The organism is Streptomyces sp. S063 (assembly GCF_002832675.1).
Taxonomy (GTDB): Bacteria; Actinomycetota; Actinomycetes; order Streptomycetales; family Streptomycetaceae; genus Streptomyces; species Streptomyces sindenensis.
Window position 1 is genome coordinate 858827 of the sequence record NZ_CP021707.1, and the last position, 57671, is coordinate 916497.

General features: G+C 72.1%; 46 protein-coding genes, 5 pseudogenes and 1 riboswitch (2 of these 52 running past the window's edge). Of the genes and pseudogenes, 13 read left to right on the plus strand and 38 right to left on the minus strand.

The genetic code is table 11. The features are described 5' to 3' along the window. Positions 1-418, minus strand: the beginning of a protein-coding gene (locus tag CCZ36_RS03810; RefSeq protein WP_069737297.1) for an acyl-CoA dehydrogenase family protein. It extends 755 nt beyond the left edge of the window; only the first 418 of its 1173 coding nucleotides appear in the window; its start codon is at positions 416-418; the stop codon falls past the left edge of the window. Positions 419-802: 384 nt separating this feature from the next. Between CCZ36_RS03810 and CCZ36_RS03815 the strand changes: the two are divergent. After that, positions 803-1711, plus strand: a pseudogene (locus CCZ36_RS03815) (glycoside hydrolase family 18 protein); the annotation flags it as partial. A gap of 148 nt (positions 1712-1859) precedes the next feature. On the opposite strand, the gene CCZ36_RS03820 reads toward CCZ36_RS03815, so the two are convergent. Then, a complete protein-coding gene (locus tag CCZ36_RS03820) occupies positions 1860-2012 on the minus strand; it encodes an SCO1431 family membrane protein (protein WP_107403857.1) in 153 nt (50 codons plus the stop codon). Between the two features lie 280 nt (positions 2013-2292). On the opposite strand from CCZ36_RS03820, the gene CCZ36_RS03825 reads away from it, so the two are divergent. The 3 genes from CCZ36_RS03825 (at position 2293) to CCZ36_RS03835 (ending at position 5303) form a co-directional block, all read left to right on the plus strand. Further along, a complete protein-coding gene (locus tag CCZ36_RS03825; protein WP_128817025.1) occupies positions 2293-2892 on the plus strand; it encodes a DinB family protein in 600 nt (199 codons plus the stop codon). Between the two features lie 295 nt (positions 2893-3187). After that, positions 3188-3673 (plus strand): hypothetical protein, encoded by a 486-nt coding sequence (locus CCZ36_RS03830; protein ID WP_128819398.1) that lies wholly within the window; start codon positions 3188-3190, stop codon positions 3671-3673. A 109-nt stretch (positions 3674-3782) separates the two neighbouring features. Then, entirely contained in the window at positions 3783-5303 is a 1521-nt protein-coding gene (locus CCZ36_RS03835; RefSeq protein WP_128817026.1) for a PepSY-associated TM helix domain-containing protein, read from the plus strand. Positions 5304-5414: 111 nt separating this feature from the next. On the opposite strand, the gene CCZ36_RS03840 is transcribed toward CCZ36_RS03835, so the two are convergent. Then, the gene (locus tag CCZ36_RS03840) at positions 5415-6770 is read right to left on the minus strand and encodes a peptidase C39 family protein (RefSeq protein WP_128817027.1); all 1356 of its coding nucleotides are present in this window, start codon (positions 6768-6770) and stop codon (positions 5415-5417) included. A gap of 239 nt (positions 6771-7009) precedes the next feature. Here CCZ36_RS03840 and CCZ36_RS03845 point away from each other — a divergent pair, with 239 nt between their 5' ends. Both CCZ36_RS03845 and CCZ36_RS03850 read left to right on the plus strand, forming a co-directional pair. Continuing rightward, positions 7010-7639, plus strand: coding sequence for a uridine kinase family protein (locus tag CCZ36_RS03845; RefSeq protein WP_128817028.1), 630 nt, complete (start codon positions 7010-7012; stop codon positions 7637-7639). A 359-nt stretch (positions 7640-7998) separates the two neighbouring features. Next, positions 7999-9902, plus strand: a pseudogene (locus tag CCZ36_RS03850) (AAA family ATPase). A gap of 88 nt (positions 9903-9990) precedes the next feature. Here the strand turns inward: CCZ36_RS03850 and CCZ36_RS03855 are convergent. The 10 genes from CCZ36_RS03855 to ribD form a co-directional block, all read right to left on the minus strand. Beyond that, positions 9991-11097 (minus strand): hemolysin family protein, encoded by a 1107-nt coding sequence (locus tag CCZ36_RS03855; RefSeq protein WP_069737301.1) that lies wholly within the window; start codon positions 11095-11097, stop codon positions 9991-9993. Further along, entirely contained in the window at positions 11094-12452 is a 1359-nt protein-coding gene (locus tag CCZ36_RS03860; protein ID WP_128817029.1) for a hemolysin family protein, read from the minus strand. Before CCZ36_RS03860 ends, CCZ36_RS03855 begins: the two co-directional genes overlap by 4 nt. 193 nt (positions 12453-12645) lie before the next feature. Then, a complete protein-coding gene (locus CCZ36_RS03865; protein ID WP_069737303.1) occupies positions 12646-13116 on the minus strand; it encodes a PH domain-containing protein in 471 nt (156 codons plus the stop codon). Positions 13117-13150: 34 nt separating this feature from the next. Next, positions 13151-13999: an ATP phosphoribosyltransferase gene (gene hisG / locus CCZ36_RS03870; protein ID WP_069737304.1), complete on the minus strand. Its 849-nt coding sequence runs from the start codon at positions 13997-13999 to the stop codon at positions 13151-13153. A gap of 50 nt (positions 14000-14049) precedes the next feature. Next, positions 14050-14322 carry a phosphoribosyl-ATP diphosphatase gene (locus tag CCZ36_RS03875; protein WP_032768215.1) on the minus strand — a complete coding sequence of 91 codons (273 nt, stop codon included), beginning with the start codon at positions 14320-14322 and terminating at the stop codon, positions 14050-14052. Positions 14323-14357: 35 nt separating this feature from the next. After that, on the minus strand, positions 14358-14843 hold the full coding sequence (gene ribH / locus CCZ36_RS03880) for a 6,7-dimethyl-8-ribityllumazine synthase (protein ID WP_003970409.1): 486 nt from the start codon (positions 14841-14843) through the stop codon (positions 14358-14360). Between the two features lie 31 nt (positions 14844-14874). Continuing rightward, positions 14875-16173: a bifunctional 3,4-dihydroxy-2-butanone-4-phosphate synthase/GTP cyclohydrolase II gene (locus CCZ36_RS03885; protein ID WP_128817030.1), complete on the minus strand. Its 1299-nt coding sequence runs from the start codon at positions 16171-16173 to the stop codon at positions 14875-14877. Continuing rightward, on the minus strand, positions 16170-16814 hold the full coding sequence (locus CCZ36_RS03890) for a nicotinamide mononucleotide transporter family protein (RefSeq protein ID WP_006123140.1): 645 nt from the start codon (positions 16812-16814) through the stop codon (positions 16170-16172). The genes CCZ36_RS03885 and CCZ36_RS03890 overlap by 4 nt, the downstream gene beginning before the upstream one ends. Further along, positions 16811-17419, minus strand: coding sequence for a riboflavin synthase (locus CCZ36_RS03895; RefSeq protein ID WP_069737306.1), 609 nt, complete (start codon positions 17417-17419; stop codon positions 16811-16813). The genes CCZ36_RS03890 and CCZ36_RS03895 overlap by 4 nt, the downstream gene beginning before the upstream one ends. After that, entirely contained in the window at positions 17420-18529 is a 1110-nt protein-coding gene (gene ribD / locus CCZ36_RS03900; RefSeq protein WP_128817031.1) for a bifunctional diaminohydroxyphosphoribosylaminopyrimidine deaminase/5-amino-6-(5-phosphoribosylamino)uracil reductase RibD, read from the minus strand. A gap of 174 nt (positions 18530-18703) precedes the next feature. Next, positions 18704-18834: riboswitch (FMN riboswitch) on the minus strand. A 333-nt stretch (positions 18835-19167) separates the two neighbouring features. Here ribD and CCZ36_RS03905 point away from each other — a divergent pair. Both CCZ36_RS03905 and CCZ36_RS34695 read left to right on the plus strand, forming a co-directional pair. Next, positions 19168-21534 carry a chitinase C-terminal domain-containing protein gene (locus CCZ36_RS03905; protein ID WP_128817032.1) on the plus strand — a complete coding sequence of 789 codons (2367 nt, stop codon included), beginning with the start codon at positions 19168-19170 and terminating at the stop codon, positions 21532-21534. A 125-nt stretch (positions 21535-21659) separates the two neighbouring features. Further along, positions 21660-21815 (plus strand): hypothetical protein, encoded by a 156-nt coding sequence (locus tag CCZ36_RS34695; protein WP_164873479.1) that lies wholly within the window; start codon positions 21660-21662, stop codon positions 21813-21815. A 29-nt stretch (positions 21816-21844) separates the two neighbouring features. Here the strand turns inward: CCZ36_RS34695 and CCZ36_RS03910 are convergent, their stop codons facing one another. Continuing rightward, positions 21845-23035, minus strand: a complete 1191-nt coding sequence (locus CCZ36_RS03910) for an ROK family transcriptional regulator (RefSeq protein WP_069737309.1) — start codon at positions 23033-23035, stop codon at positions 21845-21847. 176 nt (positions 23036-23211) lie between these two features. Here CCZ36_RS03910 and CCZ36_RS03915 point away from each other — a divergent pair. Further along, a pseudogene (locus CCZ36_RS03915) lies at positions 23212-24440 on the plus strand (MFS transporter). A gap of 218 nt (positions 24441-24658) precedes the next feature. Further along, positions 24659-26050, plus strand: coding sequence for a uracil-xanthine permease family protein (locus tag CCZ36_RS03920; RefSeq protein ID WP_128817033.1), 1392 nt, complete (start codon positions 24659-24661; stop codon positions 26048-26050). A 74-nt stretch (positions 26051-26124) separates the two neighbouring features. Here CCZ36_RS03920 and CCZ36_RS03925 read toward each other — a convergent pair whose 3' ends face one another. After that, complete coding sequence (locus tag CCZ36_RS03925) at positions 26125-27333, minus strand: glycoside hydrolase family 6 protein (RefSeq protein ID WP_128817034.1); 1209 nt, start codon at positions 27331-27333, stop codon at positions 26125-26127. Positions 27334-27430: 97 nt separating this feature from the next. Here CCZ36_RS03925 and CCZ36_RS03930 point away from each other — a divergent pair, with 97 nt between their 5' ends. After that, complete coding sequence (locus tag CCZ36_RS03930) at positions 27431-28141, plus strand: DUF5995 family protein (protein WP_128817035.1); 711 nt, start codon at positions 27431-27433, stop codon at positions 28139-28141. A gap of 26 nt (positions 28142-28167) precedes the next feature. On the opposite strand, the pseudogene CCZ36_RS03935 reads toward CCZ36_RS03930, so the two are convergent. The 5 genes and pseudogenes from CCZ36_RS03935 to CCZ36_RS03955 form a co-directional block, all read right to left on the minus strand. Further along, positions 28168-29861, minus strand: a pseudogene (locus CCZ36_RS03935) (flavin monoamine oxidase family protein). A 49-nt stretch (positions 29862-29910) separates the two neighbouring features. Further along, positions 29911-30708: a carbon-nitrogen hydrolase family protein gene (locus CCZ36_RS03940; RefSeq protein ID WP_128817036.1), complete on the minus strand. Its 798-nt coding sequence runs from the start codon at positions 30706-30708 to the stop codon at positions 29911-29913. Between the two features lie 184 nt (positions 30709-30892). Further along, positions 30893-31351 (minus strand): Lrp/AsnC family transcriptional regulator, encoded by a 459-nt coding sequence (locus CCZ36_RS03945; protein ID WP_069737316.1) that lies wholly within the window; start codon positions 31349-31351, stop codon positions 30893-30895. Between the two features lie 116 nt (positions 31352-31467). Further along, on the minus strand, positions 31468-32925 hold the full coding sequence (locus CCZ36_RS03950; RefSeq protein WP_069737317.1) for an aldehyde dehydrogenase family protein: 1458 nt from the start codon (positions 32923-32925) through the stop codon (positions 31468-31470). A 166-nt stretch (positions 32926-33091) separates the two neighbouring features. Next, the gene (locus tag CCZ36_RS03955) at positions 33092-34558 is read right to left on the minus strand and encodes a GuaB1 family IMP dehydrogenase-related protein (protein WP_069737318.1); all 1467 of its coding nucleotides are present in this window, start codon (positions 34556-34558) and stop codon (positions 33092-33094) included. Positions 34559-34854: 296 nt separating this feature from the next. Between CCZ36_RS03955 and CCZ36_RS03960 the strand changes: the two are divergent. Then, positions 34855-35930 (plus strand): annotated as a pseudogene (locus CCZ36_RS03960) (terpene synthase family protein). 64 nt (positions 35931-35994) lie between these two features. Here CCZ36_RS03960 and CCZ36_RS03965 read toward each other — a convergent pair. The 4 genes from CCZ36_RS03965 to fmt form a co-directional block, all read right to left on the minus strand. After that, entirely contained in the window at positions 35995-36990 is a 996-nt protein-coding gene (locus CCZ36_RS03965) for a sugar-binding transcriptional regulator (protein WP_030712649.1), read from the minus strand. A gap of 133 nt (positions 36991-37123) precedes the next feature. Then, positions 37124-37807 carry a ribulose-phosphate 3-epimerase gene (gene rpe / locus CCZ36_RS03970; RefSeq protein ID WP_069737320.1) on the minus strand — a complete coding sequence of 228 codons (684 nt, stop codon included), beginning with the start codon at positions 37805-37807 and terminating at the stop codon, positions 37124-37126. Between the two features lie 148 nt (positions 37808-37955). Then, positions 37956-39389, minus strand: coding sequence for an RsmB/NOP family class I SAM-dependent RNA methyltransferase (locus tag CCZ36_RS03975; RefSeq protein ID WP_069737321.1), 1434 nt, complete (start codon positions 39387-39389; stop codon positions 37956-37958). 118 nt (positions 39390-39507) lie between these two features. Next, positions 39508-40440: a methionyl-tRNA formyltransferase gene (fmt, locus tag CCZ36_RS03980; RefSeq protein ID WP_069737322.1), complete on the minus strand. Its 933-nt coding sequence runs from the start codon at positions 40438-40440 to the stop codon at positions 39508-39510. 337 nt (positions 40441-40777) lie between these two features. Between fmt and CCZ36_RS03985 the strand changes: the two genes are divergently transcribed. Further along, positions 40778-41341, plus strand: a complete 564-nt coding sequence (locus tag CCZ36_RS03985) for a hypothetical protein (protein ID WP_069737323.1) — start codon at positions 40778-40780, stop codon at positions 41339-41341. 90 nt (positions 41342-41431) lie between these two features. Here CCZ36_RS03985 and CCZ36_RS03990 read toward each other — a convergent pair whose 3' ends face one another. From CCZ36_RS03990 to pyrR, 14 genes are all read right to left on the minus strand, one after another. Beyond that, positions 41432-43576: a primosomal protein N' gene (locus CCZ36_RS03990; RefSeq protein ID WP_069737324.1), complete on the minus strand. Its 2145-nt coding sequence runs from the start codon at positions 43574-43576 to the stop codon at positions 41432-41434. Positions 43577-43724: 148 nt separating this feature from the next. Then, positions 43725-44933 carry a methionine adenosyltransferase gene (gene metK / locus CCZ36_RS03995; protein ID WP_069737325.1) on the minus strand — a complete coding sequence of 403 codons (1209 nt, stop codon included), beginning with the start codon at positions 44931-44933 and terminating at the stop codon, positions 43725-43727. A gap of 232 nt (positions 44934-45165) precedes the next feature. Beyond that, entirely contained in the window at positions 45166-46377 is a 1212-nt protein-coding gene (gene coaBC, locus CCZ36_RS04000) for a bifunctional phosphopantothenoylcysteine decarboxylase/phosphopantothenate--cysteine ligase CoaBC (protein ID WP_128817037.1), read from the minus strand. 149 nt (positions 46378-46526) lie between these two features. Beyond that, on the minus strand, positions 46527-46799 hold the full coding sequence (gene rpoZ, locus CCZ36_RS04005) for a DNA-directed RNA polymerase subunit omega (protein WP_003970369.1): 273 nt from the start codon (positions 46797-46799) through the stop codon (positions 46527-46529). 61 nt (positions 46800-46860) lie between these two features. Continuing rightward, positions 46861-47454 carry a guanylate kinase gene (gmk, locus tag CCZ36_RS04010; RefSeq protein WP_053562000.1) on the minus strand — a complete coding sequence of 198 codons (594 nt, stop codon included), beginning with the start codon at positions 47452-47454 and terminating at the stop codon, positions 46861-46863. Between the two features lie 38 nt (positions 47455-47492). Next, positions 47493-47816 (minus strand): integration host factor, encoded by a 324-nt coding sequence (locus tag CCZ36_RS04015; protein ID WP_003970367.1) that lies wholly within the window; start codon positions 47814-47816, stop codon positions 47493-47495. A gap of 246 nt (positions 47817-48062) precedes the next feature. Beyond that, positions 48063-48902 carry an orotidine-5'-phosphate decarboxylase gene (gene pyrF / locus CCZ36_RS04020; protein ID WP_128817038.1) on the minus strand — a complete coding sequence of 280 codons (840 nt, stop codon included), beginning with the start codon at positions 48900-48902 and terminating at the stop codon, positions 48063-48065. Further along, positions 48899-50011, minus strand: a complete 1113-nt coding sequence (locus CCZ36_RS04025; RefSeq protein ID WP_069737328.1) for a quinone-dependent dihydroorotate dehydrogenase — start codon at positions 50009-50011, stop codon at positions 48899-48901. Before CCZ36_RS04025 ends, pyrF begins: the two co-directional genes overlap by 4 nt. A gap of 84 nt (positions 50012-50095) precedes the next feature. Beyond that, positions 50096-53404: a carbamoyl-phosphate synthase large subunit gene (gene carB, locus CCZ36_RS04030; protein ID WP_069737329.1), complete on the minus strand. Its 3309-nt coding sequence runs from the start codon at positions 53402-53404 to the stop codon at positions 50096-50098. Further along, the gene (carA, locus tag CCZ36_RS04035) at positions 53397-54536 is read right to left on the minus strand and encodes a glutamine-hydrolyzing carbamoyl-phosphate synthase small subunit (protein ID WP_069737330.1); all 1140 of its coding nucleotides are present in this window, start codon (positions 54534-54536) and stop codon (positions 53397-53399) included. Before carA ends, carB begins: the two co-directional genes overlap by 8 nt. Beyond that, a complete protein-coding gene (locus CCZ36_RS04040) occupies positions 54533-55141 on the minus strand; it encodes a PH-like domain-containing protein (protein WP_128817039.1) in 609 nt (202 codons plus the stop codon). The genes carA and CCZ36_RS04040 overlap by 4 nt, the downstream gene beginning before the upstream one ends. Then, positions 55138-56424, minus strand: coding sequence for a dihydroorotase (locus CCZ36_RS04045; RefSeq protein WP_128817040.1), 1287 nt, complete (start codon positions 56422-56424; stop codon positions 55138-55140). The genes CCZ36_RS04040 and CCZ36_RS04045 overlap by 4 nt, the downstream gene beginning before the upstream one ends. Positions 56425-56426: 2 nt before the next feature. After that, on the minus strand, positions 56427-57413 hold the full coding sequence (locus CCZ36_RS04050) for an aspartate carbamoyltransferase catalytic subunit (RefSeq protein ID WP_006123178.1): 987 nt from the start codon (positions 57411-57413) through the stop codon (positions 56427-56429). 94 nt (positions 57414-57507) lie between these two features. Next, positions 57508-57671, minus strand: partial view of a bifunctional pyr operon transcriptional regulator/uracil phosphoribosyltransferase PyrR gene (gene pyrR / locus CCZ36_RS04055; RefSeq protein WP_069737333.1) — the final stretch only. Its footprint extends 421 nt past the window's final position; only the last 164 of its 585 coding nucleotides appear in the window; its start codon lies beyond the right edge, outside the window — the gene reads right to left on this strand; its stop codon occupies positions 57508-57510.

Consider the following 57671-nt stretch of genomic DNA (forward strand, 5'->3'; position numbering starts at 1 on the left):
AGCCGGAGGCGGGCTCGGAGAGGCAGTAGGCACCCAGCAGGCCGCCGGAGAGCATCGCCGGGAGGTGTGCGGCCCGCTGCTCGTCGGTGCCGTATCCGGCGAGTGCGTGGCAGGCGAGGGAGTGGACGCTGACACCGAGTCCCACGGTGAGCCGGGCGGCGGCCAGTTCCTCCAGGACCTGGAGGTAGACCTCGTAGGGCTGGTCGCCGCCGCCGTGGTCGGAGCCGTACGGGAGTCCGAGCAGTCCGGCCTCGGACAGCAGGGTGAAGACCTCGCGGGGGAAGACGCCCGCTTCCTCCTCCTCGGCCGCCCGGGGAGCGATCTCCTTGGACACGATGTCGCGGACGAGCGCGACGAGCTGCCGGGACTCCTCGGTGGGCAGACGGCGTTCCACCGGCTGCGGGGCACGGTCGGACATGACGGCGCTCTCCTCCCTGTCGGGCGTGGCGGCGGTCGCGCGCTCGGGGTGGGAGAGGCGCCGCCGGGTGATCTCCCGGAAGTGACCCGGAAAAAACAGACTGCGCAGCCGATCCTGCCCTCCCGGGTCACGGGCGGCGCGGTCATCGGCTGTGGCGGCTTGAGTATGCCCGATCGGACGCCTTACGTCACGGGGGCAAAGGCCAGGTCGGAGGCGTGAAGAGGACGGGAACGATCAGTGCACTGGTCCGAACCATTGACCCAACTGGTCTAGTCCTTCTGCGGTTCCACCGAACGCCTACCGCGTTCATGTCAAACCGGGCCCCGTCGCTCGGAGTCCGGCCGACACCCCCCACGCACCAGCCCTCCCCCACGAGGAGCCACGATGCTCAAGCCGCACCGTCCCCGCGCCCGGCTCCGGGCGCTCGCCGCGGGCGGCAAGGTGATCGGATACTTCACCAACTGGGGTACGTACGACCGCGACTACCACGTCAAGAACATCGAGACGTCGGGTTCCGCGGACAAGCTCACTCACATCAACTACGCCTTCGGCAACGTGACCGGCGGCACGTGCCGGATCGGCGACTCCTACGCCGACTACGAGAAGGCCTACACCGCCGAGGAGTCGGTCGACGGGGTCGCCGACACCTGGGACCAGGAACTGCGGGGCAACTTCAACCAGTTGCGCAAGCTCAAGAAGCTGCACCCCGACCTCAAGGTCCTGTGGTCCTTCGGCGGCTGGAGCTGGTCCGGCGGCTTCGGCGAGGCCGCGCAGAACCCGGCCGCGTTCGCGAAGTCCTGCTACGACCTGGTGGAGGACCCCCGCTGGGCCGATGTCTTCGACGGCATCGACATCGACTGGGAGTACCCCAACGCCTGCGGGCTCACCTGTGACACCAGCGGCCGCGACGCGTACGGCAATCTGCTGGGCGAACTGCGCAAGGCCTTCGGGAACGACAACCTGATCACCTCGGCGATCACGGCGGACGGCTCCGACGGCGGCAAGATCGACGCGGTGGACTACGCGGGGGCGGCGGCCCACCTCGACTGGTACCTGCCGATGACGTACGACTTCTTCGGCGCGTTCGCGGCGCAGGGCCCGACGGCCCCGCACTCCCCGCTGACCTCCTACCCGGGTATCCCGACGGAGGGCTTCGACTCCGACGCCGCGATCTCCAAGCTGAAGTCGCTGGGCATCCCGTCGGAGAAGCTTCTGCTGGGCATCGGCTTCTACGGCCGCGGCTGGACCGGCGTCACCCGGTCCGAGCCGGGCGGCACCGCCACCGCTGGGAGCTGAGCGGTGACACGACGAACGGCGAGCTGATCAAGGCGATCGACCAGCCCCTGGCACGGCTGTGGGGGGGCCGTTCTCCACCCCCCACAGCCGTTTCCGGCCGCCGTGATCAAGCCCGGTCGGCGTTCACAACGCTCGTGATCAATACCTAGAGCAGGCCGAGCTGGGTGACCAGCATCGCGAACACGACGACGAAGGCCCAGCCGGCGATGTGCTCCATCAGCTTCGAGCCGTCCTCCGGGCCACCGGTACGGGCCCGGCGGGCGTGGTGGGCGTGTGCTGCGGCGGTGGTCGCGGTCATGGGCGTCTCGCTCTTCGTACGGCTGCGGCAGGGGCCCCGCCCCTGGTGACCCGACCAGCGTGCCAGCGCCGCGGGCCGCGCAGAACGAGATCCCGGTCACGGCCCGGAGCGCCCCGATCGGCCCGGGACGGGCCGCTCCCCCGCTACCGCACGGAAAGGGCCGCCGGGGCCGGGTGCGCGGGCCCGGGTCCGGTGTGGCCGACACCACAACGTGCCGCCCCGCGATCTCGGCCCGCGAAATTCCAGTGCCCTCGACCGGGGCGGCCGAGAGGCTGGGTCCATGAACGCATCAGCGCCCAAGGACATCCTCCGCCTCTACCTGCAGAACGCCCGTGACGCCCTGCTCTGGAAGCTCGACGGGCTCTCGGAGTACGACATCCGCCGCCCGCTCACGCCCACCGGCACCAATCTGCTGGGCCTGGTCAAGCATGTGGCGAGCGTCGAGCTCGGCTATCTCGGCGACACCTTCGGGCGGCCCTCCGGCGAGGCCCTGCCCTGGGTCGCGGAGGGAGCCGAGGACAACGCGGACATGTGGGCCACCGCCGAGGAGTCGCGCGAGCAGATCGTGGGCCTCTACCGGCGGGCGTGGGCGCACGCGGACGCGACGCTCGACGCGCTGGAGCTGGACACGGTCGGCCGGGTGCCCTGGTGGCCGGCCGGGCGCGACGACGTGACGCTGCTCCACGCCGTCGTCCGCGTGACCGGCGATACGCACCGGCACGCCGGGCACGCGGACATCCTGCGCGAGCTCATCGACGGGGCCGTCGGGATGAACCAGGGCAACACCAGTGTCCCGCCGGGCGACGCGACGTACTGGGAAGGCCACCGGGACCGGTTGGAGCGGGCCGCACTGGAGGCCGAGGAGAGGCGCGCGGGCTGACCCGCGCGGTGTGGGGCTGAGCTCCCGGGCGCCGGGTTCTTCCACGGGTCCGGACAGGTGCGGGAACTTTTTCGGCCATCCGGCCGACTACTGCCCCATGGGAAGAGACCGCGGCACCGAGCCGCACGCCGCACCCCCCTCCGGGTCCCCCGGCGCGGCTGGCTACCTTGTGTCCATGCGTGCACCGGGGGGCCTGCCGAGGCGAGCGGCCAGGGGCCTGCTCTGCGGTTCGGCATGCCTGGTCCTCGGTGCCGCGAGCCATGTCGCGGCGGGTGGACATCTGCCCGGCGCGGGGGTGCTCGCGCTCCTGCTCCTCGCCCTGACGGTGCAAGGCGGTCTGCTCCTCGGCGGCCGGAGGCGGCGCTTCGACGTCGTGGTCCTGGTGCTCGGGGCGACCCAGTTCGCCCTGCACAACGCGTTCCACTTCCTCCCCGCCCCCGGTGGAGGCACGCGTCCCGGGACACCCGCCGGGCACGGGACCCACCACCACATGGCCGGGGCGTCCGAGGACCCCGGGACCGCCCATGCCATGGACGCCGGTATGACCCTGGCGCACGCGGCGGCCACGCTCGGGGCGGCCCTCTGCGTGCTGTACGGAGAGCGGGTGCTGCGACGCCTCGGGGCGCTGCTCGCCCCGCGCGTCGCCCTCCGGCCGGCCCCGACGCTTCCCTGCCCGCCCCGGTCGTGCCCGGTGCCGCCGGTGGTGGTGAGGATCCGGTTCGGGGCGCTCCTCGCCCGGTCCCGGTCCCGGCGCGGGCCGCCCGTGGCGGCTTCGGCCTGACCTCTCCCCTCGCCTGCCCCGACGCCGGAACCGCTCCGGCGTCCGTCAGGCATGCGTGCGGGAGCCGTCGGGCGCGCGTCCGTCACCGTCCGCCCTCCGAGGAGTGTCCATGTCCCACAGAACCGACGAAATACCGCAGAACGAGCAAGAGCAGAACGAGCAGGAGCAGAGCGAGCAGGAGCAGCACGAACACGATCCGGCCGCCGGGAGACCGGACGGCCCCGCGACATCCTCGTCCGGGCGGCCGGATCGTCCGGCCCGCTCCTGGGCGGAGGTACGGCATCTCCTGGTCCGGCTGCACTTCTACGCCGGGGTGCTCGTCGCCCCCTTCCTGCTGGTGGCCGCGCTGACCGGGCTGGCCTACACGCTGACGCCCCAGCTCGACCGGCTCGTCTACGGCGACCGGCTCCGGGTCGAACAGGTCCGGGACGAGGTACGTCCGCTGGCCGAGCAGATCGCCGCCGCGCGGGCCGCGTACCCCGAAGGCACCCTGGCGTCGGTGATCACTCCGCCGGGACCCGAGGACACCACCCGGGTGGTGCTCGCCGTGCCGGAGCTGGGCGAGAACCAGCGCACGGTGTTCGTCGACCCCTACACCGCCGAGGTGCGGGGCGAGCTGACGACCTGGTTCGGTTCGACACCGCTCACCACCTGGCTCGACGACCTGCACCGCAATCTCCACCTCGGCGAGGTGGGCCGCCTGTACTCCGAGGTCGCCGCGAGCTGGCTGTGGGTGGCCGTCGTGGGCGGCCTGGTGCTGTGGCTCGGCCGCGCCCGCGGCATGCGCGCCAAGTCGGCCCGGGGTGTGCTGCTTCCGGACCGCAAGGCCAAGGGCGTACGGCGGGCCCGTAGCCTGCACGCGGCCACCGGGGTGTGGCTGGCGCTGGGGCTGCTGTTCCTGAGCGCCACAGGCCTCACCTGGTCGAACTACAGCGGCGAGCGGTTCGGGCGGCTGCTGGACGCGGTGAACGGCAACGCCCCGGCCCTGGACACGGCGCTGCCGGGCGCCGGGGCCCCGGCCGAGGACCACTCGGAGCACGCCGGGCACGGCGGTTCCGGCCCGGCGACCGCCGACGCCGATCCGGCGGACTTCGACCGGGCCCTGGCGGCGGCCCGGGGCGCGGGTCTCGGCGGGATCGTGGAGGTGACGCCCCCGGCGGACGCGGCGAGCGCGTGGGTCGTGGCGCAGACCGACAACACCTGGCCGGTGCAGTACGACCGGGTAGCCGTGGACACCACCAGCGGCGAGATCACCTCGCGCACCCGCTGGGCCGACCACCCGGCCCTCAACAAGCTCAGCAAGCTGGGTGTGCAGGGCCATATGGGGGTGCTGTTCGGGGTCGCCAACCAGATCGTGCTGGCGCTCGTGGCCCTCGGTCTGACCGCGGTGATCGTCTGGGGCTACCGCATGTGGTGGCAGCGCCGGCCCACCCGGGGCGACCGGCCCGCGCCGGTCGGCAGGGCACCCGAGCGGGGGGCGTGGCGAAGGATCCCGCTGCCCGCCCTCGTCCTGGGCATCCCGGTCGTGGCCGCCCTGAGCTGGGCGCTGCCGGTCCTCGGGGTGACCCTGGCCGGGTTCCTGGTCGTCGACGCGGTGGTGGGGGCCGTGCGCCGACGACGTACCGCCTGAGGGGCAGCCGGCGGGGTGGGGTGGCCCGCCCCGCTGCCGTTGGGACGGCTCACCGGGAGGGCGGGTCACCGGGGGGGGGGTCACCGGGGGGCGGGTCACCGGGGGGGCGGGTCACACCAGCCCGAGCGAGCCCAGCACCCGCTGCCGGGAAGGCGTCGGCCGGTCGGGCCAGTACACGTAACAGACGCCGCCCGTCCCGCTCCTGACCTTGCCCTCGGCGTCGTAGCGCTTGGTCCTGAGCCAGATGTTCTCGAACTCGCGCCTGCGGTAGACCCGGCGTACGGCGTCGTTGTCGGGTGACGCGGGGTCGTTCGCGACGACGTCACCCTCGGGGGTGAATCCGATGACCGTCATCAGGTGGCCCGACGTGCCGTATCCGGCGCCGGTCAGCTCTTCCTTCAGGAAGGACTGGGAGGTGATGACGGGGATTCCGGCGCGGACCAGCCGCTCCACGTCGGTGAGCGAGCCGAGCCGGGTCACGACGGCGTTCATGTCGCGGTACGTGGCGGCGTAGGCGGCGTTGAACGGCCAGTTGCCGCAGCCCCCGTACTCGTAGTCGTAGGTGTTGCGGGCGGCGTGGCAGACCTGGGGGTCGGGCAGGCCGGGCTTGACCCAGGCGAGGTCCTCCGCGGTGGGCCTCCGGCCCCAGTACTCGATGATCATCTGCGAGGAGGTGGGGCTGCACCACGCCTCGCCGCCGTTGTCGTACTCGGGGTACTGCCCGATGTGGATGTTCTGCGAGTAGCGGGGCACGGGCAGTTCGCGGGCGGGCCCGGGGACGGTCTCGGGCACGGTGAAGCGGTCGGGCACGTCGGAGGCCATCGCGCCGGCCCGCCACACGGTCGGGGTGAGGCGGCTGCCGGGGGCGCGGTACAGCGTCAGCCGCAGCCGGAAGGAGACCAGGCGTACGCCGCTCGCCGGGTCGTCCACCGCGAGGGTGTCCGTCCACACGGAGCTGTGCGGGTCCCCCTGGTTGTCGACGGAGGTACGGCGGATGTCGCCGTCGCCCGCCGCCCAGCGGCCCATCACGAACCAGGGGGTCGCGGTGCCGTCGGCGTACCGGCCGCTCAGCTCGATCTGGATCCAGGTGCCGGCCGGTGTACGGGCGTTCCACGAGGCGATCACCTCGGTGGCCGGGACGGCGGAGCGGTGGACGGGCGAGGTCCAGGTGGCGTAGTCCCAGGCGGCCGTCTCGCCGGTGTGCGGGTCGGTGTGGTCGACGCGGCCGGCCGGGGCGGCGATCACCAGGCCGGGGCGGACGCCGGGGAGGATCCGGGTGCCGTCGCCGGTGCCGCAGCGCCAGTCGGTGTAGGTGTGCCAGAAGCGGTTGTCCACCAGGGCGGAGGAGCCCGCGGGTGAGGCCGGGGCGGCGGAGGCGGGCGCGGCGGAGGAGGCCACCGTGCCCGCGCTCGCGGCTGCGGCGAGCGCGGCGGTCAGAACGGTTCTGCGCGAAGTCGGACTGGTCATGGTCGTGACCCCCGGTCGGATGCGGAAAGTGGTCTGCGGATGCCGTGCGGTTTGCGGTTCGGGTGCCGTGCGTTCGGGCGCCGTGCGGTCCGGGCGCGTGCGGTCCGCCAACTATCCCGGTTCCGGGGCGGGTCGGGCCAGCGGTTCGGCAGCCGTCGCCGAACCAATATGGGTCTGGACCACTGGCGTGACCTGCGGTGGTTCCCCGGTGCCCGCGTGCCGGAACGTACCCTGGGGCCATGGACGACCTGGCCCGCCACGCCGATGACCTCGCCGCACTGCCCCCCTCCTGCGGGCCGGTCCGGCTCGTCGCGGTCGACGGGCACGCCGGTTCGGGCAAGAGCACCTTCGCCGCCCGCCTCGCGACGGCGCTGGGCGGTGCCCCGGTCCTCCATCTGGACGATCTCGCCACGCACGAGGAGCTGTTCGGCTGGACGGGGCGGCTGCGGGAGCAGGTGCTCGCGCCGCTCGCGCGCGGCGAGAGCGGCCGCTACCTCCCGTACGACTGGACGGAGCGCCGCTTCGGGCCGGCCCGGACCCTGGAGCCGGCCCCGGTGGTGCTGGTGGAGGGGGTCGGCGCGGGCCGGCGGGCGGTGCGGCCGTGGCTGGCGGCACTGTGCTGGATGGAGCTGGACCGGGAGACGTCCTGGGAGCGGGGCCGGCGCCGGGACGGAACCGGGCTCACCGGGTTCTGGGACGGGTGGACACGCGCCGAGGAACGGCACTTCGCCGAGGACCCGTCCCGGCCGTACGCCGACACTCTGGTACGCCAGTTGCCCGAGGGGTACACGTGGCTGCCGGGGCCCCGTGAGACAGCGGGCGCGAACCGGAACGTCACATACCGTAGCCACGACGCCCCGCCATACTGAGCAGTCGGAAATCGCCCCGGAAGTGCTCCAACTCTGCTTGACCGAGGGACCTTACTGGTCTTACGTTCTCATTGTGCGGCTTTTCGGAGCCCCCGCAGACGCGAAGCCCCCGGTTGTTCCCCCGTGATCGGGGGCTTCGCCCTGTGCTCCCGGCACCTCTCCGGCGACTACACAGAGCGATTCATTCACCCTCGGTGACCACTCCTGAGGGTCGGCCGTTGCGCGATCCCGCCCCCTGTGCGCGGGTACGATGCACCTCAGTGTGGTCAATTCCCTTCCTCCACGCCGTGATTCAGCACGCTCAGGTGGGCATGCTGTGCGGGCGGGACATCCTGGGGGCACGGTTTGTGGGGGACCTGATGGACATCGGCACACAGGGCGCTGGAGCCCCCGCCGACCTCGCCTGGCTGCGTGGCCTGGACGCCTACACGATGGGTGCCTACCCGCAGGCCGAGGAGGAGTTCAGAGCCGCGGTGCGGTTCGATCCCGGCATGGCGGACGGCTGGCTCGGCCTCCACGCGCTGCGCATCGACACCACCACGGCCCTGTTGCGCATGTACCGGCACCGCGACCGCTTCGGCGAGCAGCGCGCCCGCCACCGTCGCACGCTCAACTCCTGGTACTGGCTGGGCTGGTGGGTGCAGCCGGTGCTGGAGAGCCAGCGCGATCTGCTGCTGGCGCACGCCTCGCACTGGCTGGACGGGCGCCATGTGCCCGAGCTGGACCGGGCGTTGGCCGGGCTGCCTCCGGTGGACACGGATCCTCAGGTGCGGTTCCTGCACGCCTGCCGCTCGTATCTGGTCAAGGACTGGGAGCAGTTGGTGCGCTGCACCGAGCAGCTCGTCGATGATCCGATGCTGGGCATCGAGGCGGGCCTGTTCGGCGGGATGGCCCGGGTGCGGCTGGAGATGTTCGGGCAGGCGGAGCCGCTGCTGTCGGCCGCGCTGATGCGCTGTCGCAGCGAGCAGCCGCAGCGCAAGGAGCTGCGCTACTGGCTGGCGCGGGCCCACGAGGGTACGGGCCGGAGCGCCGCCGCCCTGCCGCTGTACCGGGCGGTGCACCGGGTGGACCCGGCGTTCATGGACACCTCGGCCCGGCTGGCGGCGCTCGTGGAGGGCGACGGGTTCGACGAGTCGGCGGATCTGGCCGCCGTGTCCCTGACCGGTTTCGGTTCGGGGGCGCGGGGGCGGAGGCACAGCCCGAGGGCGACGCGCTGCTCGGCACCGATCTGGTGGACGGGCGTGAGTCCTGGCCGGTGAGCGAGGCGGGGCTGCTCGGCGACGACCCGGCCCCCGGTCCGCCGGTCCCGGCCGAGGGGGCCCGGCGTACCAAGACCCGCAGACCGCCGCCCTTCCCGGCCGGGCCGAGCGATCCGGTTCTGCTGGCCGAGGCGCTGGCGCAGCTGGAGCGGATGGTCGGCCTGGAGCCGGTGAAACGGCAGGTCAAGGCGCTCTCGGCGCAGTTGAACATGGCCCGGCTGCGGGCCGAGCAGGGGCTGCCCGTCCAGCCGCCGAAGCGCCATTTCGTCTTCTCCGGGCCCTCCGGCACCGGCAAGACCACGGTGGCCCGCATCCTGGGCCGGGTCTTCTACGCCCTCGGGCTGCTCGGCGGCGATCATCTGGTCGAGGCCCAACGATCGGATCTGGTCGGGGAGTTCCTGGGCCAGACGGCGGTGAAGGCGAACGAGCTGATCGATTCGGCGCTCGGCGGGGTGCTGTTCGTCGACGAGGCGTACAGCCTGGCCAACTCCGGTTACAGCAAGGGCGACGCGTACGGCGACGAGGCGCTTCAGGTGCTCCTCAAGCGGGCCGAGGACAACCGGGACCATCTCGTCGTCATCCTCGCCGGGTATCCGGAGGGCATGGACCGGCTGCTCGCCACCAATCCCGGGCTCTCCTCCCGGTTCACCAGCCGGGTCGACTTCCCCAGCTACCGGCCGCTCGAACTCACCGCGATCGGCAGTGTCCTGGCCGCCGAGAACGACGACGTGTGGGACGAGGAGGCGGTGGACGAGCTGCGCTCCATCAGTGGCCATGTGGTGGACCAGGGGTGGATCGACGAGCTGGGCAACGGCCGTTTCCTGCGGACGCTGTACGAGAAGAGCTGCGCCTACCGCGATCTGCGGCTGTCCGGCTATGCGGGCGAGCTGACCCGGGAGGATCTGTCGACGCTGCGGCTGGCGGATTTGATGCAGGCCTACGGCGAGGTGCTGTCGGGGCGCGGTCCGGTGGGCAGGGGCAAGCAGGAGCCGGGCGCGGTGTGAGGGTCGGGCCGGGGGAGCTGACACCCGCGGCCCGGCCCCCTGTCCCGGCCCGGCCTCATGCCGCCGGCCCCGGCCCCGTACCGCCGGCTCAGTGCACCAGGGCCCCGGACGACGGCCGCCCCGGCGTCCTGGGGACCTCCACCGTGCGGCGGGGCACGGACACCACCCGGTGGGCCGGGTCACGTACCTCCCCCACCAGCGTCTCCAGAACGTCCTCCATGGCGACCAGGCCGAGGACCCGGCCCGATCCGTCGGCGACCTGCGCGAGGTGCGTCGCGGCACGGCGCATCACGGTCAGGGCGTCGTCCAGCGGGAGTTCGGCCCGTACGGTCGCCATCGGGCGCCAGATCTGCTGCGGGACCGCGCGGTCGGCGTCCTCCAGCTCCAGGACGTCCTTGACGTGGAGGTAGCCCATGAAGGGGCCGCCGCCCTCCGCGCAGATGGGGAAGCGGGAGAAGCCGGTGCGTACCGTCAGCTCCTCGATCCGGCGCGGGGTCACCGACGGGTCGACGGTGACCAGGGACGCCCGTTCCAGCAGGACGTCGGCGACGGGCCTGCTGCCCAGTTCGAGAGCGTCCTCCAGGCGTTCCGCGGCCTCCGGACCGAGGAGGCCGGCCTGTCCGGAGTCCTCGACCAGCCGGTTGAGCTGCTGACTGGTGAAGACGGCCTCCACCTCGTCCTTCGGCTCGATGCCGAAGAGCCGCAGCACCAGACCGGCGCAGGCGCCGAGCGCGGTGGTGACCGGACGGCAGAGCCGGGCGAAGGCGACCAGGCCGGGGCTGAGCCACAGTGCGGTCCGCTCGGGCGCCGCCATCGCGAGGTTCTTCGGGACCATCTCGCCGATGACCAGGTGCAGGACGACCACGGTCAGCAGCGCGAGGGCGAAGCCGAGGGGGTGGACGAGGCCGTCGGGGACGTGCGCCGCGTGGAAGACCGGCTCCAGGAGGTGGGCGACGGTCGGCTCGGCGACGGCTCCGAGGGTGAGGGAGCAGACGGTGATGCCGAACTGGGCGGCGGCCATCATCTGCGGCAGGTTCTCCAGGCCGTGCAGGACGGTGCGGGCCCGGCCCGACCCCTGTGCGGCCAGCGGTTCGATCTGGCTGCGGCGGACCGAGACGAGGGCGAACTCCGCGCCGACGAAGAAGCCGTTCGCCAGCACGAGGAGGGCGGCGAGGAGGAGTTGGAGCAGGCTCATCGCGCGGCCTCCAGCAGCCCCGGCGCGGCCGTCCTTGGCAGCGGGTCGGGCGTCCGGGTGAACCGGACGCGTTCGGCGCGGTTGTGGCCGACCTGGCGGACGGTGATCCGCCAGCCGGGGAGTTCGGCCCGGTCGCCGGGGGCGGGGATGCGGCCCAGGAGTTCCGCGACGAGCCCGGCGACGGTCTCGTACGGTCCGTCGGGGACGTCCAGGCCGCCGCGGCGCAGGGTGTGGACCCGGCAGCTGCCTTCGGCGTCCCACGCGGGGCGGCCGTCCTCACCGGTGACGGCGGTCAGCTCGGGGCGGCCGTCCCTTTCGGCATCGTGCTCGTCGAGGACCTCGCCGACGAGCTCCTCGATGATGTCCTCCAGGGTGACGACGCCGGCGGTGCCGCCGTACTCGTCGACGACGACGGCTATCGGCTGCTCGTGGCGCAGCCGGCGCAGCAGGAGCTCCACCGGCAGGGTGCCGGGCACCAGGAGCGGGGCGACGGCGATCCGGCCGGCCGGGGTGCGCAGGCGCTCGCGGGCGGGGACGGCGAGGGCGTCCTTGAGGTGGACCATGCCGATGATCTCGTCGATGCGGTCCCGGTAGACCGGGAAGCGGGAGAGGCCGGTGGCACGGGTGAGGTTGAGGACGTCCTCGGCGGTCGCGGAGGAGTGCAGGGCGCTGACCTTCACCCGGGGCGTCATGACGTGCTGGGCGGTGAGGCCGGCCAGCGAGAGCGTCCGCACGAAGAGGTCGGCGGTGTCCTGTTCCAGGGCCCCGGCCTCGGCGGAGTGCCGGGCGAGGGAGACCAGTTCGCCCGGGGTGCGGGCGGAGGCCAGTTCGTCGGTGGGCTCGACGCCCAGGAGGCGGACCAGCCGGTTGGCCAGGGCGTTGAGGAGGGTGATGACCGGTCGCAGGAGGGCCGCGAAGCGGGCCTGGGGTCCGGCGACGAAACGGGCCACCTGGAGCGGCCGGGAGACCGCCCAGTTCTTCGGCACGAGTTCGCCGACCACCATCTGGACGGCGGAGGCCAGCAGCATCCCGACGACGACCGCGACACCGGACACGGCCCCCGCGGGCAGTCCGGTGGCGGTGAGGGGTCCGGCGAGCAGTCGGGCGAGGGCCGGTTCGGCGAGCATGCCCACGACCAGCGAGGTGATGGTGATGCCGAGCTGGGTGCCGGAGAGCTGGAAGGAGAGTTCACGCAGGGCGCGGACGACGGTGCGGGCCCGTCGGTCGCCCTCGGCGGCGGCGCGTTCGGCGTCGGGCCGGTCCACGGTGACGAGCCCGAATTCGGCCGCCACGAAGAACCCGTTGGCGAGGATGAGGAGGAAGGCCGCCGCGAGGAGCAGCAGGGGGGTGGTCATGAAGCCGCCGCCTCCGGGGAAGGGGCGGCGCAGGTACTACCGGACGATCCGTCCATTGCTGGAGGGAGTCACTCCTTGGGTCGCAGGAAGAACCCCGCGGGCCCGGGGCGGGGCCGTGGTACGGGCGGGGCGGGGCACACGGGGCGCCGCCGCCCACCAGAGTAGACAAGAAGGCCCCGTGCCGGGCGGGGGCTCAGCCGCCGGTGGGAGTGTCGTCGCCGCCCGCGCCGCGCGCCTCGGCGAGGGACCGCAGGGCGCGGGCGTCGCGGATGGCCTGCTGCTTGGCCAGGCCGGGCTGGATGCCGAGGGCGGGCAGGCTGGTGCCGTCGCTGAGGTCGAGGAAGACCCAGGGGTCGCCGGAGCGCAGGTTGACGCGGAGGATCTCCTCCCAGGCCAGCCTGCGGGTCCGGGTGAGGTTGACGACGGTGACCCCGGTGTCGTCGGCGGCGACCTTGGGCCTGCTCAGCAGGGCCAGGACGCCGAAGAACAGCGCCGCGACGAAGACGAAGCTGGCCCGCTCCGCCGGGTTGAGCCGCTCCAGCATCAGCGCGACGACGGTGATGACGAGGAACATCGCCAGGCCCACGCTCAGCAGGACCACCCGGGTGAGGGTGGGCCGGAAGGTGACCGGCAGGGTGGGGAGTTCGGGCCTGGGCGCGGACATCGGGGGCTTCTCTCGGTGCGGGCGGCCGGGGCCGTCAGAGGCGGCAGGCGTGGATGGCCGTGGTGAGGATGGCGCGGGCGCCGAGCTCGTACAGGTCGTCCATGATCCGCTGGGCCTCCTTGGCGGCGACCATGGAGCGGACGGCGACCCAGCCCTCGTGGTGCAGCGGGGAGATGGTCGGCGACTCCAGGCCCGGCGTGAGGGCGACGGCGCGCTCCAGGTGCTCGACGCGGCAGTCGTAGTCCATCATCACGTAGGACCGGGCCACCAGGACGCCCTGGAGGCGGCGGAGGAACTGCTGCACCTTGGGGTCGTCGGCGGGGGCGCCGGTGCGGCGGATCACCACGGCCTCCGACTTCATGATCGGCTCGCCGATGATCTCGAGGCCCGCGTTGCGCATGCTGGTGCCGGTCTCGACGACGTCGGCGATGATCTGGGCGACGCCGAGCTCGATGGCGGTCTCGACGGCGCCGTCGAGGTGCACGACGGAGGCGTCGACGCCCTCGTCGGCCAGGTGCTTCGCCACGATGCCCTCGTAGGACGTGGCGATCGTCATGCCGGCGAAGTCCTTGGGGCCGGTGGCCGTGCCGGGCTTCGTGGCGTAACGGAAGGTGGAGCGGGCGAAGCCGAGCTGGAGGATCTCCTCGGCCTCGGCACCGGAGTCCAGCAGCAGGTCGCGTCCGGTGATGCCGATGTCCAGCTTGCCGGAACTGACGTAGATCGCGATGTCGCGCGGCCGCAGGTAGAAGAACTCGACCTCGTTCGCCGGGTCGACGAGGACCAGTTCCTTCGACTCCTTGCGCTGCCGGTAGCCCGCCTCATGGAGCATCGCCATCGCAGGCCCGGAGATTGCACCCTTGTTGGGGACGGCGATGCGCAGCATGAGGTCAGGTTTCCTTTGTGCGAAGGGGTTGTGGGACGGGCGGGGTGTGCTCAGAGGTGGGCGTAGACGTCGTCGAGCGAGATCCCGCGGGCGACCATCATCACCTGGACGTGGTACAGCAGCTGGGAGATCTCCTCGGCGGCGGCTTCCTTGCCCTCGTACTCGGCGGCCATCCAGACCTCGGCGGCCTCCTCGACGACCTTCTTGCCGATGGCATGGACGCCCTTGTCGACCAGTTCGGCGGTGCGGGAGGTCGCGGGGTCGCCCTCGGCGGCCTTGAGCTGGAGCTCGGCGAAGAGCTCTTCGAAGGTTTTGTTGGCCATGATGGTCCTCAGAATACGGGGTCGCCGGAGCGCACTCAGCGCCAGGGTTCGCTGACGGTGCGCAGCGTGGCCGCGGTGGCGACGGCGGCGGTGACCGCTTCGTGCCCCTTGTCCTCGTTGGACCCTTCGAGGCCCGCCCGGTCGAGGGCCTGCTCCTCGGTGTCGCACGTCAGTACGCCGAAGCCGACGGGGACGCCGGTGTCGACGGTGACCTGGGTGAGGCCGAGGGTGACGCCCTGGGAGACGTACTCGAAGTGGGGGGTGCCGCCGCGGATGACCACGCCGAGGGCGACGATCGCGTCGTAGCCGCGGCCGGCGAGCACCTTGGCGACGACGGGCAGCTCGAAGGAGCCGGGGACCCGGAGCAGGGTCGGCTCGTCGATGCCCAGCTCGTGCAGGGCGCGCAGCGCGCCGTCGACGAGTCCGTCCATGACCTTCTCGTGCCACTGGGCCGCGATCACGGCCACGCGCAGGTCGCCGCAGTTGCGTACGGACAGTTCGGGTGCACCCTTGCCGCTCATGTCTCTCCTGTTGCTGGTTAAGAGGTGTTCGTTACTGGTTGGCGCAAGTCGACGCCGGGGCTCCGTCGAGCCACGGCAGATCGTGGCCCATGCGGTCGCGCTTGGTGCGCAGGTAGCGCAGATTGTGCTCGCCCGCCTGGACGGGCATGGGCTCGCGGCCGGTGACGGCGAGTCCGTGGCGGACGACGGCCGCGGTCTTCTCGGGGTTGTTGGTCATCAGCCGCAGGCTGGTGACGCCGAGGTCCTTGAGGATCCGCGCGCCTGCCGCGTAGTCGCGGGCGTCGGCGGGCAGACCGAGCTCCAGGTTGGCGTCGAGGGTGTCGACGCCGCGCTCCTGGAGTTCGTAGGCGCGGAGCTTGGAGAGCAGGCCGATGCCGCGTCCCTCGTGGCCGCGGAGGTAGACGACGACGCCCCGGCCCGCTTCGGTGACGCGCCGCATGGAGGCGTGCAGCTGGGGGCCGCAGTCGCAGCGCTGGGACTGGAAGATGTCGCCGGTCAGGCACTCGGAGTGGATCCGGACGAGGACGTCCTCGCCGTCGCCGATGTCGCCGTGGACCAGGGCGACGTGCTCGACGCCGTCGACGATGGAGCGGTAGCCGTACGCGGTGAAGTCGCCGAACGCGGTGGGCAGCCGGGTCTGTGCCTCTCGGCGGACGGTCGGCTCGTTGCTGCGGCGGTAGGCGATCAGGTCCTCGATGGAGATGATCGTCAGGCCGTGCTTGCGGGCGAACGGGATCAGCTCGGGCAGCCGGAGCATCACACCGTCCTCGCCCGCGATCTCGACGATGGCCCCGGCGGGGCGCAGTCCGGCGAGCCGGGCGAGGTCGACGGCGGCCTCGGTGTGGCCGTTGCGGACGAGGACGCCGCCGGAGCGGGCGCGCAGCGGGAAGATGTGGCCGGGCCGGACGAAGTCGCCGGGCCCCGCGACGCCGCCCGCGAGCATCCGCAGGGTGGTGGCGCGGTCGGCGGCGGAGATTCCGGTGGTGACGCCGTGCGCGGCGGAGGCGTCGACGGAGACCGTGAAGGCGGTCTGCATCGACTCGGTGTTGTCCTCGACCATCTGCGGCAGTTCGAGGCGTTCCAGCTCGTCGCTCTCCATGGGGGCGCAGATCAGGCCGCGGCACTCGCTCATCATGAAGGCGACGATCTCGGGGGTGGCCTTCTCGGCGGCGATGACGAGGTCGCCCTCGTTCTCGCGGTCCTCGTCGTCCACGACCACGACGGGGCGGCCGGCGGCGATGTCGCGGATGGCCTGCTCGACCGGGTCCAGGGAGAGGTTCTCGGGGAGCGGGTCGGGGTCGGGGTGCAGCCAGGTGGGCTGAGCAGTCATGCCGTGGCTCCTTCCAGAGCGGGTGTCCGCGTACGCAGCCACCAGTCGCGCATGCCCCACAGGACGAGGGCGCCGTAGATGATGTAGACGAAGCCGGAGAAGGCGAAGCCGTTGGCGAAGTTCAGCGGGACGCCGACGAGGTCGACCAGCAGCCAGGCGAACCAGAACTCGACCATGCCGCGGGCCTGGGCGTACATCGCGACGACGGTGCCGACGAAGATGTACGCGTCCGGCCACGGGTCCCAGGACAGCGACGGGAACGCGGTGAACAGGCCGCCGACGGCCAGGGTGCCGAGCGCGGCGCCGCCGATCAGCACACCGCGCTCGCGCCAGGTGGCGAAGCGGACGGCGATGGAGCCGTCCTGGGCCTGCTGCCTGCCGCGGTTCCAGGACCACCAGCCCCACAGGGCCACGACGATGACGACCAGCTGCTTGCCCGCGCTGCCGGAGAGGTGCGCGGAGGCGAAGGCGACGAGCAGGATCACGCCGGAGAGCAGCTGGGCGGGCCAGGTCCAGATGGAGCGCCGCCAGCCGAGGGCCAGGGCGATCAGGCCGACGATGTTGCCGATCATGTCCGACCATTTGATGTGCTGGCCGAACACGGTGAAGGCTTCGGAGTTGAGCCAGGACGCGGCGTTCATCGCGGTTCCCGCCCGGCCCGGTCCCCGAGCATCCGCTCGACGTACTTGGCGATGACGTCCACTTCCAGGTTGACCGGGTCGCCGGGCTGCTTGTGGCCGAGCGTGGTCAGGGCGAGGGTGGTGGGGATGAGGCTGATGGTGAAGTAGTCGGCCGCCGCCTCGACGACGGTGAGGCTGACGCCGTCGACGGTGATGGAGCCCTTCTCCACGACGTACCGGGTCAGCTCGGGCGGCAGGGAGACCTTGACGACCTCCCAGTGCTCGGAGGGGGTGCGCTCGACGATGGTGCCGGTGCCGTCCACGTGGCCCTGGACGAGGTGTCCGCCGAGCCTGCCGCCGAGCGCCATCGGGCGCTCCAGGTTGACCCGGGAGCCGGGGGCGAGCGCGCCGAGGCTGGAACGCTTCAGCGTCTCGGCCATCACGTCGGCGGTGAACTCACCGTCGCCGGTGTCCACGACGGTGAGGCAGACGCCGTTGACCGCGATGGAGTCGCCGTGCTTGGCGCCCTCGGTGACGAGGGGGCCGCGCAGCCGGAAGCGGGAGGCGTCGGCCAGCTGCTCGACGGCGGTGACCTCACCCAGTTCTTCGACAATTCCGGTGAACACTCAGTTTCCCTTCCGAGCAGGGGCGGGGGCGGCGGGGACAGCGGTGACGCGCAGATCGGGGCCGATCGGCACCCTCTCGGTGACATCGAGGCGCAACGCCTGGGAGATGGTGGAGATTCCGGCGTCGGCGAGGGCGGCGGGGCCCGCGCCGAGCAGGACCGGGGCGAGATAGCCGACGACCTTGTCGACCTTTCCCGCGGCGACGAAGGCGCCCGCGAGGGTGGGGCCGCCTTCGAGGAGTACGGAGCGGACGCCCCGCTCGTGCAGGGCGGCGAGGAGGGCGTCGAGGTCCAGCCCGCGCCCGCCGGCCGCGCGGGGCAGCCGCAGGACGGCGGCCTCGGGGAGGTGGCCGGCCGGGGCGTCGTCGGCGACGGCGATCAGGGTGGGCGCGGTGGCGTCCAGGACCCGGGCGCCGGGCTTGACGGAGGCGGCGTTCGTGTCGACGACGACCCGCAGGGGCTGGGTGGCGCCGCCGATGCCGCGTACGCCGAGCTGGGGGTCGTCGGTGCGGGCGGTGCCGGAGCCGACGAGCACGGCGTCGGCCTCGGCGCGCAGCCGGTGGACGTCGGCGCGGGCCTCGGGCGAGGTGATCCAGCGGCTGGTGGCGTCGGCGGCGGCGATGCGGCCGTCGAGGGTGGCGGCGTACTTCCACAGGACGTGCGGCCGGCCGAGGCGCACCGAGGTCAGCCAGGCGGCGTTGCCCGCCTCGGCCTCGTCGGCGAGGAGTCCCTGCTCGGCCTGGACCCCGGCCGCGCGCAGCGTGTCGCCGCCGCCGGTGGCCTGCGGGTTCGGGTCGCCGACCGCGTACACGACACGGCTGATCCCGGCGGCCAGGAGGGCCTGGGCGCAGGGTCCGGTGCGGCCGGTGTGGTTACACGGTTCGAGGGTGACGTAGGCGGTGGAGCCACGGGCCCGGTCGCCGGCCGCGCGCAGGGCGTGGACCTCGGCGTGCGGCCCTCCGGCGCGCTGATGGAAGCCTTCACCGACCACGGCTCCGGCGGCGTCGGTGATCACACAGCCGACGACCGGATTGGGGCTGGTGGAGCCGAGACCACGGGCGGCGAGCGTGATCGCTCGGCGCATCGCGGTGATGTCGGCTGCGGTGTCCACCGGGTCCTCCTGCCTCTTCGGGCACGGACTCCGGGGCCTGTCGATGACGACAGAGAAAGCGGATCACCAGCGAGAACGCCGCTGACCCGGGAACGGGAAACGCCAGGAACGCACGGCGTCCCGGGAGGTTCCCGGCCATGCGTCCGCCGACGGCGGCGTACCGATGACAAACCGCCGCGCACTGCCTCCCATCCGGACTTTAACCGTCGGTCCAGGAATTTCACCTGGTCAACCGGCCGCTGGCTGCGGACGGGTCGCGGACTGTAACCGCCGGTTCGGAATTGCACCGACCCCGGAGTGCGCTGCTACTGGTACGGAACCAGTCTGCCACGGACGCCTCCCGGCCATGCGGGTGAGCGCTGTGGGCTGGGTCACAGGGATCATCGGCGGGGTCACGCCGCGTCACGGAGGACGTGGCGCGATCTGCCCGGAACGACGCCGGACCGAAGACGACAACGTAGTCATTCACGAAGTTGAGCCTTAAAGGTCCAGACCTATTGACGCACTGGTCTAGTCCTCTTAATCTCTGCGTCACCTCCGAGGTTCGGTCCCACGGTGGGCGCACACCGGGACCCCGACAGACCCACCCCCTTTTCAGCCAGTTGTGTTCTGCCGACCTCCCCAGGAGGAACGACCACATGCTGTCCCCCACCCGAGCGAGAGCCACGCTCCTCGCCGCCGGCGCCGCCGTCGCCGGACTGCTGCTGAGTTCGCTCGCCGCAGGCCCCTCGGCCGCCGCCGACCAGAACTCCTGTCGCCCCGACGGGCTTTACCAGACTCCCGGCGTCAACGTCCCGTACTGCTCCGTGTACGACGCCGACGGACGCGAGAAGATGGGCGCCGACCACCAGCGGCGCGTCATCGGCTACTTCACCAACTGGCGCACCGGCAAGGACGGCAAGGACGCCTACCTCGTCCCGGACATCCCGTGGGACAAGGTCACCCACCTCAACTACGCCTTCGCTCATGTCGACGGCTCCAACAAGCTCTCGGTCGGCCCGGACGACGCCGACAACGCCTCCACCGGGATGACCTGGCCAGGTGTCGCGGGTGCGGAGATGGACCCGGCGCTCCCCTACAAGGGCCACTTCAACCTGCTGACGAAGTACAAGAAGCAGCACCCGAACGTGAAGACCCTGGTCTCCGTGGGCGGTTGGGCCGAGACCGGCGGCTACTTCGCCCCCGACGGCAAGCGCGTCGACTCGGGTGGCTTCTACTCGATGGCGACCAACGCCGACGGCTCGGTCAACCAGGCGGGCATCAACACCTTCGCCGACTCGGCCGTCGCCTTCATCAAGAAGTACGGCTTCAACGGCGTCGACATCGACTACGAGTACGCCACCACGATGAAGGACGCGGGCAACCCGCTGGACCACACGCTGGCCAACGGCCGCCGCGCGGGCCTGGTCAAGGGCTACGACGCCCTGATGAAGACGCTGCGCGAGAAGCTCGACCGCGCGGGCGAGGCCGACGGCAAGCACTACCTGCTGACCGTCGCCGCCCCCTCCTCCGGCTACCTGCTGCGGGGCATGGAGACGTACCAGATGCAGAAGTACCTGGACTACGTCAACATCATGTCCTACGACCTGCACGGCGCCTGGAACGAGTACGTCGGGCCCAACGCCTCGCTGTTCGACGACGGCAAGGACAACGAGCTGGCGCAGGCGGGTGTGTACACCACCTCGCAGTACGGCGGCCTCGGCTACCTCAACACCGACTGGGCCTACCACTACTTCCGCGGCTCGATGCCGGCCGGCCGGATCAACATCGGCCTGCCGTACTACACCCGCGGCTTCAAGAACGTGCAGGGCGGCACCGACGGCCTGTGGGGCAAGGCTGCCACGACCGACTGCCCGGCCGGCGCGGGGCTGACCAAGTGCGGTGACGGCGCGGTCGGCATCGACAACCTGTGGCACGACAAGGACACCAACGGCAAGGAGTCGCCCGCCGGTTCCAACCCGATGTGGCACGCGAAGAACCTGGAGAAGGGCATCGTCGGGGACTACGTCACCGACTACGGCTTCCCCGCGGACACCAAGCTGACCGGCACCTACGCCCGCAAGTACGACTCCACGCTGGTCGCCCCGTGGCTGTGGAACGCCGAGAAGAAGGTGTTCCTCTCCACCGAGGACGAGCAGTCGGTGAAGGCCAAGGCCGACTACGTGGTGGACAAGGGCATCGGCGGCACGATGATCTGGGAGCTCGCGGGCGACTACCGGTGGAACGCGGCGAAGGGTCAGTACGAGACCGGCTCCACGCTGACGACCGCGATGTACGACGCGTTCAAGTCGGCCACCCCGTACGGCGCGAAGCGCTCCACGATCGACCTGCCGACCGAGGCGCTGGACATCGACGTCTCCTTCGGGCAGTTCCCGCTGGGCGACTCCAACTACCCGATCAGCCCCAAGCTGAAGATCACCAACCGGACCCAGGCCACGCTGCCCGGCGGTACGGAGTTCCAGTTCGACTACTCCACCTCCGCCCCGGCCAACGCCAAGGACCAGTCCGGCTTCGGTACGACGATCATCCGCAGCGACCACAAGGCGGCCAACAACATCGGTGGCCTGAAGGGCGACTACAACCGTGTCTCACTGAAGCTCCCGGCCTGGCAGAGCCTGGCCCCCGGCGCCTCGGTGCAGCTGGACTTCGTCTACTACCTGCCCACGTCCACCCCGTCGAACTGGACCGTGACCTTCGGCGGGAAGTCCTACTCGCTCGCGGGTGACCTGGCCCGCGGCACCACGGTGGTCGAGCCCGGCACCGGGACGAACCCGACGCCGACCCCGACCCCGACCCCGGACCCGACAGAGCCGACGCCCACCCCGACCCCGACGCAGCCGGGCGGCAGCTGCTCGGCCCCGGCGTGGAACGCGGCCACCGAGTACGGCGGCGGCTCCACCGTCAGCCAGGACGGCCGTCAGTGGAAGGCGTCCTGGTGGACGAAGGGCGAGAAGCCCGGCACCACCGGTGAGTGGGGCGTCTGGAAGGACCTCGGCGCCTGCTGATCCCCCGTGTGCCCGCCGGCCCGGCGCGAGCGGTTTCCCCGCTCGCGCCGGGCCGTTCGGCTCTTCCCCGGTGGGCTTCCTCGTCAACGCGGCCAGGCGGCCCGTGCCGTCGGGTGTCCACCGGGGTGTCGCTCCGGCCCGTCGACAGCGGCGAGGTCGCCGGCCGGCGGGCCGGGCGTACGCGGGCTGCCGGCGCGGTGACCCATCCGGCCCTCGAACACGCCGACGGGACCGTGACGTCCGAGGAGTTCCTCGACCGCCACCTCCGACGCCCGGGCTGAGCCGACGGCAAGCGAACAGGTCGGCCCGGTCAGCTCTCCGGGGCGAACAGCTCGTCCTGCGCCGCATCCCGGGCGGTGATCAGCGCGCCGCGCAGCACGGCCCCGTCGCCCAGCGAACCCGCGCGGACCTCGGTGCGCAGCGGCGACATCGCGGCCAGTCGCTCCTGGACCCGGGCGGCGAGCGCGGCCCCGCCCGCATGGCCGACGGCCCCGGTGAGCAGCACGCAGCCGGGGTCGAGGACCGAGACGACGGCGGCGGCCCCGAGGGCGAGCCGGTCGGCGACCTCCTTCAGGAAAGGCTCCCCCGCCTCCCCCGCATCCAGGGCGGCCCGGACCGCGTCCACGGCGGCCCCCTCCTCCTGGCCCCCGGCCGCCGCCGCCCGGTCCAGAAGTCCGTGCGCGACGGCGAGTTCGCACAGCGCGCCGGAGCCGGCCAGAGAGTGGAATCCGCCCTCGCAGTTGACCGCCGACGGCAGCCCGCTCACCCCGGGGACGGGAAGGAAGCCGATCTCCCCCGCCCCGCCGGACGCGCCCTGGCGCAACGTGCCGTCCAGCATCACGGCGGCCCCGATCCCCTGGCCCAGCCAGAGCAGGACGAAGGTCTCCCGGTCGTGGGCGGCGCCCTCCCGGTGCTCAGCGACGGCCGCGAGGTTGGTCTCGTTCTCCACCAGGACGGTGGCCGGAAGCCGCCGCTGGAGCTCCCGGACCAGGCCCCGGTGCCACGCGGGCAGGCCGGAGCTGTCGCGCAGTTCGCCGGTGCCGGGGTCGATCAGCCCCGGCGCGCCGATGCCGACGCTGTGCAGGGGTACGGACCCGGCCGCGCGGGCGGTGCGCTCCAGGAGGGCGACGGCCCGCTCGACGGCGGGTTCGGTGCCGGTGTCGCTGCCGATGGGCAACGAGTCCTCGGCCAGCGTCGTCCCCAGCAGATCGGTGACGACCACGCTGACGCTGCCGAGACGCACGTCGAGCGCGGCGAGGTGGGCCCGGTCGGCCACGATCCCGTACAGCTTGGCGTTGGGACCGCGACGGACGGCTCCGGACTCGCCGACGACCTGGATCAGACCGGCGCTCCGGAGCCGTTCGACGAGGTCGGCGACGGTGGGCCGGGAGAGTCCGGTCAGCGTCTTGAGCTGGGTGGCCGTCAGCGGACCGTCCTGCTGGAGCAGCCGCAGCGCAAGCCGGTCGTTGATGGCCCGAGCCGTGCTCGGAGATGCGGGCATACCGGGATCCTTCCAGATCGTCGCCCCGCCGCTTGTGTGGGCCGTGGAGAATCGACTATTTATCAGGCAGGGTTCCTGATAGTTTACGCCACGCATCGTCGCGAGGAAGCGGCAGAGGCGGTGGAAGCGCCGGACAGGCCGGCGTCCGAGGATTCCCAGGGGAGGGGCTCGACGGCATGACGAACGACTCGACCGTCACGGTCTACGGCACAGAGCAGGTGAAGCGGGCGCGGATCGCCGTCGCCGCCGTCTTCACCGTCCACGGGCGGTGACCGGCAGCTTCGCGACCCGGGTGCCGTGGATCCAGGACCACGCCGGGGTGAGCGCGGGTCAGCTCGGTCTGGCGCTGGCCTTCCCGGCGATCGGCGCGTCGATCGCGATGCCGCTGGCGGGCCGGATCAGCCACCGGTTCGGCGCCCGGACCGCGCTGCGGGGGCTGCTGACACTCTGGACGCTGGCGCTGATCCTGCCCGCGCTGGCGCCGAACCTGATCACCCTGTGCGCCGCGCTGTTCGTCTACGGGGCGACGGCGGGCATGTCCGACGTGGCCATGAACGCGCTGGGCGTCGAGGTGGAGAACCGCCTCGACAAGTCGATCATGTCGGGGCTGCACGGCATGTGGAGCGTGGGCGCGCTGGCCGGTTCCGCGGCGGGCACGGTCGCGGCCCACACCGCGACCGACGCCCGCACGCACCATCTCGTCGCGGCCCTGGTGCTCACGACGCTGGGCCTCATCGCCTGCCGCAACGTCCTCGACATCCAGAGCCGCTCGGACGAGGAGCCGCCGCCACGGTTCACGCTGCCGCCGAAGTCGGCCCTGGTCATCGGGGCGGTCGGGTTCTGCGCGGTGTTCGCCGAGGGGGCCAGCCTGGACTGGTCGGCGGTCTACCTGCGGGACGTCCTGGACAGCTCGGACGGTCTCGCGGCCGCGTCCACCACGGCGTTCGCCCTGATGATGGCGGTGGCCAGGATCGCCGGGGACCGGATCGTCGACCGGTTCGGCGCGGTCCGGACGGTGCGGACCGGTGGAGTGGTGGCCACCGCGGGCGGGCTGCTGGTCGTGTTCTCACCCTCCCCCGCGGTCGCGATGTGCGGCTTCGGGCTGCTGGGGCTCGGCGTGGCGGTCGTGGTCCCCCTGGCCTTCGCCGCGGCGGGGCGCAGCGGTCCGAACCCGAGCCAGGCCATCGCGGGCGTCGCCACCATCACGTACACCTCCGGTCTGATCGCCCCCTCCGCGATCGGCTCGCTGGCCGAGGCCACCTCGCTGGTGGTGTCGTTCGGCGTGGTGACGGTGCTGGCCCTCGGCCTGGTGCTGGGCGCCGGGGTGCTGCGGTCGGCCGACCGGAAGGTCACGGGATCGGCGGTCGGCGGGGGTACGAAGACGAAGAGCGCCACCGGAACCTGAAGGGGGCCGCGAGGGAACGGGCCCGCGCGACGGGAACGGCGTACGCGACGAGGCGACGATCGCGTACGGGCGTGGCGCGGCGGCGCGCGGTGTGGGTGACCTCCGCGCGGCCGTCACCGAGCGCACCACTACCATGGCGCTGATCTTTTCCGCAGGTGAACACCGAACCCCGGGTCGCAGACCGGTCGGCACACCGAGCAGACCTTCAGGGAGCAACCATGAGCCTCGGCGTGCGCTGGACCTTGCACGGCGACGGGAAGACCCCCGCGCCCGGGGCGGTGGTCCGCCCCGACGAACGGCTCACCTGGCCCCGTACGTTCGGACTCGGCGCCCAGCATGTGGTGGCCATGTTCGGGGCGTCGTTCGTCGCCCCGGTCCTGATGGGCCTGGACCCGAACCTCGCGATCATGATGTCCGGTGTCGCGACCGCGATCTTCCTGCTGGCGACCAAGGGCCGGGTGCCCAGCTATCTGGGCTGCTCGCTCTCCTTCGTCGGCGTCGCGGCCACGATCCGGGCGAGCGGCGGTGACAGCGCGACCGTCACGGGTGCGGTGCTGGTGGTCGGCGCGGCCCTGTTCCTGGTGGGTCTCGCCGTGCAGCGGTTCGGCGCGCGGATCATCCACGCCGCGATGCCGCCGGTGGTGACGGGCGCGGTCGTGATGCTGATCGGCTTCAACCTGGCGCCGGTGACCGCGTCCACGTACTGGCCGCAGGACCAGTGGACGGCGCTGGCGGTGATGCTGTTCACCGGCCTCGCCGTGGTGTGCCTGCGCGGCTTCCTCTCCCGGATCGCGATCTTCCTGGGGCTGGTCTTCGGGTACGTGCTGTCCTGGGTGCTGGACCTGGTGTTCGGGAAGATCCACTCTCCGGCGGGCGGGGCGGAGGCCGTCGACCACTGGCGCCTGGACCTCTCGGCCGTCGGGCAGGCCGACTGGATCGGGCTGCCGTCCTTCCACGCGCCCGCCTTCGAGTGGTCGGCGATCCTGGTGGCACTGCCCGTGGTGATCGCGCTCGTCGCGGAGAACGCCGGGCACGTCAAGGCCGTCGGCGAGATGACCGGCGACCCGCTGGACGACAAGCTCGGCACCGCCATCGCGGCGGACGGCGCGGCCTCCATGCTCTCCACCGCCGTGGGCGGACCGCCCAACACCACGTACTCCGAGAACATCGGCGTGATGGCCGCCACCCGTGTCTACTCCACGGCCGCCTACTGGGCCGCCGCCTGCTTCGCGCTGCTCTTCGGCCTCTGCCCCAAGTTCGGCGCGGTCGTCGCCGCGATCCCGGGCGGGGTGCTCGGCGGGATCACCGTGATCCTGTACGGGATGATCGGCCTGCTCGGCGCCCAGATCTGGCTCAACGGCCGGGTGGACCTGCGCAATCCGCTCAACCTCGTCCCGGCCGCCGCGGGCATCATCATCGGCGTCGGCGGGGTCACACTGAAGATCACCGACAACTTCGAGCTGGGCGGCATCGCGCTCGGCACGCTCGTCGTGATCACCGGCTACCACGTCCTGCGGGCCTTCGCCCCGGCCCACCTCAAGACGCAGGAACCGCTGCTGGACGCGGGGACGTCGGCGTACGACGAGAAGCCGGGCCCCGAGAAGAGCTGAGCCGTGCGGGGCAGCCTGGGATCAGGCCGTGCGGGGGCGGCACGGGGCCAGGCCGTACGGGGGCCGGCCGGGGCTCACCCGGTGGCCAGGGCGTAGGCGTACTCCGGGGTGAAGGAGCCCGCCGCGCCCGAGCAGCCGTCGGACTCCCCCGGCAGCTTCACCCACAGGTACGCGTCGATCCGGGCCTCGCCGGTGCGCGTCGTGGGGGTCTGCCCCAGGGCCCGGCCCGCCGGGTCGCACCACTGACCGGCGGGCGGCGCGCCGTTGCCGTTGCGGCTGGTGTCGACGACCGCGCCGAGACCGGGCGGGCCGCCGAGCGCGGCGAGGACCCGGCGGGCGTAGGCGGTCTCGTCGGCGGTGCGGTGGAAGTTGGCCACGTTGGTGAAGATGCCGTCGCCGTCGGTGGCCGCCCCGGCGGCCCGGAGCGCGGCGGCCTGTTTCGCGGGGGCGTGCCAGCCCGAGTGGCCGCCGTCGAAGTAGACCCGGGCCCGCGGACCGGCTGCGCGCAGGGTGCGTCCGGCGCGGGCCAGCGAGGCGAAGCGGGCGGCCCGCTCGGAGGCGCTCAGGCAGTCGGAGAGGGCGATGGCGTCCGGCTCCAGGATCACGATCGCCGCACCCGCGCCGAGCCCCCGAGCGAACTCCCCTATCCACGCGTCGTACGCCGCGAGGTCCGGGGCGCCGCCCTTCGACGCGCCGCCGCAGTCCCGGTCGGGTATCGCGTACGGGACGAGCACCGGGACCCGGCCCGCGGCGGCCGCGCCCCGGGTGACCGCACGGACCTGCCCGGCTATCTCGCCCGGGTTGTGGGCGGCGAACCAGACGGCGGCGGGCCGCGCCGCGATCCGGGACTCGATGACCGGGCGGCGCGGGTCGTCGGGGTGGGCCCGCACCCAGTCCAGGACCTGGGAGTGCGGGTGCCGGAAGAGACGGTTACGGGGCGCGGGTGCGGGCGTTGCCGACGGGGAGGACGGGGGCTCGGGGGCGGCGCTCGGACGGGACGTGGTGCGGGAGGGGGCCGGGGCGGGAACGGGGCGTGCGGAGGGGGTGGACGGGGCGGGGGCCGTGGGCGTCGGCGTGGGCACGCCGGGGAGGGGCCCAAGGACCGGCGGAGCCGTCGGTCCGGGGCGGGCGGTGTCGCGCCCGTCCCGATGGCCCGCGTCGATCAGCCCGGCCGTCGCACCGATCGCCACCACTGCCGAGGCGACGGCGAGCAGGGCGTGCCGGCGGGCCGCGCGGCGGCGTTCACGGTGAGCGGTGCGACGTCGTACGCGGGTGCCCGGCACTCCTCGATCCCCTTCTCCGGCACCGCTGTTCGTCCGTTCCGATGAATACTCGGGCCGATCGGCGCCGTGGCGAGCCTAAGGCTGGGACGCTCCGCGCATGACGCAGATCGAGCAGTTCGCAGGAACGGCCGGGGCCGGCCGCCCGCCGGCGGGCGCCTCCCCGGTGATCGAACGTATGCGGGAATGGTGTTCCCGGTGGCCGCCCGGCGAGGGGGTGGCGGTCTTCAACACGGCCTATCTGGAGGTCGTCGGGCGGGTGGACCCGGACCTCGGCGGGGACGGGCCCGACGACCGGGAAGCCGCCGCCCTGCTGGCCGTACGCTGCGCCGAGGCCTATCTGTCGGCCGTCGAGACGGCCGCGGCGGGCGGGCGGCCGCCGGAGTGCTGGCGCCCGTTGCTGCCCTGCCGCCGCCATCCCGGCGTACGTCCGGTGCAGTTCGCGCTCAGCGCTCTCCAGGCGCACGTGGGCCACGACCTGGTGCTGGCGGTGGTGGACACCTGTCGTACGCTCGACTGCGATCCGCCGGACCTGGAAGGGGAGTTCGAGCGCGTGGGCGATCTCCTCGCCTTGCTGGAGGAGCGGATCCACGACGAACTGATGCCGGGCCCCGACGCGTTGGGGATCGCGGATCCGCTGACCCATCTGGTGAGCTCCTGGAGCCTGGAGCGGGCCCGCGAGGCGGCCTGGTCGGCGGCCCGGGTGCTCTGGCGGCTGCGCGGATTCCCTTCGCTGGCCGAGGAGTTCCGGCAGCGGACCGACGCGGGCGCGGGGCTGGTGGGGCGGCTTCTGCTCACCCCCTGCCGCTGACGCCCGCGTCGGCACGCCCCCTGGCCTCAGTCCTCCGGAAGCTCGACCGGGCGATCTCGTCGAAGACGTCGCCGGGGCCGGGGTTGGTCGCGTCCGTCGCCCCGCCGAACTGGTGCATGACGCCCCACACGGCGTTCAGCGCGGTCTGCACGGCGCCCTCGGCCCAGCCGGCCGTCCAGGAGATGTCGTCCCCGGCGAGGAAGATGCCCCGCTTGTCCTCGGGCAGCCGGTCCTGCATGAAGTGGGTGAACAGCCGCCGCTGATAGCGGTAGTGGCCGGGCAGGTTGGCCTTGAACGCGCCCATGAACCAGGGCTCGTTCTCCCAGGAGACAGTGACCGGGTTGCCGATGATGTGGCTGCGGATGTCGACGTTCGGGTAGATCTCGCCGAGCGACTTGAGCATGACCTCCATGCGCTCCTTCGGGGAGAGCGGCAGCCACTTGAGGCTGTCGTCGCACCACGTGTAGGAGAGGCAGATGACGGCGGGCTTGTCCGGCCCGTCGTCCAGGAGGTAGGTCCCCCGGGTCATCCGGTCGGTGAGCGTCATCGACATGGTGTCGCGGCCGGTGGTCTCGTCCTTGTCCAGCCAGAACGGCCGGTCGACCGGCACGAACAGCTTGGACGACTCCATGTAGTGGGTGCGCTCCATCGCCGTCCAGTGGTCGATCGGGAAGAGCGCGTCATCGCAGTCGATCTTGGAGAGGAGCAGCCAGGACTGACCGGTGAAGACCGCGGCCCGGAAGGTACGGATGTCGCCGGTGGCGTCGGTGACCGTGATGCGGTTGCCCGCCGTCCGGGTCAGCCGGGTGACCGCACCGCGCGGCTCGCCGTCGTGCAGGGAGGAGAGCGAGGTGCCGAGCGGCCAGTGGACGATCTTCTGCGGCTCGCGGTCCCACAGGAGCAGCGGGAGCTGCTGGCTGCCGCCGACGATGCCGCGGTGGTGGTCGTCGGCCTCGGTGTAGACGACGCGGAGGATCTCCAGGATGGAGTTGGGGAAGTCGGTGTCCCAGCCGCCGGTGCCGAAGCCGACCTGGCCGAAGATCTCGCGGTGCCGGAACGACCTGAAGGCCTCGGACTCGCAGAGGAAGCCGTAGAAGGTCTGGTTGTCGAGCCGCTCGACGAGCTGCGACCAGATCTCCCGGATGCGCGGGACGTCGCGCTCGCGCAGCGCCCGGTTCATGTCGGAGAAGTCGGCGCCCTCCTCCAGGCAGGCGCTCCAGGCCTCGGCCACGTCGCGGTAGACCTGCGGCAGGTCGTCGATGGTCTCGGCGTAGTGCGACTCGCCCTTGAGGTCCACGACGGTCGAGGGTGTGGCCGGGGAGAGCGGGTTGGGGAAGGGCCGGGTCTGAAGGCCCACCAGGTCGATGTAGTGCTGGAGCGCCGTGGAGGAGGGCGGGAAGCGCATGGCGCCCATCTCGGCGGTGAGGTCGCCGTCGCAACCGTCGAAGCCGACGGTGCGCAGCCGGCCGCCGATCTGGTCGGCCTCGTACACGACGGGCTTGAGGCCCATCTTCATCAGCTCGTACGCGGCGATGATGCCGGAGAGCCCGCCGCCGATGACGGCGACCTCCTGGCCGTGCTCGGTCGCCGGTATCTGCCCGAGGCCGGCCGGGTGGGCGAGGAAGTCGTCGTACGCGTACGGGAAGTCCGGCCCGAACATGGTGATCGGCGGGGCGGCCGCGTCGGTGTGCTGGACGGCGTTGGGCACCGTGGACGTCATGGGGTGCGGACTCCTTGCGGGGTACGGAAAGTTCGGGGAGGGTGCGGGCTCAGGCGAGGGAGCCGTAGAGGCCGGGGCGGCGGTCCGCGAGATACGGGTTGGCGGCCCGCGAGGCGGCCAGGAACTCCGGGTCCACCTCGCCGATCACCAGCTCCTCGCCGCGTCCGGCGCGGGTGCGGACCGCCCCGTCGGGGCCGGCCAGGCAGCTGAGCCCGACGAACTCGAACTCCCCTTCCGGGCCGGTGCGGTTGACGTACGCCACGTACATCTGGCTTTCGAAGGCCCGTACGGGGACGACGGATTCGGCGACGAACTGGAAGGGGTGCATCTGCGCGGTGGGCACCAGCAGCAGATCGGTGCCGGCCAGGGCGTGCGCCCGGACGTTCTCCGGGAACTCGACGTCGTAGCAGATCAGCAGGCCGATGCGGATACCGTCGATGTCGGCCTGGACGACGGTCTGCTCGCCGGGGGTGAACCACTCCTGCTCGAAGCAGCCGAACAGGTGGGTCTTGCGGTAGTTCGCGAGGCGGACCCCGTCGGGGGCGATGAGCTGGGAGGCGTTGAAGATCAGCTCCCCGTCGCGCTCCGGGTAGCCGTAGAGGACGGCGAGGCCGTGGCGTACGGCGATCTCCGCGATCGCCTCGGCACCGGGTCCGTCGGCGGGCTCGGCCAGGACGGGCACGGCGTCGCCGATGGCGTATCCGGTGAGGAACAGCTCGGGGGCGACCAGCAGCCGGGCTCCGGCACCGGCGGCCCGGGCGGCGGCCTCGTCCAGCGTCTTCAGGTTCTCGGCGACGGCGCCGGGCCGTCCGGAGCTCTGGAGCAGGGCGGTGCGCAACGACGGCATGGCTGACCTCGGGCGGTGCGGGCGGGGTGGGGAGACGTATCGAAGGTACGTGGCCCGGATCGGCCCGGACAAGGCGCGAGTGTTGCGCGTCGACCGTTGATTCGTTGCGCGGAATGGGCCCCGGGCGGCGAATCGTTGCGTCGGGCATCACCGCAGGTCAGCGGGGTGATGTGCGCCACCCGTCTCAGGCCGGCGGGGCCTCCGCGGAGTACCGCCGCAGCAGCGGCGAGAGCACCAGCACCGACTTCGTACGCTCCACGTACGGCTCCCCCGCGATGCGCTCCAGGACCTGTTCGAAGTGGCGCATGTCAGCGGCGAAGACCTGCACCACCGCGTCCGCGTCGCCGGTCACCGTGGAGGCCGAGGCGATCTCCGGGTAGCGGGCGAGGCCCTGCTTGATCGCCTCCGGGGAGGTGTTGCGGCTGCAGTAGATCTCGATGAACCCCTCGGTCTCCCAGCCGAGCGCCGCCGGGTCGACCCGCACGGTGAAACCGGTGATCGCGCCCTCGGCGCGCAGCCGGTCGACACGGCGCTTCACGGCGGGGGCGGAGAGGCCGACGATGGCGCCGATGTCGGCGTAGGAGCGCCGGGCGTCTTCGGCGAGGGCGAGGACGATGCGTTCGTCGAGGTCGTTCAGGCGCACGTCGGGCGGTTCACTATCTCTGCGGTGGGTCGGCTTGCGGGAGGCGGTGCGTGCCGCCTCCCGCAGTAGACCACGGGCCGCCGCTCCGGGCGCGCCCGGAGCGGCGGAACCGGCCGTCAGAAGGGGAACTGCGAGCGGCCGTGCTGGATGGAGATCCACTTCTGGGTGGTGAAGGCCTCGATCATCGAGTCGCCGTTCAGCCGGCCCAGACCGGAGCTCTTCTCACCGCCGAAGGGGACGATCGGCTCGTCGTGGACGGTGCCGTCGTTGATGTGGATCATGCCGGTGTGGATGCGCTGCCCGACCCGCACCCCGCGCTCGATGTTGCCGGTGTGGACGGCGCCGCTGAGCCCGTACGGGGTGTCGTTGGCGATGCGGACGGCCTCGTCCTCGCCGTCGAAGGGGACCAGCAGGGCCACGGGCCCGAAGATCTCCTGCTGCAGGACGGGCGAGTCGGCGGCGAGACCGGTCAGCACGGAGGGGCTGACGAGGTTGCCGTCGGCGCGGCCGTGCAGGAGGGCCGTCGCCCCGGCCGCCACGGTCTGGTCGACGAGCTTGGAGACGGACTCGGCCTGCGAGGAGTTGATCAGCGGACCGATCTGGGTGGCCGGGTCGGCGGGGTCGCCGACGGTGAGAGACGCGACCTTGGCGACGAACTTCTCGGTGAACTCGGCCTCCACCGCGCGGTCGACCAGGATGCGGTTGGCGGCCATGCAGACCTGGCCCTGGTGGACGTACCGGCTGAAGACCGCCGCGTCGACGGCGTAGTCCACATCGGCGTCGTCGAGCACGATCAGGGCGCTGTTGCCGCCGAGTTCGAGGACGGCGCGCTTGAGGTTCTGGGCGCAGACGGTGGCGACGTGGCGGCCGACCTTGTCCGAGCCGGTGAAGGAGATGACCTGCGGCACGGGGTGCTCCAGCAGGGTGTCGCCGATCTCCGCAATGTCGGTGATCACGACGTTCAGCAGTCCGGCGGGCAGACCGGCGTCCTCGAAGACCTTGGCGAGCAGGGTGCCGCCGCAGATCGGGGTGTTCTGGTGCGGCTTGAGGACGACGGCGTTGCCGAGGGCCAGCGCGGGAGCGACGGACTTCAGGGAGAGCAGGAAGGGGAAGTTGAACGGGCTGATCACGCCGACGACGCCGACGGGCACGCGGTAGACGCGGTTCTCCTTGCCCTCGGTCGGCGAGGGGAGGATCTGTCCGGCCGGGCGCAGCGCCAGCTGGATCGCCTCGCGGAGGAACTCCTTGGCCAGGTGCAGTTCGAAGGCGGCCTTCAGCCGGGTGCCGCCGAGCTCGGCGACGATCGCCTCGCCGATCTCCTGCTCGCGCTCCTCGACGATGCCGAGCGCCTTCTCCAGGACGGCCCGCCTGCTGTACGGGTTGGTGTCCGCCCACGCCTGCTGGGCGCGCTCGGCGGCCCGGTAGGCCTGGTCGACCTCGTCGGCGGTGGCGACCGGGATCGAGGCGAGCTTCTCCCCGTCGAACGGGTTGAAGTCGATGATGTCCCAGGACCCCTTCCCCGGCCTCCACTCGCCGTCGATGTACTGGTGGGCCAGGTCAGTGAAGAAGGACATGAGATCCCTTACCGCAGAGAGGCAGGCAGCTGAGTGCGGTTCATATTACTGAGATTTCAACAGAGTTGAAGCGGACCCCCGGCCACGGGAGCAGGCCCGGAAACGACCCCGCCCCCTCCGGCGTGGAACAGCCGGAGGGGGCGAGGTCGTTGAGGTGCTCGGGGAATCAACTCCAGCTGGCGTGCAGCGGCTTGCCCTCGGCGTAACCGGCGGCACTCTGGACGCCGACGACCGCCTTCTCGGCGAACTCCGCGAGGGAGCCGGCACCGGCGTAGGTGCAGGAGGAACGAACGCCCGCGATGATCGAGTCGATGAGGTCCTCCACGCCCGGGCGGGCCGGGTCGAGGAACATCCGCGAGGTCGAGATGCCCTCCTCGAAGAGCGCCTTGCGGGCGCGGTCGTAGGCGGACTCGTCCGAGGTGCGGTTCTTCACGGCGCGGGCGGAGGCCATCCCGAAGGACTCCTTGTAGAAGCGGCCGTCGGCGGACTGCTGGAGGTCGCCGGGCGACTCGTACGTGCCCGCGAACCAGGAGCCGATCATCACGTTGGACGCGCCGGCGGCGAGCGCCATGGCGACGTCGCGCGGGTGCCGGACGCCGCCGTCCGCCCAGACGTGCTTGCCGTGCTTCTTCGCCTCGGCGGCGCACTCCAGGACGGCGGAGAACTGCGGGCGGCCGACGCCGGTCATCATCCGGGTGGTGCACATGGCGCCGGGGCCGACGCCGACCTTGATGATGTCCGCGCCCGCCTCGATCAGGTCGCGCACACCCTCGGCGGCGACGATGTTGCCCGCGACGATCGGGACCTGCGGGTCGAGCGCCCGGACGGCCTTCACCGCGCTGATCATGGATTCCTGGTGGCCGTGGGCGGTGTCCACGACGAGGACGTCGGCGCCCGCGTCCAGGAGCTGCTTGGCCTTGCCGGCCACGTCGCCGTTGATGCCGACGGCGGCCGCGATGCGCAGCTTGCCCTCGGCGTCGGTGGCGGGGGTGTAGAGCGTGGCGCGCAGGGCGGCCTTGCGGGTGAGGATGCCGACGAGGCGGCCGTCGGCGTCGACCGCGGGGGCGAGCTTGCGGTTGGCGCCGTCGAGCTTGTGGAAGGCGTCGCGCGGGTCGATGTCCGCGTCCAGCAGCACGAGGTCCTTGGACATGACCTCGGAGAGCTGGGTGAAGCGGTCGACGCCGCTGAGGTCGTGCTCGGTGACGACGCCGACGGGACGGCGGTCGGCGTCGACGACGACGCCCGCGCCGTGCGCCCGCTTGGGCAGCAGCGAGAGCGCGTCGGCGACGGTCTGGCCGGGGGCCAGCTCGATCGGGGTGTCGAGGACGAGGTGGCGCGTCTTGACCCAGGAGATGACGTCGGTGACGACCTCGATCGGGATGTCCTGGGGGATGACGACGAGGCCGCCGCGGCGAGCGACGGTTTCGGCCATCCGGCGGCCCGCGATGGCGGTCATGTTGGCGACCACGAGCGGGATGGTGGTGCCGGTTCCGTCGGGCGACGAGAGGTCCACGCCCTGACGGGAGCCGACCGCGGAGCGGCCCGGGACCATGAAGACGTCGTCGTACGTGAGGTCGTACGGGACCGCGGGGGACTCTGTGTAGCGACCGGTGCCCGGCTCAAGAAAACGCATAAGACTCATTTTTTCATACGAAACCGCGCAGGTCGTTTCCCGAAGACACAGCAAAAGACCCCCGCTTTCGTCTGATCCTCCGAAGAGGCGGCCGGGGGTCCCGGGCAAGCGAACCTGCCTTACCCACGGACTCTACCCGAACAGGATTCGAAGCATTCGTGATCACCATCCCTGGACCAGGTGACAAGGGGTCAGGTAGCTTCAAAGCCGCAGGTCTCGGGGGTGTCGGAAGCGTCGACCCGGCTCGTCGGCACCCCTGGGCACACCGTTTGACCGGAGAGGATCCCGATCCGCCTGTGGACAGCGAACTGCCGGACATCTACTGCCCGTTCCCGCAGCGGACCAATCCGCACGTGGCGCACACCCGGGACCATCTGGACGACTGGACCAGACGGACGGGTCTGGTCCATCGCGAGTCCGCGAGGCACCGATTCGAACAAGCCGACTTCGGGGCGTTCGTCGGCATGGTCTACCCGACGGCCGACGAGGAACATCTCGATCTGGTGGCCGACTGGTTCGTCTGGCTCTTCCTGGTCGACGACCAGCTCGACGACGGCCATCTCGGCCGTTCACCCGCCCTGGTGAGAAGTGTGGTCGAACGGATGCGCGCGGTCGTCGACGGCTCCGCCCCGAGCCGCTGCCGGGCGAGGAGGTCCCGGCCGCCGTGACCGCCCTGGCTGACTTGTGGAAACGTACGACGCCGAACGCGGCCCCGCACTGGCGGACCCGGTTCGCCTGGCATCTGGTGACGTACCTCACGACCGCCACGACCTGGGAGGTGGGCAACCGCGCCGAGGACGTGGTGCCCTCGGAGGAGACGTACATCGCCAAGCGGCGGCACACCGGGGCCATCCACGTCTGTATGGACCTCATAGAGATCGTGGCGGGCATCGAGGCCCCGGAGTCGCTGCACAACGACCCCCGCTTCATCACCGCCCTGGAAGCCGCGTGCAACCACGTCTGCTGGGCGAACGACGTGTACTCCTTCGAGAAGGAGCAGGTGCTCGGGGAGATCCACAACCTCGTCCACCTGGTCCGCCACCACCGGGGCCTCGGGGAGCAGCAGGCGCTGGACCACGTCGCGGAGCGGCTCGCGATGGAGACCGAGCGGTTCCTGACCGCCGAGGACGAGCTGCTGGAGCTGTATCCGGAGCTGTCCGGTCTGCTCGTGCCCTACCTGGACGGAATGCGGAGCTGGATGCGCGGCAACCTGGACTGGTCGCGCCAGACGCCCCGCTACAACCCCGCCGACGTGGGGCAGTACGAGGAGCCCGAGGAGTATCTGGAGGAGACGGTGCTGGGCGTCCCGCCCGCGCGCACCGAGGCCGCGGCCCCCGCCCCGTGCGCGGCCAAGGCACCCCCGGCCGGTTGAGGGCGGGGCGCATACCGAGGGCCGTGCACCTTGCGGGGTGCACGGCCCTCGCGGGTCTTCGGCGTCACTCCCCGTCGGGGTCGGCCCGCTCCAGCGCCGGGCGGACGCCCGCCGCGGACTCGGTGAGCAGATAGTCGGCCGCGGCGGTGTCCGTGACCAGGCTGGTGACCAGGCCGGAGCGCAGCACCGCGCCGATCGCCGCCGCCTTGCGCTGGCCGCCCGCGATCGCGACCACCTCGGGGATCCGGCGCAGCCGGTCCGCCTCCACGGTGATGCAGCGCTCGCCCAGGTCGCGGCCGACCCGACGGCCTTCCGCGTCGAAGAGGTGCGCGGACATCTCGGCGGCGACGCCGAGCGAGGCGTAGTGGGCGCGCTCCTCGTCCGAGAGCATGTCGTGGACCGTGGAGATGCCGGGCTCCCAGGAGCCGATGGAGACGGCGGCGACGGTGACCTTGTCGAAGTACTCGAAGGCACGGGCGATACCGGTCTGGTCGCGCAGCGCGGCGGCCGTCGCGGGGTCGGGCAGCAGCATCGGTGCGTAGATGGGGTGCGCCTCGCCACCGGAGACCTGGGCGGCCCTGCGGACCGCCTCGACCGAGCCGCGCTCGGCGGTGCCCGCGTCGTACACCCCGGTCAGCTGGACGACCGTGCAGGGCGGCAGCCGGTCGAGGGCGGCCGCCATGTGGATGGTGGAGCGGCCCCAGGCCAGGCCGAGCACATCGCCCTCGGCCACCAGCTCGCCCAGGAGGTCGGCCGCGACCTCGCCCAGATTCTCCGGGTCGGGGGCGTCCTCCTGTTCCTCGGCCGGGGATTCGACGACCACCGCGTGCCGCAGCCCGTAGCGGGCGCGCAGGGCGTCGGAGCGTTCGGCGTCCAGCTCGGCCGGGACCCGGATCTCGATGCGCACGAGATCGCGTTCGAGGGCGGTCTCCAGGACCCGGGCCACCTTGAAGCGGCTCACGCCGAACTCCTCGGCGATCTGGATCTTGGACTTGCCCTCCAGGTAGAACCGGCGGGCCATGGCCGCCGCCTGCACCAGCTCCGCGGGTCCCATCCGCATGGCTGACCGACCCGCCGAGATGCCAGACACCGCGATCTCCTCACTGCTGTTCACACGCCCGATACGCCGTTCATCCTGTCAGATCCGGCGATCCTTGATCGGCCCTGTCGGACCGCGTTCATCTGCCCTTGGTTCAGTGGTCGCATGCCCAGGGGGCCGCGGCCGTCGCCACGTCCGCCAGGGCCCGCAGGTCCCGCACCGCCGCCGCCGGGTCCGCCGCCCCGTAGACCGCGGATCCGGCGACGAAGACATCGGCTCCGGCCTCGGCGCAGCGTTCGATGGTGGTGGCCGAGACACCGCCGTCGACCTGGAGCCACAGTTCGAGACCGTGCTTGCTGATCAGCTCCCGGGTACGCCGGATCTTCGGCAGCATGATGTCCAGGAATGCCTGCCCCCCGAAGCCCGGCTCCACCGTCATGATCAGCAGCATGTCCAGCTCGGGGAGCAGGTCCTCGTACGGCTCGATGGGCGTCGCGGGCTTGAGCGCCATCGAGGCGCGCGCCCCCTTCGCCCGGATCTCCCGCGCCAGGCGCACCGGCGCCGCGGCGGCCTCGGCGTGGAAGGTGACGGACCCGGCGCCGGCCTCCACGTAACTCGGGGCCCAGCGGTCCGCGTCCTCGATCATGAGGTGGCAGTCCAGCGGAGTGTCCGTCGCCTTGCTGAGCGCCTCGACGATCGGCACGCCGAGGGTCAGATTGGGCACGAAGTGGTTGTCCATGACATCGACGTGGAGCCAGTCCGCGCCTTCGACGGCCTTCGCCTCCTCGGCGAGACGCGCGAAATCGGCGGACAGGATGCTGGGGTTGATCTGCGCCATGACCCAAGCCTGCCACGTCTCCGGCCGGTTCCCCGCCTCGATCCCCTCCGAAGCCTCACACGGCCCTCACAGTCCGCACATTCTGGGCATTTTGCCAGCGCTTTACTGTTCTTTTGCTGTATGGGCGGGTGCGCTGACGCGGTGATATTCAGCCGGTCCGGCGCAGCAGAGCCAGATACATCGCGTCCGTGCCGTGCACATGCGGCCAGAGCTGGACGTCGGGCCCCTCGCCCAGGGCGGAGACCCCGGGCATCAGCGGGCGGGCGTCGACCCACTCCGCCTCGACCGGTTCCCCGCCGCGCCCCTTGAGCACGTCCTCGACGACCACCCGGGTCTCCGCGAGATGCGGCGAGCAGGTGGCGTAGGCGACCGCGCCGCCGACCCGCACGGCCTTCAACGCCTCGCGCAGCAGGCCGCGTTGGAGCGGGGCGAAGGCCTCCAGGTCCTCGGGGCGCCGCCGCCAGCGGGACTCCGGGCGGCGGCGCAGCGCGCCGAGTCCGGAGCAGGGCACGTCCATCAGGATGCGGTCGAAGGTGCCGGGCAGCCACGGCGGGCGGGTGCCGTCGGTGGTGATCACCTGGTACGGGCCGGGGTTACCGGCGAGCGCGCGCTCGACCAGCCGGGCGCGGTGCGGCTGCTTCTCGGCGGCGAGCAGCGTCGCGCCGCGCTCGGCGGCGAGCGCCGCGAGGAGGGCGGCCTTGCCGCCGGGGCCCGCGCAGCCGTCCAGCCAGCGGGTGTCGCGGCCCTCGACGGGGACGGCTGCCAGGGCGGCGGCGACGAGCTGGCTGCCCTCGTCCTGGACGCCCGCCCGGCTCTCCCGGACGGCCTCCAGCGCGCCGGGCTCGCCGCCCTCGGCCATCCGCACGGCGTACGGGGACCAGCGGCCGGGCAGGGAGTTGTCCTCGCCGAGGGCCTTGACCAGCTCCTCGGTGGTGGAACGGCCGGGGCGGGCGGCCAGGGTCACCTCGGGTCGCTCGTTGTCCGCCTCCAGGAGGTCCTCGATGCCGGCCCGGCCACCGCCCAGCGCGTCCCAGAGGGCGGAGACGATCCAGCGGGGGTGGGAGTGGACGACGGCGAGGTGCTCCTCGGCGTCCTCGTCGTACGGCGGGGCGACCTTCTCGACCCAGCCGTCGAGGTCGTGCGCGGTGACCTTGCGCAGCACCGCGTTGACGAACTTGGCTCGCCCCTCCCCCAGCACCACCCGGGCCAGCTCCACACTGGCGGAGACGGCCGCGTGGGTGGGGATACGGGTGCCGAGCAGCTGGTGGACGCCCATGTTGAGGACGTCCAGGACCGGCGGGTCGACCTCGCGCAGGGGCCGGTCGATGCAGGCCGCGACGATCGCGTCGTACGTCCCCTGGCGGCGCAGCGTCCCGTAGACCAGCTCGGTCGCCAGCGCCGCGTCCCGGCCGTCGAAGTCGCCCTTGGCGCGGGCCTTCTTCAGCAGCGGGGGCAGCACGAGGTTGGCGTACGCGTCGCGTTCGTCGACGGCCCGCAGCGCCTCGAAGGCGAGGAAGCGGACCGGGTCCTTCTTGGGCCGGCGGTGGGGCTTGGCGGGACGGCGACGCGGCTGGTCGTTCACGTGAAAGGTGCTCCGCTGGAGGTGAGAGGGGCGAACCCTCCCAGCCTACGACGCCGTCCGCGGCCTCCCGAACGGCAGCCCGGGGCTCGCGGACGCCGCCCCGGGCCCCGTAAGCCCGCTACAGACCCAGCAGCTCGCCGTGGGCGATCCGGACGCCGCGCGCCCAGTCGGCGGCCCGCATCGGCTTCTTGCCCTGCGGCTGGACCCAGAGCAGCTCGACGGCGTGCGATCCGGTCCCGACGTACACGTTGTTCTTGGCGGCCGACAGCTCGCCGGGAGCCAGGTCCGTGCGGTCCAGGACGGGGGTCGCCTGGATCAGCTTGAGCCGCTCGCCGCGGAACAGGGTCCAGGCGCCCGGGGCCGGGGTGCAGCCGCGGATCACCCGGTCGACCCGCAGGGCGGGTGCGGACCACTGGACCTGGGCGTCCTCGACGGTGATTTTCGGAGCCAGCGTGACACCCTCGTGCGGCTGGGGCACGGCGTGCAGCGTGTTGTCCTCGATACCGTCCATGGTGGCGGCGAGCAGCCCGGCGCCGGCGAACGCGAGCCGGGTGAGCAGGTCGCCGCTGGTGTCGGTGGGACGGACCTCCTCCGTGAGGACGCCGTAGACCGGGCCGGAGTCGAGCCCCTCCTCGATCAGGAAGGTCGACGCGCCGGTCACCTCGTCACCGGCCATCAGGGAGTGCTGCACGGGGGCGGCGCCCCGCCAGGCGGGCAGCAGCGAGAAGTGCAGGTTGACCCAGCCCCGGGCGGGCACATCGAGGGCGGCCTTGGGCAACAGGGCGCCGTAGGCGACGACCGGGCAGCAGTCCGGGGCGATCTCGCGCAGTCGGGCGAGGAACTCCTCGTCCCGGGGCCTGGCAGGCTTGAGCACCTCGATCCCGGCCTCCTCCGCCCGCTCGGCCACCGGGCTCGCGACGAGTCGGCGGCCCCGCCCGGCGGGGGCGTCGGGACGGGTCACGACGGCGGCCACCTCATGGCGGTCGGAGGCGATCAGGGCGTCCAGGGCGGGGACGGCGACTTCGGGGGTGCCGGCGAAGACGAGCTTCATGGGTGGCTGACTGCCTCTCGGGCCAAGACGTACGGTGACGAGCAGCACACCAGTCTAGGGTCTCGGGCGGGGCCGGGCCCGGCCGCTCCCTTGTGTAGGGGCGGCGACTCCCTTGGGGGGGGGCTGGCCGCTCCCTTGCGCGGACCTCGCCGCCTCCCTTGCGCGGGGGCGGCGACCGGGGGGCGTACGCGCGCCGCGCACGCCCCGTGCATATGCACATACGCCCCGATAGCGTGACCACATACCCGGCTCGGGCGTTGGTCAAAGGAGATTGACCGAAGCGGGCCGCCCCGATTGCGGCCCGATCCCTTTCAACGCCGGTTCGAGAGGCTTCTTCATGGCCGACCACGCAACGCACGACGCCCAAGCGCGGGCCAGTCTGCATCTTCTGGTGCGGGACATCGAGCGGGTCAGGCGGCAGGTGGACGCGCTGCGCACCCTCACCGCCCAGCTGGGCAATGTCTACCGTCCGCGCCGCTCCGGCCCTTCCGCGGGCTTCGTCGTCTACGGCAGGGCCCCGGCCCCCACCGTCCGCCTCGCGCAGGAGCTGCGGGACAGCGTCGAGACCCTGGTGACGGCCGCGGTGGACTTCGACCGCTCGCTGGGCTTCTCCTGGGACGCGGTGGGCTCCGCCCTCGGCGTCACCAAGCAGGCCGTCCACCGCCGTTACGGAACCCGCCGCGCCACCCCGCAGCCCGCCGCCGAGACGGGCGGCGAGAACACGGCTGTGCCGCGCCCGGTCTCCGTCGGCACCGGCCTCACCGGATCCTCCGCCAAGTCCGGTTCCCCGGTGCCCTCGGTCCCGGCGGCCCGTTCGATGCCGCCGCAGCCGTCGGCGGCCCCCCAGCCGGCCCGTGAGGAGCTGCGCCCCGGCGCGTTCCCGGGCCCGCGCAACGGCTGACCGCACGCCGGCCTTCTGCCCCACCGTGCCGGTCGCACGGCGGGGCAGTCCCCTGTCCGGGCCCCGGGCATACGGCCCGCGGGCACCGGCTCAGCCGATGTCCGGCGGGTCGATCCTGATGCGTACCGGCGCGCTCGCCCCCTTGGCCGTACGGGCCGCCACCGCCGTCTTCAGGGCCCGGGCGAGCGCCGCCCCGCGCCCTGGGACCACCCGGATCAGGGCTCGCTCCCAGGTCTCGCCCGGCGGTGCGTCCCCCGGCCTGCGGGCCCGCCCGGGCGCGGCCGAAGGGGCCGGCACCGGTCCCAGGATCTCGGCCTCCGGCGGCAGCCCGGCGGTCCGCAGGAACGCGGCCAGGGCCTCGGGCGGGCCGGTCACCGAGGCCATCCGGGAGACCGGCGGGAAGCCCAGCTCGGCGCGTTCCGCCAGCTCCCGCCGGGCGAACCCCGCCGGATCCCAGCGGACCAGCGCCTGCACCGCACGCTCCGTCGGCTCGGCCACGACCACCACCGTGCCGCCCTCCTCCTGCCCCCGCACCAGCGCCGACGCCGCCAGCCACCGGCGCAGCGCCTCCTCCCCCGCGCGCAGATCGGGCCGGCCGAGCATCGCCCAGCCGTCCAGGAGCAGGGCCGCCGCGTACCCCCCCTCGGCGACGGGCTCCGCGCCGGGCGTGGAGACGACCAGGGCCGGGGCGTCGGGCACCGCCTCCAGGATGTGGTCGCGCCCCGAGGTGCGGACGGGCACGGCGGGAAAGGCCCGGCCCAGCTCCTCCGCGGTGCGGCGGGCGCCGACGATCCGGGCGCGCAGCCGGGTGGAGCCGCACTCCGGGCACTGCCAGGCCCGCTCGGCCTGCCCGCACCAGGCACAGTTCAGATCCTGCTGGTCCGGCGCTTCCAGGGGCCCCGCGCAGTGCCGGCAGCGGGCGGGGGTGCGGCAGCGTTCGCAGGCGAGGCGGGGGGCGTAACCGCGCCTCGGAACCTGGATCAGCACCGGCCCGGTGCGCAGTCCGTCGCGCACGGCCCCCCAGGCGAGGCTGGGCAGCCGGGCGGAGCGGGCGGCCCCGTCCCGGGCCAGCTCGCCGTCCCCGACCGTACGGACGAGGGGGGCGGCCCGGCGCAGCCGCTCGCGGTCCGCGAGGAGCGGCAGCGCCCAGCCGCTCTCCACGAGCTGGGCCGCTTCTACCGTGCAGCTGGTTCCGCCGAGCAGGAAGCCGCAGCGGCCCTGGGCCGCCCGCAGCTCCAGGACCTCGCGGACATGGGGGAAGGGGGCGTTGTCGTCGCTGTGGCTGGAGTCGCCGTCGTCCCAGACGACGACGAGGCCGAGGTCGCGGACGGGGGCGAACATGGCGGCCCGGGTGCCCACGACCGCCCGCACCGAGCCCCGGCGTACCGCGAGCCACTGGCGGTAGCGCTTCTCCGGGCCGGATTCGGCGGTCAGCAGGGCGTGCCTCCCCGCGCCGAGCGCCTCGGTCAGGGCCGCGTCGACCCGGGCGGCGGACCGCCCGTCCGGGACGACGACGAGGGCGCCGCGCCCTGAGGAGAGCGTCGCCGCGACGGCTCCGGCGATCTCCGCGGGCCAGTGCGGTCCGGGCAGCGCGGTCCACACCGCACGCGGGGCGCCGCCCTCGGCCAGGGCTCGCAGGAAGGCCGGGCCCTGGGCGTACCGCTCCCAGGTGCCCGGGTCCGGGGGCGGAGGCGGGGGCAGCGGGTCCGGGGAGGGCTTGGCCTCGGCGCGGCCGTTGCGGGGCGGGACGGCAAGCTGGAGGACATCGGCGAGGCTGCCCGCGTACCGGTCGGCGACGGCGCGGCAGAGGGCCAGCAGCTCGGGCCCGAGAACCGGCTCCGGTGAGACCACGGAGGCGAGGGCGGCCAGCGCGCCCCGGTAGTCGGAGTCGGCGCGGCGCTCGACGATGAAGCCGTCGATCAGGCCCCCGCCCTCCCGTCGCCCGCCCTGGACGTTGCGCCCGCCGGCCCCGAACCGGACCCGCACCCGGACGCCCGGCTGTGCGTCGGCGTCCAGCTCCTGGGGCACCGCGTAGTCGAAGTACTGGTCGAGGTGGAGGACGCCCTTGTTGACCAGGACGCGGGCGACGGGCAGCTCTTCGGCCAGGGCCGCGCCGCGCCAGGTCCGCGGCTTGGCGCGCGGCACCTTGGCCCGGCGCACGGTCTCCCTGATCAGCGCAAGCTGCTCCGGCGCCCCGGCACCCGGTTCGGCGGACTGCTCGTTCTCGCTGCTCACAGCTGCATTCCTACCAGAGGGCGCTGACAGTCCGGAGAGCACGGACCGGCGTGGGAGGACGGACCGCCGCGGGAGCACGGCAGCGGGGCCCGGCCACCACGTTCGGTGTCCGGGCCCCGCTGTTGTGTGCTGGTGGGACCTGCGGTCGTTACAGACCCGCGGCCGCGCGCAGCGCGTCCACGCGGTCCGTGCGCTCCCAGGTGAAGTCCGGCAGCTCCCGGCCGAAGTGGCCGTACGCGGCGGTCTGGGCGTAGATCGGGCGGAGCAGGTCGAGGTCCCGGATGATCGCGGCCGGGCGGAGGTCGAAGACCTCGCCGATCGCGTTCTCGATCTTCTCGGTGTCGACCGCGGCGGTGCCGAAGGTCTCGACGAAGAGACCGACGGGCTCGGCCTTGCCGATCGCGTACGCGACCTGGACCTCGCAGCGGGCGGCGAGCCCGGCGGCCACCACGTTCTTGGCGACCCAGCGCATCGCGTACGCCGCGGAGCGGTCGACCTTGGACGGGTCCTTGCCCGAGAAGGCGCCGCCACCGTGACGGGCCATGCCGCCGTAGGTGTCGATGATGATCTTGCGGCCAGTGAGGCCGGCGTCGCCCATCGGGCCGCCGATCTCGAAGCGGCCGGTCGGGTTCACCAGGAGGCGGTAGCCCTCGGTGTCCAGCTTGATGCCGTCCTCGACGAGCTGCGCGAGCACGTGCTCGACGACGAACTCGCGGATGTCGGGGGCGAGCAGCGAGTCCAGGTCGATGTCCGAGGCGTGCTGCGAGGAGACGACGACCGTGTCCAGCCGGACCGCCTTGTCACCGTCGTACTCGATGGTGACCTGGGTCTTGCCGTCGGGGCGCAGGTAGGGGATGGTCCCGTTCTTGCGCACCTCGGAGAGCCGCCGGGAGAGGCGGTGCGCGATGTGGATCGGGAGCGGCATGAGCTCCGGGGTCTCGTCGCAGGCGTACCCGAACATCAGGCCCTGGTCGCCCGCACCCTGCTTGTCGAGCTCGTCCTCGTCACCCTCGACCCGCTTCTCGTACGCGGTGTCGACGCCCTGCGCGATGTCCGGCGACTGGGCGCCGATCGACACCGAGACGCCACAGGAAGCACCGTCGAAGCCCTTTTTGGAGGAGTCGTAGCCGATCTCCAGAACCTTGTTGCGCACGAGGTTGGGGATGTCGGCGTAGGCCTTGGTGGTGACCTCGCCCGCGACATGCACCAGACCGGTGGTGATCAAGGTCTCGACGGCGACGCGCGAGGAGGGGTCCTCACGCAGGAGCGCGTCGAGAATCGTGTCGCTGATCTGGTCAGCGATCTTGTCGGGGTGACCCTCGGTGACAGATTCCGAGGTGAAAAGGCGGCGGGACACATCGCTCCCTGGGGTTGCAGCGGCTGCTGGCTGATCATGGGTGGTACGTCCGAGAGCTGCGCTCGGCGCGTGCCGTCGGCCAGTTTATCGGTCACTTCCCGCGACCGGGCCAGGTGTCTCGCCCTTTGGGAGGTTCGTGACGTGCGCCACACAGATCACCAGTAGGACAATTCACCCTCCTCGGTCGCCGTTTTCGGCGTTATGGGGCGTTTTCGCTCGGCCGAAGGGCTGATCAGGAATTCGGCTGGAACCTGGCGGAAACCAGATCCCAGATCGTGTCGGCAAGGGCTTCCTTGGGGCCGTACGGCACCGGCGTCTCCTGGCCGTCGGCGGCGAGGACGACCGCCTCGTTCTCCTCCGAGCCGAAGGTCTTGCGCTCCCCCACCTCGTTGACCACGAGAAGGTCGCAGCCCTTTCGGCGGAGCTTGGCACGCCCGTTGGCCAGCACGTCGTCGGTCTCGGCGGCGAATCCGACGACGATCTGGTCCGGCCTGGCCCGCTCCCCCGCGACTTCGGCGAGGATGTCGGGGTTACGGACCAGGGTGAGCGCGGGCGCCTCCTCGCCGTCCTGCTTCTTGATCTTGCCGGTGGCGTACTCGGAGGGGCGGAAGTCGGCCACCGCGGCCGCCATCACCACCACGTCCGCGTCGGCGGCGGCCTTCACCACGGCCTCGCGGAGCTGGACGGCCGTGCCGACCCGCAGGACGTCGGCTCCGGCCGGGTCGGGCAGCCCGGTGTTGGCCTCGATCAGGGTGACCTGGGCTCCCCGGGCCACGGCGGTGCGCGCCAGCGCGTACCCCTGCTTGCCGGAGGAGCGGTTGCCCAGGAAGCGCACCGGGTCGAGCGGCTCGCGGGTGCCTCCGGCGCTGACCACCACATGGCGGCCCGCGAGGTCCGTCTCCGGAACCCCGCGCGCCAGCACCCGGCGGCAGACCTCGAAGATCTCGCCGGGGTCGGGCAGCCGGCCCTTGCCGGTGTCGACGCCGGTGAGCCGCCCCACGGCGGGCTCGATGACGACGGCGCCCCGGCGGCGCAGGGTGGCGACGTTCTCCTGGGTGGCCGGGTGCTCCCACATCTCGGTGTGCATGGCCGGGGCGAAGACCACCGGGCAGCGGGCGGTCAGGAGCGTATTGGTGAGCAGGTCGTCGGCGAGCCCGTGGGCGGCCTTGGCCAGCATGTCCGCGGTGGCCGGGGCGACCACCACCAGGTCGGCCTCCTGCCCGATCCGCACGTGCGGGACCTCGTGGACGTCCTGCCAGACCTCGTCGGAGACCGGGTGGCCGGAGAGCGCCGACCAGGTGGCCGCCCCCACGAAGTGCAGCGACGCGGCGGTCGGGACGACCCGTACGTCGTGGCCGGACTCGGTCAGCCGGCGCAGCAGCTCGCACGCCTTGTAGGCGGCGATGCCCCCGCTGACCCCCAGGACCACCTTCGGCTTGTCCACTGCGTCTCCCCGCATTCGGCACCGTAACGGCAACATGTGCGTCCCATGCTGCCTCACCTCCCGCTGGGCGTTCATCCGGCCCCGGACACACCTCAGGCCCGGCGGACGGGCCGCCGGGCCTGGAGTGAAGGTGCTGCGATGCTGCTGCGTTACTGCGCGGGGCCCTCGATGGCCTCGGAGGTCAGCAGACCGGCATTGATCTCGCGGAGCGCGATCGACAGCGGCTTCTCGTGCACGTGGGTGTCGACGAGCGGACCGACGTACTCGAGGAGGCCTTCACCGAGCTGCGAGTAGTACGCGTTGATCTGACGGGCGCGCTTGGCCGCGTAGATCACCAGGCTGTACTTCGAGTCGGTGGCCTCGAGGAGCTCATCAATCGGCGGGTTGATGATGCCCTCGGGCGTGGTGATGGAAGAGGACACTCTCTGCCTTCCGAAGGGGGTGTAGATCAAAGATCCGAGCGGTCTTGACGATCGCCGGGATCTAGGCCTGAAGCATCAAGGCTAGCAGCTCGCGCGCCACATCCTCGACGGAGGTGTTGACGAGCGTCGTATCGAACTCCGCCTCGGCGGCCAGCTCGACCTTGGCGGCGGCGAGCCGGCGCTCGATGACCTCGGGGGCCTCGGTGCCCCGGCCGGTGAGCCGGCGCACCAGCTCCTCCCAGCTCGGCGGGGCCAGGAAGACCAGACGCGCGTCGTCCATCGACTGGCGGACCAGCCGGGCGCCCTGGAGGTCGATCTCCAGCAGGACCGGCTCGCCCGCCTCCAGGCGGTCCAGCACGGCCCGGCGGGGCGTGCCGTAGCGGTTGCCCGCGAACTCGGCCCACTCCAGCAGCTCGCCGTTGGCGATGAGCTTGTCGAACTCCTCGTCGTCCACGAAGAAGTAGTGGACGCCGTTGCGCTCCCCGGGGCGCGGCTTGCGCGTCGTCGCCGACACGGAGAGCCAGACCTCGGGGTGCACGGAGCGCATATGGGCGACGACCGTGCTCTTGCCGACCCCCGAGGGGCCGGAGAGCACGGTCAGCCGCGGACGTACGTCCGGGGGTACGGGGGACGTCCCCCGGGATGTTGCAGCCATGGAGCGATTATCCAGGTTCTCAGGAGTGCCTGAGAACGTCAGGCGGGGCTGCCGCCGAACTCACGCTCCAGGGATGCGATCTGGTTGGAGCCAAGACCCCTGACCCGGCGGCTCTCGGAGATGCCGAGACGCTCCATGATCTGCTTGGCGCGGACCTTGCCGACGCCCGGCAGGGATTCCAGCAGTGCGGAGACCTTCATCTTCCCGATGACGTCGTTCTCCTGGCCCTGCTTGATGACCTCGTGGAGGGAGGCGCCGGAGTGCTTGAGTCGATTCTTGACCTCGGCCCGCTCCCGGCGAGCCGCGGCGGCCTTTTCGAGCGCGGCTGCGCGCTGTTCAGGGGTAAGGGGCGGAAGAGCCACGCCTACGTCACCTCGGATGTCGATCTGTCGGATACGGACCGGTGGGGAAGCTGGACGCCACCCCACCAGGTGAGAGCCGGACACGCTGTGCTCGGCCGCTCTTCGACGGAGACTAGCGGCAAGGGCCGCTGTAGTCAGCGAGAACAGACGAAAAGTCCTGGTCAGCTGTGGCCGACCAGGATTTTCCCGACATATCGACCGGGTTTCTCGTCAGTAATTCGTCAACAGGCTGTAAACGTGTCAGGGTCAGTTGCCGGATACGGCGGCGCGGACCTCGTCCGCGAACCGTTCGGCCGCTTCGCGCAGCCCGGACGCGTCCGGGCCGTGGCGCAGCACGCCCCGGCTCACGCTGGGCACCACGTTGCCCACCGCGTCGCCGAACACCGCCGGCAGGTCCGCCGGGGTCGCCCCCTGGGCGCCGATGCCGGGCGCGAGCAGCGGCCCGTTGATCGCCAGGTCCACCCCCGCGTCGCCGAGCGTCGCGCCGACCACCGCGCCGACCGAGCCGAGCGGTGCCGCCCCCTCGTTCTCGGCGGCCATGTGGTCGAGCATCACCTGGGCCAGCGAGCGGCCGTCGGCGGCCGTGGCCCGCTGGACCTCGGCGCCCTCCGGGTTGGAGGTGAGGGCGAGGACGAAGACGCCCGCGCCGGAGACGGCGGCGGCGTCCAGCGCCGGGCGCAGCGCGCCGAAGCCGAGGTACGGGGAGACGGTGACCGCGTCGGAGAAGAGCGGGGACTCCTTGTCCAGGTAGGTCGCCGCGTAGGCGCCCATGGTGGAGCCGATGTCGCCGCGCTTGGCGTCCATGAGGACGAGGGCGCCGGCGGCGCGGGACTCCTCGACGGCCTTCTCCAGGACGGCGATGCCGCGCGAGCCGAACCGCTCGAAGAACGCGGACTGCGGCTTGAGCACGGCGACCCGGTCGGCGAGCGCCTCCACGACGGTCCGGGTGAAGCGCTCCAAGCCCGCGATGTCGTCGTTCAGGCCCCAGGAGGTGAGCAGGGACGCGTGCGGGTCGATGCCGACGCAGAGCGGCCCGCGGGTGTCCATGGCGTGGCGCAGGCGGGCGCCGAAGGGTTCGAGGGTCACAGGGCGGCCTTCTTCCGGGTCTCGGCGCCGACGGCCTCGGCGAGGGTGGCGTACGGGGAGGTGGCGAGCCGGGCGGCGAGGCCCTTGTGGATCGCGCGGGCGTAGAAGGGGCCTTCGTAGATGAAGGCGCTGTAGCCCTGGACGAGCGTGGCTCCGGCGAGGATGCGCTGCCAGGCGTCCTCGGCGGTCTCGATGCCTCCGACGCCCACCAGGGTGATCCGGTCCCCCACCCGGGCGTACAGGCGGCTCAGGACCTCCAGTGAGCGTGCCTTGAGAGGTGCGCCGGAGAGTCCGCCGGTCTCGCCCAGCAGCTCGGGGCCGGACTTCAGGCCGAGGCCCTCGCGGGCGATGGTGGTGTTGGTGGCGATGATGCCGTCGAGGCCCAGCTCCACGGCGAGGTCGGCGACGGCGTCGACGTCCTCGTCCGCGAGGTCCGGGGCGATCTTGACGAGCAGCGGGACGCGCCGGGTGGTGACGGTGCGGTCGGCTGCCTCGCGTACGGCGGTGAGCAGCGGCCGCAGCGACTCGGTGGCCTGGAGGTTGCGCAGACCGGGGGTGTTGGGCGAGGAGACGTTGACGACCAGGTAGTCGGCGTGGGCGGCGAGCCGCTCGGTGGACTTCACGTAGTCGGCGGCGGCCTCGGCCTCGGGGACGACCTTGGTCTTGCCGATGTTGACGCCGACCGTGGTGCGGAAGACGGGGTTGCGGGCCGCCAGGCGCGCGGCGACGGCGGCGGAGCCCTCGTTGTTGAAGCCCATGCGGTTGATCAGCGCGCGGTCGGCGACGAGCCGGAAGAGGCGCTTCTTGGGGTTGCCGGGCTGCGGTTCGCCGGTGACGGTGCCGATCTCGATGTGGTCGAAGCCGAGCATCGCCATGCCGTCGATCGCGACGGCGTTCTTGTCGAAGCCGGCGGCGAGCCCGAACGGGCCGTGCATCCGCAGTCCGAGGGCCTCGGTGCGCAGCTCCTTGTGGCGGGGGGCGAGGGCGGCGGCGACGAAGGTGCGCAGGACGGGGATCCGGGCGGCGAGGCGGATCCAGCGGAAGGCGGCGTAGTGGGCCCGCTCGGGGTCCATCCGCTTGAAGACCAGCCGGAAGAAGAGCTTGTACATGAGGAGGTGTCCTTGGTGCTCGGGGTGCTCGGCAGGGCTCGCGAAGAGGGGGACACCGTTTCCGGTGTCCCCCTCTCCGGGCGGCTAGTCGCGCGCCGCTGTCAGATGCTCGGCGTGTTCCTGGAGGGAACGAACCCCGACGTCACCGTGGTTGAGGGCGTCGATGCCCTGGACGGCGGCGGCGAGCGCCTGGACCGTGGTCAGGCACGGTACGGAGCGGGAGACGGCCGCGGTCCGGATGTCGTAGCCGTCGAGGCGGCCGCCGGTGCCGTACGGCGTGTTGACGATGAGGTCCACCTCGCCGTCGTGGATGAGCTGGACGATCGTCTTCTCGCCGTTCGGGCCGGGGCCCTCGGACTGCTTGCGCACGATCGTGGCGTTGATGCCGTTGCGCTTGAGGACCTCGGCGGTGCCGGAGGTGGCCATCAGCTCGAAGCCGTGGGCGACCAGCTCACGGGCCGGGAAGATCATCGAGCGCTTGTCCCGGTTGGCGACCGAGATGAACGCGCGGCCCTTGGTGGGCAGCGGGCCGTACGCGCCGGCCTGCGACTTGGCGTACGCCGTGCCGAAGACCGAGTCGATGCCCATGACCTCGCCGGTGGAACGCATCTCCGGGCCGAGGACCGTGTCGACGCCCCGGCCGTGGATGTCGCGGAAGCGCGACCACGGCATCACGGCCTCCTTGACGGAGATCGGCGCGTCCAGCGGCAACGTGCCGCCGTCGCCGGTCTTCGGCAGCAGGCCCTCCGCGCGCAGCTCGGCGATGGTCGCGCCCAGCGAGATGCGGGCGGCGGCCTTGGCGAGCGGCACGGCGGTCGCCTTCGAGGTGAAGGGGACCGTGCGGGAGGCGCGCGGGTTGGCCTCCAGGACGTAGAGGATGTCTCCGGAGAGCGCGAACTGGATGTTGATCAGCCCGAGCACGCCGACGCCCTTGGCGATGCCCTCGGTGGAGGCGCGCAGCCGCTTGATGTCGTACCCGCCGAGCGTGATCGGGGGCAGGGCGCAGGCCGAGTCGCCGGAGTGGATGCCGGCCTCCTCGATGTGCTCCATGACGCCGCCGAGGTAGAGCTCGTGGCCGTCGTAGAGGGCGTCCACGTCGATCTCGATGGCGTCGTCGAGGAAGCGGTCGACCAGGACCGGCCGGGTGGGGCTGATCTCGGTGGACTCGGAGATGTAGGCGGCGAGGCGGGTCTCGTCGTACACGATCTCCATGCCGCGGCCGCCGAGGACGTAGGACGGCCGTACGAGGACGGGGTAGCCGATCTCGTCGGCGATGGCCTTGGCCTCGGCGAAGGTGGTGGCCGTGCCGTGCTTGGGCGCGGGCAGTCCGGCCTCGGCGAGGACCCGGCCGAAGGCGCCGCGGTCCTCGGCGGCGTGGATCGCCTCCGGGGAGGTGCCGACGACGGGGACGCCGTTGTCCTTGAGCGCCTGGGAGAGGCCGAGGGGGGTCTGGCCGCCGAGCTGCACGATGACACCGGCGATCGGGCCCGCCAGCGATTCGGCGTGCACGATCTCCAGGACGTCCTCCAGGGTGAGCGGCTCGAAGTAGAGCCGGTCGGAGGTGTCGTAGTCGGTGGAGACGGTCTCCGGGTTGCAGTTGACCATGACGGTCTCGAAGCCCGCTTCGCTCAGGGCGAAGGAGGCGTGGACGCAGGAGTAGTCGAACTCGATGCCCTGGCCGATGCGGTTGGGGCCCGAGCCGAGGATGATCACGGCCGGCTTGGTGCGGGTCGCGACCTCGCTCTCCTCGTCGTAGGAGGAGTAGAAGTACGGCGTCTTCGCGGCGAACTCGGCGGCGCAGGTGTCGACCGTCTTGTAGACCGGGCGGACGCCGAGCGCGTGCCGGACCTCGCGGACGACGTCCTCGCGCAGTCCGCGGATCTCGCCGATCTGGGCGTCGGAGAAGCCGTGCCGCTTGGCCTCGGCGATCAGGTCGGCGTCCAGACGTTCGGCGGAGGCGAGCTCGTCGGCGATCTCCTTGATCAGGAAGAGCTGGTCGACGAACCAGGGGTCGATCTTCGTGGCGTCGAAGACCTCTTCCTGGGTGGCTCCGGCGCGGATCGCCTGCATGACGGTGTTGATACGGCCGTCGGTCGGGCGGACCGCTTCGGCGAGCAGTTCGGCCTTGTCGCCGACCGGGCCGGTGAAGGCGAACTGCGAGCCCTTCTTCTCCAGCGAGCGCAGGGCCTTCTGGAGGGCCTCGGTGAAGTTCCGGCCGATGGCCATGGCCTCGCCCACCGACTTCATGGTGGTGGTGAGGGTGGCGTCGGCGGAGGGGAACTTCTCGAAGGCGAAGCGGGGGGCCTTGACGACGACGTAGTCGAGGGTCGGCTCGAAGGAGGCCGGGGTCTTCTCGGTGATGTCGTTGGGGATCTCGTCCAGGGTGTAGCCCACGGCCAGCTTGGCGGCGATCTTGGCGATCGGGAAGCCGGTGGCCTTGGAGGCGAGCGCCGAGGAACGGGAGACGCGGGGGTTCATCTCGATGACGATGACCCGGCCGTCGGTGGGGTCGATGGCGAACTGGATGTTGCAGCCGCCGGTGTCGACGCCGACCTCACGGATGATCGCGATGCCGACGTCGCGCAGCCGCTGGTACTCACGGTCGGTGAGCGTCATGGCCGGGGCGACGGTGATCGAGTCGCCGGTGTGGACGCCCATCGGGTCGAAGTTCTCGATGGAGCAGACGACCACGACGTTGTCGTTCTTGTCGCGCATCAGCTCCAGCTCGTACTCCTTCCAGCCGAGGATGGACTCCTCCAGGAGCACCTCGGTGGTCGGGGAGAGCGTGAGGCCCTGTCCGGCGATGCGGCGCAGCTCCTCCTCGTCGTGGGCGAAGCCGGAGCCGGCGCCGCCCATGGTGAAGGAGGGGCGGACGACGACGGGGTAGCCGCCGAGGGTGTCGACGCCGGCGATGACGTCGTCCATGGAGTGGCAGATGACGGAGCGGGCGGATTCGCCGTAGCCGATCTTCTCCTTGACCGCTTCCACGACGCCCTTGAAGAGGTCGCGGTCCTCGCCCTTGTTGATCGCCTCGACGTTGGCGCCGATGAGCTCGACGCCGTACTTCTCCAGCACACCGTTCTCGTGCATGGAGATCGCGGTGTTCAGCGCGGTCTGGCCGCCGAGGGTGGGCAGAAGCGCGTCGGGGCGCTCCTTGGCGATGATCTTCTCGACGAACTCGGGGGTGATCGGCTCGACGTAGGTGGCGTCGGCGATCTCCGGGTCGGTCATGATCGTCGCCGGGTTGGAGTTCACCAGGATGACGCGCAGGCCCTCGGCCTTGAGGACGCGGCAGGCCTGGGTGCCGGAGTAGTCGAACTCGGCGGCCTGGCCGATGACGATCGGACCGGAGCCGATGACCAGGACGGACTGGATATCGGAGCGCTTAGGCACGCTGGCCCTCCATCAGGGAAACGAAGCGGTCGAAGAGGTACGCGGCGTCGTGCGGGCCGGCGGCCGCCTCGGGGTGGTACTGGACGCTGAACGCGGGCCGGTCCAGGAGCTGGAGCCCCTCGACGACCTGGTCGTTCAGGCAGACGTGGGAGACCTCGGCGCGGCCGAACGCGGTGTCGGAGACCTTGTCGAGCGGGGCGTCGACGGCGAAGCCGTGGTTGTGCGCGGTGACCTCGACCTTGCCGGTGGTGCGGTCCTGCACCGGCTGGTTGATGCCGCGGTGGCCGTACTTCAGCTTGTAGGTGCCGAAGCCGAGCGCGCGGCCGAGGATCTGGTTGCCGAAGCAGATGCCGAAGAGCGGGGTGGAGCGCTCCAGCACGCCGCGCATCAGGGCGACCGGGTGGTCGGCGGTGGACGGGTCGCCGGGGCCGTTGGAGAAGAAGACGCCGTCGGGCTGGACCGCGTACACCTCGTCCAGGGTGGCGGTGGCGGGCAGGACGTGCACCTCGATGCCGCGCTCGGCCATCCGGTGCGGGGTCATGCCCTTGATGCCGAGGTCGATCGCGGCGACGGTGAACTTCTTCGTGCCGATCGCGGGGACGACGTACGCCTCCTTCGTCGCCACTTCGGCGGAGAGGTCGGCGCCGGTCATCTCGGGGGCCTGGCGGACCCGGGCGAGGAGGGTGCCCTCGTCGGGGATCGCCTCGCCGGAGAAGATCCCGACGCGCATCGCGCCGCGCTCGCGCAGGTGGCGGGTGAGGGCGCGGGTGTCGACACCGCTGATGCCGACGACGCCCTGCGCGGCCAGCTCCTCGTCCAGCGAGCGCTGCGAGCGCCAGTTGGAGGGCTTGCGGGCGGGGTCGCGGACGACGTAACCGGAGACCCAGATACGGGCGGACTCGGGGTCCTCGTCGTTGACGCCGGTGTTGCCGACGTGCGGGGCGGTCATGACGACGACCTGGCGGTGGTACGAGGGGTCGGTCAGCGTTTCCTGGTAGCCGGTCATGCCGGTGGAGAACACCGCTTCGCCGAAGGTCTCCCCCACGGCCCCGTAGGCGCGGCCGCGGAAGGCGCGGCCGTCCTCCAGGACGAGTACGGCGGGGGTCTGTGCCCCCCGGGTGGAGAGGGTCATCGTGCGGTGCCTTCCGTCGTGGTGCTGGTGAGTTCGGTGGCGGCCGGGGCGCCGGTCAGCCGGTTGACGGCGTCGACCCAGGCCTGGTGCTCGGCGGCGCGGTCGGAGCGGAAGCCGGAGTCGATCAGCGTCTCGCCGTGCGCCCAGGTGATGATCAGCAGGCCGCCCTCGGGGAGGACCTTGCCCGCGAGCGCCTGGTCGAGGCGGGCCTCGCGCAGGGCGGCGGCCGGGATGAAGAAGTCCGCCGCTCCGGGACGTACGACGTCCAGGCCGCGGGCGGTGAGCGTCAGCTCGGTACGGCTGCGGGTGCCGAGCCCGTGCGCGACGATCCGGTCGAGCCACTGACCGGCGGTGGTGGAGGCGTGGTAGCGCCCCTCCATCGTCAGCAGCGTCTCGTCGTCGGCGAAGTCCTCGGGGGTGGCCGGGAGATCCGGCAGGTCCGACTGGAGGTTGGCGCGCCACTTCCAGCCCTGGCGCATCAGCCAGTAGACGAGGGCGATGAAGACGAACAGGCCGACCACCCAGGCGATGCGGGCGGCCCAGTCCGTCACTTCCGCCGACTTCTGCTCGGCGGCCAGCTGGTACAGGGGGGGCAGAGTTGTCACGCGAGCTTCCCGTCGACGACCGTGGCACGGCCCCGCAGGAAGGTGTGGGTGACACGGCCCGGCAGCTCACGGCCCTCGTAGGGGGTGTTGCGGCTGCGGGACGCGAAGCCCGCGGGGTCCACTGCTCCACGGTATGCCGGATCGACCAGAGTGAGGTTGGCGGGCTCACCCGCCGAGACGGGACGGCCGTGTCCTTCGAGCCGGCCGATGGCCGCGGGGCGGAAGGACATGCGGTCGGCGACGCCCGCCCAGTCGATCAGGCCGGTGTCCACCATCGTCTGCTGGACGACCGAGAGCGCGGTCTCCAGGCCCACCATGCCCATGGCGGCCGCGGCCCACTCGCAGTCCTTGTCCTCGTGCGGGTGCGGGGCGTGGTCGGTGGCGACGCAGTCGATGGTGCCGTCGGCCAGGGCCTCGCGCAGGGCCAGGACGTCGGCCTCGGTGCGCAGCGGCGGGTTCACCTTGTAGACCGGGTTGTAGGTGCGGACCAGCTCGTCGGTGAGGAGGAGGTGGTGCGGGGTGACCTCGGCGGTGACGTTCCAGCCCTTGGACTTGGCCCAGCGGACGATCTCCACGGAGCCGGCGGTGGAGAGGTGGCAGATGTGGACGCGGGAGTCGACGTGGGCGGCGAGGAGGACGTCGCGGGCGATGATCGACTCCTCGGCGACGGCGGGCCAGCCTCCGAGTCCCAGCTCGGCCGAGACGATGCCCTCGTTCATCTGGGCGCCCTCGGTGAGGCGGGGCTCCTGGGCGTGCTGGGCGACGACGCCGTCGAAGGCCTTCACGTACTCCAGGGCGCGGCGCATGATCACGGCGTCGTCGACGCACTTGCCGTCGTCGGAGAAGACCTTCACCCCGGCGGCCGAGTCGTGCATGGCGCCGAGTTCGGCGAGCTTCTTGCCCTCCAGGCCGACGGTGACGGCGCCGACGGGCTGTACGTCGCAGTAGCCGGACTCCTTGCCGAGCCGCCAGACCTGCTCGACGACGCCGGCGGTGTCGGCGACGGGGAAGGTGTTGGCCATGGCGTGCACGGCGGTGAAGCCGCCGACGGCCGCGGCCTTGGTGCCGGTGAGGACGGTCTCGGAGTCCTCGCGGCCGGGCTCGCGCAGATGGGTGTGGAGGTCGACCAGGCCGGGCAGCAGGACCTGCCCCTCGGCCTCGATCACGGTGGCGCCCTCGGCTTCGAGGCCGGTGCCCACCTCGGCGATGGTCTCGCCGTCGATCAGGACGTCCCCCGGCTCGCCGCCGAGGACCCGCGCACCGCGGATAAGAATCTTGCTCATGGTTACTTGTTCTCCTCGGTACGGGCGGGGGCGGCGGACAGCGCGGTGTCGGAGCCGCCGAGCAGCAGGTAGAGCACGGCCATGCGGATGGAGACGCCGTTGGCGACCTGCTCGACGACCGTGCAGCGGTCGGAGTCGGCGACCTCGGCGGTGATCTCCATGCCGCGGACCATCGGGCCGGGGTGCATGACGACGGCGTGTTCGGGCATCTTCGCCATGCGCTCGCCGTCCAGGCCGTAGCGGCGGGAGTATTCGCGCTCGGTCGGGAAGTAGGCGGCGTTCATCCGTTCGCGCTGCACACGCAGCATCATGACCGCGTCGGACTTCGCCAGCACGTCGTCGAGGCTGTAGCTGACGTCGCAGGGCCACTGCTCGACGCCCACGGGGACGAGGGTGGGCGGGGCCACCAGGGTGACGTGCGCGCCGAGCGTGGTCAGCAGGTGGACGTTGGAGCGGGCGACGCGGCTGTGCAGGATGTCGCCGACGATCGTGATGCGGCGGCCGTCCAGGTCGCGGCCGAGCCCGGCGTCGGGGCCGACGAGCCGGCGGCGCATCGTGAAGGCGTCCAGCAGGGCCTGGGTGGGGTGCTCGTGGGTACCGTCCCCGGCGTTGACCACGGCCCCGTCGATCCAGCCGGAGGTGGCGAGCCGGTAGGGGGCTCCGGATGCGCCGTGCCGGATGACGACGGCGTCGGCACCCATCGCCTCCAGGGTGAGCGCGGTGTCCTTCAGGGACTCGCCCTTGGAGACGGAGGAGCCCTTGGCGGAGAAGTTGATGACGTCGGCGGACAGCCGCTTGGCCGCCGCCTCGAAGGAGATGCGGGTACGGGTCGAGTCCTCGAAGAAGAGGTTGACGACGGTACGGCCGCGCAGGGTGGGCAGCTTCTTGATCGGCCGGTCCGCGACCCGGGCCATCTCCTCGGCGGTGTCGAGGATCAGGACGGCGTCGTCGCGGGTGAGGTCGGCGGCCGAGATGAGGTGACGCTTCATCTGGGGTTCTCCGGGTGGCTGGAGGGGGTTTCAGGCATGCGGGCGCGCAGAAGGGCGCCGTACGTCCCCACAGGGGCGTACGGGAGGGTTCGGGCTACTGCGCGTCCGCGGGGGCGGCCTGCTTGACGCCGAGCAGAACGGCGTCGCGGCCGTCCTCCTCGGCGAGCTGGACCTTGACCGTCTCCCGCAGCGACGTGGGGAGGTTCTTGCCGACGTAGTCCGCGCGGATCGGGAGCTCCCGGTGGCCGCGGTCGACGA

Bases quoted from the DNA above. Each gene is read 5' to 3' on its own strand.
- CCZ36_RS03820 (WP_107403857.1), bottom strand. From the start codon at position 2,012: ATGACCGCGACCACCGCCGCAGCACACGCCCACCACGCCCGCCGGGCC.
- CCZ36_RS03825 (WP_128817025.1), top strand. From the start codon at position 2,293: ATGAACGCATCAGCGCCCAAGGACATCCTCCGCCTCTACCTGCAGAAC.
- CCZ36_RS03835 (WP_128817026.1), top strand. From the start codon at position 3,783: ATGTCCCACAGAACCGACGAAATACCGCAGAACGAGCAAGAGCAGAAC.
- CCZ36_RS03840 (WP_128817027.1), bottom strand. From the start codon at position 6,770: ATGACCAGTCCGACTTCGCGCAGAACCGTTCTGACCGCCGCGCTCGCC.
- CCZ36_RS03845 (WP_128817028.1), top strand. From the start codon at position 7,010: ATGGACGACCTGGCCCGCCACGCCGATGACCTCGCCGCACTGCCCCCC.
- CCZ36_RS03855 (WP_069737301.1), bottom strand. From the start codon at position 11,097: ATGAGCCTGCTCCAACTCCTCCTCGCCGCCCTCCTCGTGCTGGCGAAC.
- CCZ36_RS03860 (WP_128817029.1), bottom strand. From the start codon at position 12,452: ATGACCACCCCCCTGCTGCTCCTCGCGGCGGCCTTCCTCCTCATCCTC.
- CCZ36_RS03865 (WP_069737303.1), bottom strand. From the start codon at position 13,116: ATGTCCGCGCCCAGGCCCGAACTCCCCACCCTGCCGGTCACCTTCCGG.
- hisG (WP_069737304.1), bottom strand. From the start codon at position 13,999: ATGCTGCGCATCGCCGTCCCCAACAAGGGTGCAATCTCCGGGCCTGCG.
- CCZ36_RS03875 (WP_032768215.1), bottom strand. From the start codon at position 14,322: ATGGCCAACAAAACCTTCGAAGAGCTCTTCGCCGAGCTCCAGCTCAAG.
- ribH (WP_003970409.1), bottom strand. From the start codon at position 14,843: ATGAGCGGCAAGGGTGCACCCGAACTGTCCGTACGCAACTGCGGCGAC.
- CCZ36_RS03885 (WP_128817030.1), bottom strand. From the start codon at position 16,173: ATGACTGCTCAGCCCACCTGGCTGCACCCCGACCCCGACCCGCTCCCC.
- CCZ36_RS03890 (WP_006123140.1), bottom strand. From the start codon at position 16,814: ATGAACGCCGCGTCCTGGCTCAACTCCGAAGCCTTCACCGTGTTCGGC.
- CCZ36_RS03905 (WP_128817032.1), top strand. From the start codon at position 19,168: ATGCTGTCCCCCACCCGAGCGAGAGCCACGCTCCTCGCCGCCGGCGCC.
- CCZ36_RS03910 (WP_069737309.1), bottom strand. From the start codon at position 23,035: ATGCCCGCATCTCCGAGCACGGCTCGGGCCATCAACGACCGGCTTGCG.
- CCZ36_RS03920 (WP_128817033.1), top strand. From the start codon at position 24,659: ATGAGCCTCGGCGTGCGCTGGACCTTGCACGGCGACGGGAAGACCCCC.
- CCZ36_RS03930 (WP_128817035.1), top strand. From the start codon at position 27,431: ATGACGCAGATCGAGCAGTTCGCAGGAACGGCCGGGGCCGGCCGCCCG.
- CCZ36_RS03940 (WP_128817036.1), bottom strand. From the start codon at position 30,708: ATGCCGTCGTTGCGCACCGCCCTGCTCCAGAGCTCCGGACGGCCCGGC.
- CCZ36_RS03950 (WP_069737317.1), bottom strand. From the start codon at position 32,925: ATGTCCTTCTTCACTGACCTGGCCCACCAGTACATCGACGGCGAGTGG.
- CCZ36_RS03955 (WP_069737318.1), bottom strand. From the start codon at position 34,558: ATGCGTTTTCTTGAGCCGGGCACCGGTCGCTACACAGAGTCCCCCGCG.
- CCZ36_RS03965 (WP_030712649.1), bottom strand. From the start codon at position 36,990: ATGCGGATGGGACCCGCGGAGCTGGTGCAGGCGGCGGCCATGGCCCGC.
- rpe (WP_069737320.1), bottom strand. From the start codon at position 37,807: ATGGCGCAGATCAACCCCAGCATCCTGTCCGCCGATTTCGCGCGTCTC.
- fmt (WP_069737322.1), bottom strand. From the start codon at position 40,440: ATGAAGCTCGTCTTCGCCGGCACCCCCGAAGTCGCCGTCCCCGCCCTG.
- CCZ36_RS03985 (WP_069737323.1), top strand. From the start codon at position 40,778: ATGGCCGACCACGCAACGCACGACGCCCAAGCGCGGGCCAGTCTGCAT.
- gmk (WP_053562000.1), bottom strand. From the start codon at position 47,454: ATGGCTGCAACATCCCGGGGGACGTCCCCCGTACCCCCGGACGTACGT.
- CCZ36_RS04025 (WP_069737328.1), bottom strand. From the start codon at position 50,011: ATGTACAAGCTCTTCTTCCGGCTGGTCTTCAAGCGGATGGACCCCGAG.
- carA (WP_069737330.1), bottom strand. From the start codon at position 54,536: ATGACCCTCTCCACCCGGGGGGCACAGACCCCCGCCGTACTCGTCCTG.
- CCZ36_RS04045 (WP_128817040.1), bottom strand. From the start codon at position 56,424: ATGAGCAAGATTCTTATCCGCGGTGCGCGGGTCCTCGGCGGCGAGCCG.
- CCZ36_RS04050 (WP_006123178.1), bottom strand. From the start codon at position 57,413: ATGAAGCGTCACCTCATCTCGGCCGCCGACCTCACCCGCGACGACGCC.